The sequence below is a fragment of the Vibrio phycocola genome, assembly GCF_053850235.1.
The window spans coordinates 1-57,266 of record NZ_JBSQDJ010000018.1; the positions used below are offsets into that span (position 1 = coordinate 1).

Annotated in this window: 63 protein-coding genes and 1 pseudogene (1 of these 64 running past the window's edge); 22 read left to right on the forward strand and 42 right to left on the reverse strand. The window is 41.4% G+C overall.

All coding sequences use genetic code 11. The features are described from left to right. Positions 1-89: 89 nt before the first annotated feature. On the reverse strand, positions 90-1,199 hold the full coding sequence (locus ACWU4D_RS16965) for a toll/interleukin-1 receptor domain-containing protein (RefSeq protein WP_456052639.1): 1,110 nt from the start codon (positions 1,197-1,199) through the stop codon (positions 90-92). Positions 1,200-1,296: 97 nt separating this feature from the next. Between ACWU4D_RS16965 and ACWU4D_RS16970 the strand changes: the two are divergent. Next, positions 1,297-2,318 (forward strand): annotated as a pseudogene (locus ACWU4D_RS16970) (IS110 family RNA-guided transposase). 386 nt (positions 2,319-2,704) lie between these two features. Here ACWU4D_RS16970 and ACWU4D_RS16975 read toward each other — a convergent pair. The 18 genes from ACWU4D_RS16975 to ACWU4D_RS17060 form a co-directional block, all read right to left on the reverse strand. After that, on the reverse strand, positions 2,705-3,238 hold the full coding sequence (locus ACWU4D_RS16975) for a shikimate kinase (RefSeq protein ID WP_456052640.1): 534 nt from the start codon (positions 3,236-3,238) through the stop codon (positions 2,705-2,707). A 417-nt stretch (positions 3,239-3,655) separates the two neighbouring features. Beyond that, entirely contained in the window at positions 3,656-4,078 is a 423-nt protein-coding gene (locus ACWU4D_RS16980; protein ID WP_456052641.1) for a DUF1294 domain-containing protein, read from the reverse strand. Next, positions 4,053-4,262 carry a DUF3565 domain-containing protein gene (locus ACWU4D_RS16985; RefSeq protein WP_456052642.1) on the reverse strand — a complete coding sequence of 70 codons (210 nt, stop codon included), beginning with the start codon at positions 4,260-4,262 and terminating at the stop codon, positions 4,053-4,055. Before ACWU4D_RS16985 ends, ACWU4D_RS16980 begins: the two co-directional genes overlap by 26 nt. Before the next feature lie 22 nt (positions 4,263-4,284). Continuing rightward, complete coding sequence (locus ACWU4D_RS16990) at positions 4,285-4,989, reverse strand: pseudouridine synthase (protein WP_456052643.1); 705 nt, start codon at positions 4,987-4,989, stop codon at positions 4,285-4,287. A 54-nt stretch (positions 4,990-5,043) separates the two neighbouring features. After that, the gene (locus tag ACWU4D_RS16995) at positions 5,044-5,742 is read right to left on the reverse strand and encodes a LysE family translocator (RefSeq protein ID WP_456052645.1); all 699 of its coding nucleotides are present in this window, start codon (positions 5,740-5,742) and stop codon (positions 5,044-5,046) included. A 9-nt stretch (positions 5,743-5,751) separates the two neighbouring features. Further along, the gene (locus tag ACWU4D_RS17000; protein WP_456052646.1) at positions 5,752-6,192 is read right to left on the reverse strand and encodes a GNAT family N-acetyltransferase; all 441 of its coding nucleotides are present in this window, start codon (positions 6,190-6,192) and stop codon (positions 5,752-5,754) included. Between the two features lie 49 nt (positions 6,193-6,241). After that, positions 6,242-6,697 (reverse strand): GNAT family N-acetyltransferase, encoded by a 456-nt coding sequence (locus tag ACWU4D_RS17005; RefSeq protein ID WP_456052770.1) that lies wholly within the window; start codon positions 6,695-6,697, stop codon positions 6,242-6,244. A 69-nt stretch (positions 6,698-6,766) separates the two neighbouring features. After that, on the reverse strand, positions 6,767-7,159 hold the full coding sequence (locus tag ACWU4D_RS17010) for a GFA family protein (protein WP_456052771.1): 393 nt from the start codon (positions 7,157-7,159) through the stop codon (positions 6,767-6,769). Between the two features lie 25 nt (positions 7,160-7,184). Next, positions 7,185-7,673, reverse strand: coding sequence for a DUF523 domain-containing protein (locus tag ACWU4D_RS17015; protein WP_456052647.1), 489 nt, complete (start codon positions 7,671-7,673; stop codon positions 7,185-7,187). 66 nt (positions 7,674-7,739) lie between these two features. After that, positions 7,740-8,207, reverse strand: a complete 468-nt coding sequence (locus tag ACWU4D_RS17020) for an N-acetyltransferase family protein (protein ID WP_456052648.1) — start codon at positions 8,205-8,207, stop codon at positions 7,740-7,742. Between the two features lie 74 nt (positions 8,208-8,281). Next, complete coding sequence (locus tag ACWU4D_RS17025) at positions 8,282-8,587, reverse strand: hypothetical protein (RefSeq protein ID WP_456052649.1); 306 nt, start codon at positions 8,585-8,587, stop codon at positions 8,282-8,284. Positions 8,588-8,686: 99 nt separating this feature from the next. Then, the gene (locus tag ACWU4D_RS17030) at positions 8,687-9,028 is read right to left on the reverse strand and encodes a Fis family transcriptional regulator (RefSeq protein ID WP_456052650.1); all 342 of its coding nucleotides are present in this window, start codon (positions 9,026-9,028) and stop codon (positions 8,687-8,689) included. Positions 9,029-9,058: 30 nt separating this feature from the next. Further along, positions 9,059-9,667 carry a DinB family protein gene (locus ACWU4D_RS17035; RefSeq protein WP_456052651.1) on the reverse strand — a complete coding sequence of 203 codons (609 nt, stop codon included), beginning with the start codon at positions 9,665-9,667 and terminating at the stop codon, positions 9,059-9,061. Positions 9,668-9,685: 18 nt separating this feature from the next. Beyond that, entirely contained in the window at positions 9,686-10,099 is a 414-nt protein-coding gene (locus ACWU4D_RS17040) for a hypothetical protein (protein WP_456052652.1), read from the reverse strand. 299 nt (positions 10,100-10,398) lie between these two features. Continuing rightward, positions 10,399-11,325 (reverse strand): chemotaxis protein CheW, encoded by a 927-nt coding sequence (locus tag ACWU4D_RS17045; RefSeq protein WP_456052653.1) that lies wholly within the window; start codon positions 11,323-11,325, stop codon positions 10,399-10,401. A gap of 335 nt (positions 11,326-11,660) precedes the next feature. Then, a complete protein-coding gene (locus tag ACWU4D_RS17050) occupies positions 11,661-12,110 on the reverse strand; it encodes a GNAT family N-acetyltransferase (protein ID WP_456052654.1) in 450 nt (149 codons plus the stop codon). Between the two features lie 45 nt (positions 12,111-12,155). After that, on the reverse strand, positions 12,156-12,887 hold the full coding sequence (locus ACWU4D_RS17055) for an SDR family oxidoreductase (protein ID WP_456052655.1): 732 nt from the start codon (positions 12,885-12,887) through the stop codon (positions 12,156-12,158). 127 nt (positions 12,888-13,014) lie between these two features. Beyond that, positions 13,015-13,413, reverse strand: coding sequence for a MarR family winged helix-turn-helix transcriptional regulator (locus ACWU4D_RS17060; RefSeq protein ID WP_456052656.1), 399 nt, complete (start codon positions 13,411-13,413; stop codon positions 13,015-13,017). A gap of 131 nt (positions 13,414-13,544) precedes the next feature. On the opposite strand from ACWU4D_RS17060, the gene ACWU4D_RS17065 reads away from it, so the two are divergent. Beyond that, positions 13,545-13,934: a hypothetical protein gene (locus ACWU4D_RS17065; RefSeq protein WP_456052657.1), complete on the forward strand. Its 390-nt coding sequence runs from the start codon at positions 13,545-13,547 to the stop codon at positions 13,932-13,934. 60 nt (positions 13,935-13,994) lie between these two features. On the opposite strand, the gene ACWU4D_RS17070 is transcribed toward ACWU4D_RS17065, so the two are convergent. The 6 genes from ACWU4D_RS17070 to ACWU4D_RS17095 all read right to left on the reverse strand — a co-directional run bounded on the left by ACWU4D_RS17070 (position 13,995) and on the right by ACWU4D_RS17095 (position 16,761). Next, on the reverse strand, positions 13,995-14,276 hold the full coding sequence (locus ACWU4D_RS17070; protein ID WP_456052658.1) for a putative quinol monooxygenase: 282 nt from the start codon (positions 14,274-14,276) through the stop codon (positions 13,995-13,997). Between the two features lie 63 nt (positions 14,277-14,339). After that, positions 14,340-14,936, reverse strand: a complete 597-nt coding sequence (locus ACWU4D_RS17075; RefSeq protein ID WP_456052659.1) for a DJ-1/PfpI family protein — start codon at positions 14,934-14,936, stop codon at positions 14,340-14,342. A gap of 107 nt (positions 14,937-15,043) precedes the next feature. Further along, entirely contained in the window at positions 15,044-15,364 is a 321-nt protein-coding gene (locus ACWU4D_RS17080; protein WP_456052660.1) for a DMT family transporter, read from the reverse strand. An 82-nt stretch (positions 15,365-15,446) separates the two neighbouring features. Continuing rightward, positions 15,447-15,959, reverse strand: a complete 513-nt coding sequence (locus ACWU4D_RS17085) for a lipocalin family protein (protein ID WP_456052661.1) — start codon at positions 15,957-15,959, stop codon at positions 15,447-15,449. Between the two features lie 15 nt (positions 15,960-15,974). Further along, positions 15,975-16,220, reverse strand: a complete 246-nt coding sequence (locus ACWU4D_RS17090) for a Rho-binding antiterminator (RefSeq protein WP_456052662.1) — start codon at positions 16,218-16,220, stop codon at positions 15,975-15,977. Between the two features lie 52 nt (positions 16,221-16,272). Further along, entirely contained in the window at positions 16,273-16,761 is a 489-nt protein-coding gene (locus ACWU4D_RS17095; protein WP_456052663.1) for an arsinothricin resistance N-acetyltransferase ArsN1 family B, read from the reverse strand. A 225-nt stretch (positions 16,762-16,986) separates the two neighbouring features. On the opposite strand from ACWU4D_RS17095, the gene ACWU4D_RS17100 reads away from it, so the two are divergent. From ACWU4D_RS17100 to ACWU4D_RS17115, 4 genes are all read left to right on the forward strand, one after another. Further along, positions 16,987-17,577, forward strand: coding sequence for a glycine zipper 2TM domain-containing protein (locus ACWU4D_RS17100; RefSeq protein WP_456052664.1), 591 nt, complete (start codon positions 16,987-16,989; stop codon positions 17,575-17,577). A gap of 156 nt (positions 17,578-17,733) precedes the next feature. Continuing rightward, a complete protein-coding gene (locus ACWU4D_RS17105; protein WP_456052665.1) occupies positions 17,734-17,943 on the forward strand; it encodes a PepSY domain-containing protein in 210 nt (69 codons plus the stop codon). A gap of 2 nt (positions 17,944-17,945) precedes the next feature. Further along, complete coding sequence (locus ACWU4D_RS17110) at positions 17,946-18,620, forward strand: response regulator transcription factor (protein WP_456052666.1); 675 nt, start codon at positions 17,946-17,948, stop codon at positions 18,618-18,620. Further along, positions 18,613-19,992 carry an ATP-binding protein gene (locus ACWU4D_RS17115; RefSeq protein ID WP_456052667.1) on the forward strand — a complete coding sequence of 460 codons (1,380 nt, stop codon included), beginning with the start codon at positions 18,613-18,615 and terminating at the stop codon, positions 19,990-19,992. Before ACWU4D_RS17110 ends, ACWU4D_RS17115 begins: the two co-directional genes overlap by 8 nt. 29 nt (positions 19,993-20,021) lie before the next feature. On the opposite strand, the gene ACWU4D_RS17120 is transcribed toward ACWU4D_RS17115, so the two are convergent. From ACWU4D_RS17120 to ACWU4D_RS17130, 3 genes are all read right to left on the reverse strand, one after another. Next, the gene (locus tag ACWU4D_RS17120; protein WP_456052668.1) at positions 20,022-20,384 is read right to left on the reverse strand and encodes a YbaN family protein; all 363 of its coding nucleotides are present in this window, start codon (positions 20,382-20,384) and stop codon (positions 20,022-20,024) included. A 95-nt stretch (positions 20,385-20,479) separates the two neighbouring features. Further along, a complete protein-coding gene (locus tag ACWU4D_RS17125; RefSeq protein WP_456052669.1) occupies positions 20,480-21,121 on the reverse strand; it encodes a LysE family translocator in 642 nt (213 codons plus the stop codon). 135 nt (positions 21,122-21,256) lie between these two features. Beyond that, a complete protein-coding gene (locus ACWU4D_RS17130; RefSeq protein ID WP_456052670.1) occupies positions 21,257-22,639 on the reverse strand; it encodes an aminotransferase-like domain-containing protein in 1,383 nt (460 codons plus the stop codon). A gap of 110 nt (positions 22,640-22,749) precedes the next feature. Here ACWU4D_RS17130 and ACWU4D_RS17135 point away from each other — a divergent pair, with 110 nt between their 5' ends. The 7 genes from ACWU4D_RS17135 (at position 22,750) to ACWU4D_RS17165 (ending at position 31,558) form a co-directional block, all read left to right on the forward strand. Beyond that, positions 22,750-23,643, forward strand: coding sequence for an EamA family transporter (locus ACWU4D_RS17135; protein WP_456052671.1), 894 nt, complete (start codon positions 22,750-22,752; stop codon positions 23,641-23,643). Positions 23,644-24,009: 366 nt separating this feature from the next. After that, positions 24,010-25,029, forward strand: a complete 1,020-nt coding sequence (locus ACWU4D_RS17140) for a hypothetical protein (RefSeq protein ID WP_456052672.1) — start codon at positions 24,010-24,012, stop codon at positions 25,027-25,029. A gap of 26 nt (positions 25,030-25,055) precedes the next feature. After that, positions 25,056-25,673, forward strand: coding sequence for a hypothetical protein (locus ACWU4D_RS17145; protein ID WP_456052673.1), 618 nt, complete (start codon positions 25,056-25,058; stop codon positions 25,671-25,673). A 66-nt stretch (positions 25,674-25,739) separates the two neighbouring features. Beyond that, positions 25,740-27,680: a putative bifunctional diguanylate cyclase/phosphodiesterase gene (locus ACWU4D_RS17150; RefSeq protein WP_456052674.1), complete on the forward strand. Its 1,941-nt coding sequence runs from the start codon at positions 25,740-25,742 to the stop codon at positions 27,678-27,680. A 938-nt stretch (positions 27,681-28,618) separates the two neighbouring features. After that, complete coding sequence (locus ACWU4D_RS17155; RefSeq protein WP_456052675.1) at positions 28,619-29,602, forward strand: TRAP transporter substrate-binding protein; 984 nt, start codon at positions 28,619-28,621, stop codon at positions 29,600-29,602. Positions 29,603-29,687: 85 nt separating this feature from the next. Then, positions 29,688-30,977 (forward strand): TRAP transporter large permease, encoded by a 1,290-nt coding sequence (locus ACWU4D_RS17160; protein ID WP_456052676.1) that lies wholly within the window; start codon positions 29,688-29,690, stop codon positions 30,975-30,977. After that, the gene (locus ACWU4D_RS17165) at positions 30,977-31,558 is read left to right on the forward strand and encodes a TRAP transporter small permease (RefSeq protein ID WP_456052677.1); all 582 of its coding nucleotides are present in this window, start codon (positions 30,977-30,979) and stop codon (positions 31,556-31,558) included. Before ACWU4D_RS17160 ends, ACWU4D_RS17165 begins: the two co-directional genes overlap by 1 nt. A 159-nt stretch (positions 31,559-31,717) precedes the next feature. Here ACWU4D_RS17165 and ACWU4D_RS17170 read toward each other — a convergent pair whose 3' ends face one another. Next, positions 31,718-34,222: an Ig-like domain-containing protein gene (locus ACWU4D_RS17170; protein WP_456052678.1), complete on the reverse strand. Its 2,505-nt coding sequence runs from the start codon at positions 34,220-34,222 to the stop codon at positions 31,718-31,720. 295 nt (positions 34,223-34,517) lie between these two features. Further along, positions 34,518-35,252 carry a DeoR/GlpR family DNA-binding transcription regulator gene (locus ACWU4D_RS17175; RefSeq protein WP_456052679.1) on the reverse strand — a complete coding sequence of 245 codons (735 nt, stop codon included), beginning with the start codon at positions 35,250-35,252 and terminating at the stop codon, positions 34,518-34,520. A 338-nt stretch (positions 35,253-35,590) separates the two neighbouring features. Here ACWU4D_RS17175 and ACWU4D_RS17180 point away from each other — a divergent pair, with 338 nt between their 5' ends. The 5 genes from ACWU4D_RS17180 to ACWU4D_RS17200 all read left to right on the forward strand — a co-directional run bounded on the left by ACWU4D_RS17180 (position 35,591) and on the right by ACWU4D_RS17200 (position 40,648). Continuing rightward, positions 35,591-36,607: a C4-dicarboxylate TRAP transporter substrate-binding protein gene (locus ACWU4D_RS17180; protein WP_456052680.1), complete on the forward strand. Its 1,017-nt coding sequence runs from the start codon at positions 35,591-35,593 to the stop codon at positions 36,605-36,607. A gap of 75 nt (positions 36,608-36,682) precedes the next feature. Further along, positions 36,683-37,153, forward strand: a complete 471-nt coding sequence (locus tag ACWU4D_RS17185; RefSeq protein ID WP_456052681.1) for a TRAP transporter small permease — start codon at positions 36,683-36,685, stop codon at positions 37,151-37,153. A 16-nt stretch (positions 37,154-37,169) separates the two neighbouring features. Continuing rightward, entirely contained in the window at positions 37,170-38,459 is a 1,290-nt protein-coding gene (locus ACWU4D_RS17190) for a TRAP transporter large permease (RefSeq protein ID WP_456052682.1), read from the forward strand. 9 nt (positions 38,460-38,468) lie between these two features. After that, positions 38,469-39,266 (forward strand): HAD family hydrolase, encoded by a 798-nt coding sequence (locus ACWU4D_RS17195; protein ID WP_456052683.1) that lies wholly within the window; start codon positions 38,469-38,471, stop codon positions 39,264-39,266. A gap of 104 nt (positions 39,267-39,370) precedes the next feature. After that, positions 39,371-40,648, forward strand: a complete 1,278-nt coding sequence (locus tag ACWU4D_RS17200) for a hypothetical protein (protein ID WP_456052684.1) — start codon at positions 39,371-39,373, stop codon at positions 40,646-40,648. Between the two features lie 123 nt (positions 40,649-40,771). Here the strand turns inward: ACWU4D_RS17200 and glpC are convergent, their stop codons facing one another. The 3 genes from glpC to glpA are packed head-to-tail and all read right to left on the reverse strand — an operon-like array spanning position 40,772 to position 44,984. Then, positions 40,772-41,986, reverse strand: a complete 1,215-nt coding sequence (glpC, locus tag ACWU4D_RS17205) for an anaerobic glycerol-3-phosphate dehydrogenase subunit GlpC (RefSeq protein WP_456052685.1) — start codon at positions 41,984-41,986, stop codon at positions 40,772-40,774. Next, on the reverse strand, positions 41,980-43,311 hold the full coding sequence (gene glpB / locus ACWU4D_RS17210; protein WP_456052686.1) for a glycerol-3-phosphate dehydrogenase subunit GlpB: 1,332 nt from the start codon (positions 43,309-43,311) through the stop codon (positions 41,980-41,982). The genes glpC and glpB overlap by 7 nt, the downstream gene beginning before the upstream one ends. Further along, a complete protein-coding gene (gene glpA / locus ACWU4D_RS17215; RefSeq protein WP_456052687.1) occupies positions 43,308-44,984 on the reverse strand; it encodes an anaerobic glycerol-3-phosphate dehydrogenase subunit A in 1,677 nt (558 codons plus the stop codon). The genes glpB and glpA overlap by 4 nt, the downstream gene beginning before the upstream one ends. Positions 44,985-45,309: 325 nt before the next feature. Between glpA and glpT the strand changes: the two genes are divergently transcribed. Continuing rightward, positions 45,310-46,689 (forward strand): glycerol-3-phosphate transporter, encoded by a 1,380-nt coding sequence (gene glpT / locus ACWU4D_RS17220; protein ID WP_456052688.1) that lies wholly within the window; start codon positions 45,310-45,312, stop codon positions 46,687-46,689. A 103-nt stretch (positions 46,690-46,792) separates the two neighbouring features. On the opposite strand, the gene ACWU4D_RS17225 is transcribed toward glpT, so the two are convergent. Beyond that, the gene (locus ACWU4D_RS17225; protein ID WP_456052689.1) at positions 46,793-48,040 is read right to left on the reverse strand and encodes an MFS transporter; all 1,248 of its coding nucleotides are present in this window, start codon (positions 48,038-48,040) and stop codon (positions 46,793-46,795) included. 303 nt (positions 48,041-48,343) lie between these two features. Between ACWU4D_RS17225 and ACWU4D_RS17230 the strand changes: the two genes are divergently transcribed. Continuing rightward, positions 48,344-48,595: a type II toxin-antitoxin system Phd/YefM family antitoxin gene (locus tag ACWU4D_RS17230; protein WP_456052690.1), complete on the forward strand. Its 252-nt coding sequence runs from the start codon at positions 48,344-48,346 to the stop codon at positions 48,593-48,595. Beyond that, positions 48,592-48,852: a Txe/YoeB family addiction module toxin gene (locus ACWU4D_RS17235; protein WP_456052691.1), complete on the forward strand. Its 261-nt coding sequence runs from the start codon at positions 48,592-48,594 to the stop codon at positions 48,850-48,852. Before ACWU4D_RS17230 ends, ACWU4D_RS17235 begins: the two co-directional genes overlap by 4 nt. Positions 48,853-48,905: 53 nt before the next feature. Here ACWU4D_RS17235 and ACWU4D_RS17240 read toward each other — a convergent pair whose 3' ends face one another. The 6 genes from ACWU4D_RS17240 to ACWU4D_RS17265 form a co-directional block, all read right to left on the reverse strand. Then, positions 48,906-50,120 carry a tetratricopeptide repeat protein gene (locus ACWU4D_RS17240; protein ID WP_456052692.1) on the reverse strand — a complete coding sequence of 405 codons (1,215 nt, stop codon included), beginning with the start codon at positions 50,118-50,120 and terminating at the stop codon, positions 48,906-48,908. Positions 50,121-50,125: 5 nt separating this feature from the next. Continuing rightward, the gene (locus ACWU4D_RS17245) at positions 50,126-50,812 is read right to left on the reverse strand and encodes a TonB family protein (protein WP_456052693.1); all 687 of its coding nucleotides are present in this window, start codon (positions 50,810-50,812) and stop codon (positions 50,126-50,128) included. Next, complete coding sequence (locus tag ACWU4D_RS17250; protein ID WP_456052694.1) at positions 50,813-51,217, reverse strand: ExbD/TolR family protein; 405 nt, start codon at positions 51,215-51,217, stop codon at positions 50,813-50,815. It abuts the gene before it with no gap. Beyond that, the gene (locus tag ACWU4D_RS17255) at positions 51,214-51,699 is read right to left on the reverse strand and encodes a MotA/TolQ/ExbB proton channel family protein (RefSeq protein ID WP_456052772.1); all 486 of its coding nucleotides are present in this window, start codon (positions 51,697-51,699) and stop codon (positions 51,214-51,216) included. The genes ACWU4D_RS17250 and ACWU4D_RS17255 overlap by 4 nt, the downstream gene beginning before the upstream one ends. Positions 51,700-51,776: 77 nt before the next feature. After that, entirely contained in the window at positions 51,777-53,135 is a 1,359-nt protein-coding gene (locus tag ACWU4D_RS17260; RefSeq protein WP_456052773.1) for a MotA/TolQ/ExbB proton channel family protein, read from the reverse strand. Between the two features lie 11 nt (positions 53,136-53,146). Then, on the reverse strand, positions 53,147-53,935 hold the full coding sequence (locus tag ACWU4D_RS17265; RefSeq protein WP_456052695.1) for a DUF3450 domain-containing protein: 789 nt from the start codon (positions 53,933-53,935) through the stop codon (positions 53,147-53,149). A gap of 567 nt (positions 53,936-54,502) precedes the next feature. Between ACWU4D_RS17265 and ACWU4D_RS17270 the strand changes: the two genes are divergently transcribed. Then, positions 54,503-55,288 (forward strand): SHOCT domain-containing protein, encoded by a 786-nt coding sequence (locus tag ACWU4D_RS17270; protein ID WP_456052696.1) that lies wholly within the window; start codon positions 54,503-54,505, stop codon positions 55,286-55,288. 189 nt (positions 55,289-55,477) lie between these two features. Here the strand turns inward: ACWU4D_RS17270 and ACWU4D_RS17275 are convergent, their stop codons facing one another. Beyond that, on the reverse strand, positions 55,478-57,031 hold the full coding sequence (locus ACWU4D_RS17275; protein WP_456052697.1) for a tripartite tricarboxylate transporter permease: 1,554 nt from the start codon (positions 57,029-57,031) through the stop codon (positions 55,478-55,480). Positions 57,032-57,036: 5 nt separating this feature from the next. Then, positions 57,037-57,266, reverse strand: the 3' portion of a protein-coding gene (locus ACWU4D_RS17280) for a tripartite tricarboxylate transporter TctB family protein (protein ID WP_456052698.1). The gene runs 244 nt beyond the window's last position; the window shows 230 of its 474 coding nt (coding positions 245-474); its start codon lies off the right edge, out of view; it ends in the stop codon at positions 57,037-57,039.

A 57,266-nucleotide genomic window follows, 5' to 3' on the forward strand; every position in this document is an offset into this window, starting at 1 on the left:
TCATCGTCTTCTCCCAGACTCATTTGCCACCTTTAAGGTTAGCTTCGTATTAGAGCGGGAGTCCAATTATCTTGTTATATTTTTGGTGCTTACTTACGTAAACGCCTTAGCAATTTTTGTAGTGATTCTTCATACTTTTCTGGTGTATAAAAATCGGCATATAGTTTACCTTGTAAAAAAGTCGGTAATTCACACTCTTCCATAACTAAGGGGAGTACAACTACCTCTCCAGTTCCTATTTCTTTATTCATTGCAATATCTAATTCCTTTTCAACCCAACTAGATTTGATTGACCTAGGAGACAGAATGACACCTATATACTTAGTCATCCTTAACCCCTCATCAATCTTTTTAATTAATGAATCACCAATTTGAATTTCAGCCTCGTCCAACCAAACATTTTTTACGCCATGCTCTTCTAAGCTAGTTTTTAACTTTCTGACAAAAGGCTTATCTTCACTGGTATGGCTAAGAAAAACACCGTCATATTTATGATGTATCACATCATCTTCATCTAATTCTAAAGCGCACTTGAGCAAAGCTGTTATTGCTTCGGTAGATCTTGGTGGAGTTAGTAACCACCCAACATTCCCACCTAAATCAATTTCCATACCCAATTCATAATTTTCGGGAGTTTTGGCCAGACTTTTATGTGATCCCGAAGGAGGATCCAAACACAACCTCCATCCATCTTTGGCCACTTGGTCAAAATATGCTTTTAACTTAATCCCGTCTGGAGTAATCTTTAACTGTCGTGATTTTTTTCTGTAAAGATCATTTCTAGATACTAGCTTTTCAACTTGTTCATTTAAGTATGATATCCAAACTTTTCTATACCCAAAAAATTGCTCTCTTTTTTCTTCAGCTAGAAGCCAAATTACACGGCAACCATTCTTTAAAGCAGCCTTTAATTCTTCTGACCTGTCGTGGTAATCAAAAACTGAATCAAGATCATAAGAGTTATTTTCACTTTTCAACGAAGAGAGTTCATATTCCGAATTGCTAAACTGCCCCTCAGAACCAAATATAAAATGAGAATAGCTTTGAGGATTGATTATTATTAAATCATACTCATATAGAGCATAAGCAGCACGACCTTCATCAATTTCTGGACGACAAAGTCCTAGTGTTTCAATCTCTACATCTTTAATATTTGGACCTGAATAATCTAGCCCAACTAATAATACACTTTTAGTCAATATTGGCTCCCTAAGAAAAAACATAACGAATGACATGGATTCCCCCCTCCCAAGGATCTGCCACACTTAAGTGGTCAACACTATTACTGGAGGCACCATGTCTAATCTATCTTATTGCGGTATTGATCTCGCTAAAAATCACTTCAGTGTTCATGCTATTGACCAGCATGGCAAAGTCGTTCTTCACAAGAATGTCACCCGCTCTAAATTGCTTAATACCATAGCAAAACTGCCCCCATGCGTATAGGTATAGAAGCTTGCGGTGGCGCCCATTATTGGGCAAGAACATTCAATCAACTCGGTCATGACTGCCGTATTATGGCTGCTAAATATGTTGCACCTTACCGAATGAAGGGGAAAAACGACCTTAATGATGCCGCTGCTATATGCGAAGCGGTTCAACGACCATCTACTCGATTTGTTCCTATTAAGTCTCCTGAGCAACAAGCCGTTCTTGCTACTCATCGAATGCGTGAACATTGGGTTCGCGAAAGAACGGCGTTAATGAATCGTATCAGAGCCATTTTATCCGAATTTGGATTTGTCATGGCGACAGGGAAAGCAACTCTCATGAGAGAAGTCCCTCTTCTTTTAGAGGATGCCGAAAACTTGCTACCCCACCAGGCAAGACACATTATTAATGACGCCTACTCACACCTTCAAAGCCTCAACCAGCAAATTGATGATACTGAAAAAACCTTTGCATCTATGGCCAAACAACATGAAAACACCAAACGTCTTCTTAAGGTTCGAGGTATTGGCCCACAAACGGCTACTGCCATCATTGCCGCGATTGGCGATGGTAGTCAGTTCGATAAGAGTCGAGATTTAGCTGCTTGGTTAGGTCTTGTCCCCAAACAGTTCTCTACTGGAGGGAAGAATCGCTTAGGGAGGATAACGAAGCATAGTAACAAGTATATTCGTACTTTGCTAGTTCACGGGGCACGAGCCGTTGTTACCACGATTGGTGACAAACAAGACCGCCTGAGCCAGTGGTGCCGACAAATTAAAGAAAGACGAGGGTTAAATAACGCGCAATTGTGGCACTTGCTGCCAAATGCTCGCATCATCTGGTCTCTTTTACACAACCAAACTGAATATGAAAACTATGCTGCTTAACCATTAAAGCGGTTAAGCTGCATCATTAAGAGTTGAACCCACCGGGTCATTGCAGATGCTAATGATGGAGATAGGTTAAGACCACTTGCGGAGAGCCTGTTAATGCGGCGGACACACTAGATGTCATCTAACGAATAAGGCACCGCAGTCGCGTAAGTCAACAGGGCCACGGTAAACATAAAATTGCCGATAAGTAGGCCGAATGTAGAGCGGCAGTCCAAAACTCATCACTGTTAGTTTAGCGGATGTTTGACAACCGGGGGAATCCATGTAGCCGCGTTAAGTAGTGAGCAACGCCACCACGAAACCTATCCATACCACCTTAAACACAAAACCCAACGATAGCACTAAAAGTGCCAATCGTTGGGAATCAGTCTTAAACGCTGTTATGTGCGTATCTCACCCATGAACGCCTTTGCCTTTTTAGGGCTTGTGATTCTTATAAACTCGATATGACTATACTTTGGATCGTTAAGCAATTCTGTGTAGCGAGACCTATTTTTACTGTACGTTTTCAGCGTCCAAAGGATAATAGAATCTTTGCTAAGAAAAGACTTTCTGAACGACTCAACATTACCCGTTTTATCCCATAATTCTTGCTTGGTCACTGTACGTACTAGAGCCCTTTTCACAGCTTGAAACAGTGTTCTTGCAAAGGAGTAATCAACCCAAACAATAGTATCTACCCTACTCCATTTAATTTCAGCAGTTCGATTGTAGTTACCATCAAGAACCCAGTGTTCGGAGTTTAACCTGTCAGCCAAATTTGCAAAGAACTCTTCATCTGAAGATTCTTGCCAATTAGCTTTCCAAAATAAGGCATCCATTTCAACATAAGGGTACTTTAGCTCACTCGCGAGCATACGGCTGAAAGTACTTTTTCCACTACCACTAGTGCCTATTACATTGATTCTTTTCATCCCCTGACCTGATTTTTAGCCCTAGCATATAACAGTTGTTATATGGACATTGTCCACGTGACAATGTCCATATAATTAGAAAGCAGAACCACTAAAGTTCTGTATCACAACAACTTAGTGAGTCTGAATGTCGAAAAATGACGACAATGTTGTTATAAGTCAGAATCGTATTCTATTTCGATTAACTGTGCATCAAAATACTAGACTTAATGCATATTTATTGACGTGTGTTAATTTGAGTGATGTGCGAATTAACACACAATGTGGCGTAAACCAGTTAAGTCATAATTAATAAAGAGACATTCATAATCACATACTCCCACTCGCGACTTTGTAATACACAACACCAAACAACCCAGCGAAAACTAAAACGGTTATCGCTATTTTTAACCAAATAAATTTCATTAAAACCACTCCTTAAAAAGCACCTAAATGACCGACAAGGCTTTTGAATACATCTAAACAATAGTGAACAAAAACACTGCCTTTTGGCGTGAATGTCCAGACAAATGTACCAATGTTGATGATGGCCATTAACCACAACAACATTTTAAAGGGCTGCTTTTTGGTCTTATGACGTAACCGACGTTGAGCAAATAAAGCACCCGGCCAGCCGCCAATCAGTGACAGAGTTAACAACGTATTTTCCGGTGTACGCCAACGCCCGTTTTGAGCTGCCCTTTTATCCTTGGCAAACATTGCGTAAGTAACAACAGATGAGCCTAAATACAGAAATATAAGATACGTTGGCTGATTCAATAAAAGAACCGCCGCACTCGCAAATACAAGAAACAAAAAGCTAAACACGTTTATTTCATCCAATAGTATCGATGGGTTCATCCCGATCGCATTTTTTACAATTTAACTCAAAGCCCAACTTTGAATCTCGACCAGTTTTGGTAACGACCCAAGGACGGCATACGAACGGTGGATTATGCCGCACATGCTGAAAATGACCGCATTGCAGTTCTGCAACCCAGTCATCTTCTTCGTCTTTGTGATAGCCAACAATCGCTTGCTTCATAATCGCCTATTTGTGCGTTGATCTACGTCGATAATGACCGAACTTCATCATCGGTTAAATAGCGCCATTGACCGACTTCCACATCAAGATGAACACTGCCAATCGCTTCACGGTGAAGTGATGTAACACGATTGCCGACCGCCGCAAACATGCGTTTTACCTGATGGAACTTGCCTTCAGTAATGGTTAACAGCACCTCTTTCGTACTAATCACTTCTAACGTTGCGGGACGAGTGATTTGTTGTTCGCCTTGCAATAAGATGCCAGCCTGAAACAGAGCGGCAACATCGCCGGAGATTGCTCGGGACAACCCAACACGGTAGACCTTGCTGCATTTGTGCTTGGGATTGGTGATAGCAAAAGACCAGCGACCATCATCTGTGATTAACACCATGCCTGTGGTATCAGCGTCCAAACGACCGGCGATGTGTAATTCTGATGTGCTTTCTATGTCTGAAATGTTTGTTTTCAAGCAATTGAATACCGATGGGTAGACTTCATCGATATTGGAACAGACGGTACCGGCGGATTTGTGCATCAGGATATAACGAAACGGGCGCGCGGTTAACGTGACGCCATTAAGCTGAACGGTATTATTTTCGTGTACTTGAGTCGCTTCGTCGGTGAGTATGTCACCGTTAACACTCAAGTCACCACTGTGGATACGCTGAAGCGCTTCGGTTTTGGTTAATTCGGTACTTTTGCAGACAAATTTATCAAGGCGCACAATGGCACGCCCTGATATTCAGTGCTCCATCAACAAGAAAGAACGCCACCAATATCACGTTCGGTCTTGCAGTGCCAAACGTAAACCAAGAGAACAGTAAATCGAACCAATCACCTTGTTTTGCCACTTCATAATGGTCGGCTTACTTTTCAGATAAGCACTCACCTTACCTGCGCTAATAGAGACCGTGATCGTACTCAACAGCCCCATCAAGATAAATAGCACGCCGAGGATGAAAACCTGTGATGAAACCGACCCGTTTGCTGGATTGACGAATTGAGGCAGAAACGCGAGAAAGAACATCGCCGATTTGGGGTTGAATACCTCTAGAATCACCGCTTGTTTGAACGCTTGCTTCGAGGTTGTTTTGCATGTGGTTCGAACCAATGACCCCTCTGACTTAGAGAATATTTCACGCACACCTAAATACACTAAGTAAGCAACACCGATAAACTTAACGATATTGAACAAAAGCGCTGACGTCATGATCACCGCAGAAATCCCAACCACGGCCATAAATGTATGAACTAAATCGCCTAGCGCGATACCTAACCCAGTGGCGATTCCCGCTCGAGATCCAGAGCTCGTTGCCTTCGCTAAGGTAAGAAGTACCGCTGGCCCCGGAATGAATACAAAGCCGAGTAACACGGCTAAATAGGTGATGAGTGTTGCTTGATCAATCATAGTGTTACCCAATAAAAGCTGTTTAATGGTTGGCGGATTAAACCAACAAAACAGGGACACGAATCCCATATTTTCATCTTACCCATTCCTGTCTAACTTTTGCACATATTTATACGATGTTTTTTCAAAGCCGATTCGCTCATAGTATCGCTGTGTCTGCACGCGACTAAGCGATGTGGTTAACTCAAGTATGCTGCACTTTTCGGCAATTGCCTTCGACTTTGCATACTCAATGAGTGTTGAACCAACGCCTTTTCCTCGCATCGAATCATCGACAACGAGTGCAGTAATTCGACAAAACCTTTTGCCAGAAGGAAAGTAATCAAAAAACAATATCGACATCACCGCAACAACGTGACCTTCCAAAACGCCCACATACACATTACTGTGATCATTTGTAGATGATGATAGAAATGCGTCGATTGTCGAGGCGTCAGTGTCATAGCCAAGCTGAACCAGCAACCCTGACAATACACCAGCATCACTTTTTACTGCTTCTCTAATATCGAGTTTAGACATCACCCCTCCTTTGCCATAGTGCAATTTTTGCTCTGGCTAGCTCGATTGGTTAATTTACGTTACGTGCAATCATTAATACTTCATCGGCAGAATAGAGATTTGAGATCGTCGTTTCAACTTCTGCGCCTAATGTCTCTTTGTAGAGTTTCTGAGCAAAGTTATCCGCTCGTGTGGTTACCATAATATGTTTTAACGTCGATCCGTTTTCGGCTAGCGTTTGATTCACCAATGGCAACGATTTTACAATCAACTGACGCCCAATCCCTTGTCCTTGAAACGAAGGTGCCACAGCCAATTGCTCCAATTCAACAACCGCTTCGGGCCTAAAACCACTTTTCTGCGCCCAAATAATATAGCCGACTACTTCGTCACTAATCACCGCGACAAAGCTTAAGAACCGGGGGCTTGCATTAAAGTTACACTGTAGCCATTCACGTGACTTTGTCTGTCTCGTGAATACTTCACTGTGTACTTGAGCGGTTTGTTCAAGGTCAGAACTTTGCATAAATCGAATTAACATTAAAATCTCCATCGATTGAAATTTTTGATGATCAGATATTTGTAGCGTTATCCGTTATCTATCTGCTGGGTGATTGACTCCATCATTAGTGACCACGTCACCTAAATCAAAAGGGTTAACCCCTTCTAAGCACCCAATATTGTACCCATATTCATTCGGACTCGAACGGCGTTGATGGTGAGTATAGATGCCGCAATTTGAGCAGAAATAGTGCTTCGCGGTATTGGTATTAAATTGATAGAGCTTTAGAACGTCTTTCCCTTTTAGAATCTTTATCCCATCCAAAGCGACAGAAGCAACCATTGCGCCCTTTCTTCGACAGATAGAACAATCACAACGTCGAGGTTTTTCAATTCCGTTTGGTAACGACAATTCCAATTTGACCGCACCACAGTGACATGTTGCGATATGCTTTTCTTGTATTTGTGTTACTCCGACTGTTTTGATCATCGATAGATTTCCTTTAGCTGGTTTACTTATCTGACTCCAATTCCGACCTAAGAATAGCAATAGTATACTGGCTGAATACTTTGATCCCTTCACGTTCTAATAGCGCAGTCGTCACTCCGATACCGTCGATTTTAACTCCACCAAACGTACCGTCATAGATTTTTGAACTACCACACGACGGACTTGCTTCGGCGAGTATCGCATATTTAATATCGTTATTTTGGCATGCTTTCAATGCATTTTTAGCGCCTGCGAGAAACGGTTCTGTTACGTCTACGCCATCATTTGCGACAACACGAGCGGCACCAAAGATAACATCGCCACCTTGACCATCGATTATTTCAGCGGGCGGCCTCGGAATCGGCAAACCAGACGATACTTCTGGACAGAAAACAACCATATCAACATGAGTACGGAGCCAGTTAAGATCTAATTCTGATATATTCAAACAACTGCCGTTATATCGAACGTTGTTTCCAACTAAACATGAACTGACTAAAACCTTTTCCACTATTTGCTCCTTTAATTACAAGGCAGAAGTAACGTTTTCGCTTTAGATAAAAACAAGAGTTTGGGGTTAAATCTTCCGACACATTATGAACTGAGGCCCAGCGGCTCCACCAAGATATTTTTCATTGGTGTATTCGAAACCACCTTTTTGATAGCAACTAAATGCAATCGGATTTTTGCAGTTTACGGTAAGATAAATTGAGTGGTAGTCCGAATAGAAAGATTTTAGATAAGCAAATAACGCTTTTACAGAACCAGCCCCTAACCCTTTACCTTGCTGGTTTTTATCCAGTGCAAATGACCTAAGACCGATACTATTTTCTGGACAAAACTCGTAGTGAGACGAATAGGCAATATCGAGCTTAAAGAAACCCACAACAGCATCGTCAGACTTAATTACGTGTAAGTGAATCGTTTTACAATCATCTCGTAGAAACTCGTCTGCTGTACATGCAAACTTTACTTGTTCATCCGCTAGCCGAATTGAACGCACTTGCTCCAAGTGCGAATTATTAAGCTTTTCAACCGTTATCATTATTGCTCCGGTATATCTATTTTATAGTGTAGTATTCAATCTAAGGCTCATTCTTACGATACAATTTCATGGTTCTAATGTGCTTCTAGATATCGAACCGTTTTACCTAATTGAGTCGCAAATTCAATTTCAGATTGGGTACTCTTTCCAATATAACCACCAACATTAATGACGAGAATTTCATCTGATATTTCTATCTTACGTTTATGAAGTTCACCTAGCATTAGCTTTTCTTGTTCAGTAAGTGTCGCGGCTTTTGCTGAACCTAACCCGCCCACGCTCAAAACAATTCGGCCAGCCATCGTTTCATTCAAATTGGCATCAATAAACGCCTGCTCAAATTTAATACTTCCACATAATGTAACGATCAAAGGTTTCATATTTTTTCCTAGTGGCATGACGATAATTCAAACCGCGCAACAGAAATACACCGCAAAGAAAATTACATTAAAACGTTTAATTAGCGCGTTGGTAATCTGTTACCCGAGCCTATTCGCCCAATTTCCGTTGTTCTGGTTGTCGCAATTCTCTTCGGTGTCGTAAGAAATATGGTTATTAATATTCTTAACTTTGATGCTGAGGTTGTTGAATTCGGCCTGAACAAGTGATGCCAATGTTGAACTTTGGTCCGATTGTAAATAATCGTCGAGATTATCATTAGTATCGAAAACACATATCACCTTCAGGCTTTGCGGAAAGTTAGAATAATTAACGTTATGTGTTATCCATTGAAATCCGTTTAGATCTCGTGTCGCAGCATCACAAATGTCCGTTAAACTCTCTCGAAGTTGATTTTCAATTTTCTTATCTGTTTTACGCATAATCTCTTATCTAAATAATAAACCCAGCTGTCACACCGACGCTTCTGGAATCTCTAACAAAAAATCAGTCACGCCAACATCTATCCCTTGTTGATATAACAAGGTCGACAATTGACCACGGTGATGCGTTTGGTGATTAAACAAATGGGATAACAGTTCACCAAAATTTCGAACGCTAACAACACCCTTTGTATTTGAGTATTTTACGTTTTTCAAGAAATCATTCACATTGACCTCATTCTTGAGCCAGTCGGAAATTAAAGTATCAACGTTGTTTCGTAGCAGCTTGAAAGAAACAAGATCGGAACAGAGTACATCATTTAATCCACTCGGTTTAGGAAGATCTAAAATTTTTCTAAGCGTCACGTATTCAGCTGAGTGGGAACAAAACCTCGACAACCATATAATATCACCAACCAAAATATGATTTAACGTCCCCAATATGGAAGAAAAATATGCTCCTAAGTCCTGATTAAGCTTTTCATCTGATAAATCTGATATCACATTTATGATCTGGTTATTCATACGATGGTTATACTCTGCCATCAATATAAAATGATTGAGGTTATTCATTAGCATACGAAGGCAATGACTGATTGAATCAACAGGTTTGACATAAACTTTCCTTTTAACACTCACGTTCTCCCAATTACAGAATTAAGACTGAACAGTGATTTGAACAAATTTCTTCGCTAACTCTAACAACGTGGTTTCGGTGATTACCTCAACGTTATCTTGATCCGCTATTTTTCCATGATTAATCAACACCGTTCTTGGATACCCGTGGCCACCAAATAACTCAGTTAATTTTTCATGTGCAACGCTAATAAAGTTGCCTTTAGATAATTGCACTGTCACCTGCAACACATCAATGCCGTGAGAATGCATTTCCTGAGTAAAACGACCTATATGTAACGCTTGTCTCTCTGTGCAATCAGGACACCATGCCGTAACAACATTGACGACGAAAGTATCACCCGAGGCGATACGACGGTTAATGTCGTCTGGCTCTACAATTTGAAGTCCGCTTGAGAATTGATCGCTGTTAGTTGGTTCAAATTTGTTTCCCATATCAATATGGTCCTCGCGAGTGTTTATAAACTTGGTACAAGATAATACACACATTAATAGTAAAGAAGCGATCTTTGTTATATGTATCAAAGGTTATATGTATCAAAGATTACGAAGAACTTGAAACTTGGAGATGTGGGAGCGAAATAAGGCAGTAGTGATTGGTGTCTAGAGCGATTTATCGTTTAGATATTGGGCTTAGATAATGAATTGATTACTTCCATAGCCATATAAAATAACCTCAATTGCTTTATATAACTATGGATTTCGATGGTCTAAATTAGCATGTAAGTTAAGACCTAAAGTAATGTTTCGTCGAGCCAAGGAACCAATCGGTGGATTTCTGGCTTGGTGAGTGTTTCTGACGCGCCAACATCCATTGCTTTGACCTTATTTTCTGTTGTCATTGTCGAGGAGAAAATAAGTACTGGCGGTGGGTTCGGCTGACCAGTGACCGTTTTACATAAGAATAACCCGTCAACTTTAGGCATCTCTACATCAGACACAATCGCACTGATGTCTTTACGGTTTGATTCAAAATACTCTAGAGCCTGAGCACCATCGGTCACTGTTTCAACACGATATCCTGCCTGAGAGACGACGTTACTCAGTTGTTCTAGTATAAATTTAGAGTCATCGGCAATTAACACAGTATGTTGTGCTCGCACTCTCTTTTTCTCGACCGACAAATCGACACTACTGTCTGCCGAAAGATTATATTGACTCATGTTGATATCAGAGTTCATTTCAGCAATGATCATTTCAAAATCTAAAATAAAAACTAATCGATCTTCGATGGTGACTGATGCGACGATACAGTTGTCTTCACCTGCGAGTGATATTTCCCCCGCCGCCGCTAAATCGTTCCAAGAAACTCGATGTATACGATTAATAGAGTCAATTAAAAAGCCGTTCGTTACGCCATTGAAATCAGTAACGATAACGTATTGATTGTCTGTGGGCGGTTTTTTAGATAGCCCTAACCATTTACCAAGATGAATCAAGGGGGTGACTGTATCTCTAGATTTAAATACCCCGACAACATTATCGTCCCCTTTTGGGTAATCAGTCATTTCAGGAATTCTGATGATCTCACGTACTTTAGCGACGTTGATACCGTAACTATTATGCTTTGTTGATCCGTCTGGCAGTTCTTTAATTATTTGAAATTCGGCTATTTCAAGCTCATTGGTCCCGGATTCAACTAATATTTTAGAGTTTGACATTGACTAACTACCTAACAAAATTTTTAACTAACTATGCTGTTTATCGGCTTATTGGCACTGACATTCAGCGACACTGGTACATCGTATTGTTGTCAATTCGATTCCGTAAGTTGAGCGTAGGTTCGACTAGCACGAAAATAAAGATCGACTCGATGCCATTACGTTAAAAAAGTGGCAGAGATCATAACTCTACAAAGCATATTAATTTTGTGGTTGATATTTAAGTATTTTTATATGTGGATTAGATGATGTGTAGCAACAAGGTCAATAGTACCTAGTGGTATAACTTAGATGTATTTAGGTTTATTGCATCTGAGTTATTAGTCATACTTTATCTACATATCTAAAGTAAATCTCAGCATATCGTAGTGTTGTATTCCATTTTCGTAGATTGGCTCATCATAATAATCAATGAAAAAGTTCTTCCAAACCTCTTCAGCTCGAAAACCCAGTCGTTGATAAAACGCTAACTGATGACCAAATTTACCGGTCCCCAATACCAATTTAGTGACATTTCGATTCTTGAGTTCTCCAATAACAAACTCAAGCAGCATAGTGCCGATGCCTTGGCCCTGCTTTGCTTCCAAACAAGCAATATTAAACAGTTCTATTTCACCATGAGGATTTGAATTTAAAACACAGACACATACCAACTCATCTTTTACAAAAGCACCAAAGCAAGTCGCCTGATGTAAATAGTCTCGAATTTTAGATTCTTGAGGATCGGCAATAAGCAACAAACTTATCGGTACACTATCACTAGAAATTTCTCTATATTGAATCAAATAAACCTCCATTCCGAATGTGAAAGCAGCGGAATCTCACGTGTGCTATTTTCCACCCGTTACATCAACAAACGAACCAGTTATATAGGACGCTTCATCTGAGAGTAGCCAAGCGATGGCATTCGCAACCTCGTCTGCCGTACCACCACGTTGGAGAGGAATTTGTGATGACAGCCGCTCAACTCGGTTGGGTTCGCCACCATCAGCGTGTATATCCGTATAAATAAAACCTGGTTTAACGGCATTAACTCTAATTCCCTTAGGCGCGAGTTCCAATGAGAGCCCTTTTGTTAATGAATCCATTGCGCCCTTAGATGCGGCATAGTCAATATATTCGAATGGAGCACCACTTCTAGCCGCAGTCGAAGATACATTGACAATCGCTCCAGGCCCTGTCGACTGGTTCACAAATGCCTTTGAGCATAAAAAGCAGCTACCAACATTCACGGCCATAACTTGATTAAAACGTTCGAAGCTAATATCTGATAATGTGGATTGGGAAAAGAGTACACCGACATTGTTCACCAAATGAGTGACTATCCCAACCGTATCATTCACTTCTGCAAATAAGTTCTGTACATCTGCCTCTTTGGACACATCGGCCTGAACACTAAATGCAGTCCCTCCAGCACTTGAAATTGCGTCAACAACCGCTTGAGCTTGTACTTCATTCGTACGGTAGTTAACACACACTGAATATCCTTGAGAGGCCAGTAACATCGAAGTTGCCGCTCCTATCCCTCGACCACCACCCGTTACGATTGCTATTTTCTTCATCGCACACTCCATAAATCAATAACTCCCATATAAACAAAACGAGGTTAAATCTAACTATAAAAAACGCCTTCCACCTGACTTACCAAAAGTTGGGAACGTTATGACGAGTCTACCAATTTGTAATTGATTATTTATGTTCGCTTTCCTTAACGGCACAAATCATAGTATTAAGATCGCTAATTATCGTCTGCGGTTTTTCCGCACCTTTATCGTCAAATAAGATGTTATCCATTTCGGCTAGTAATTGCCTTGCGTCTGCCATTAGGCATTCACCGGTCTCTGTAAAATGAATTTCCTTCTGTTTCCCAACGCCATCTTTCTGCTCAAGATACCCTAGCTGGCACAGATGTTTCACGGTTTTCGCGACCATCTGCCTTGTGACGTCTAAATTTCTCGCTATTTCAGAACCGTAGTTCACACCACACTCAAGAACTCCAAGAAATGAAAGAAGTGCAGGAGTAAGTGAGACATACCCCTTTTCCACCAAACGCTGAGAAAGATATTTTGTAATTACAGTGTTTAGCATTGATGCGCTTTGGATCAGCTGTAGTGACTGAGACTCCACCAATGGAGTACCTTTTTTTGTAAACCTAGTTGACACAATAATACTCATTCATTATTCTGCATGTAAACCAAGTGTACATAGAGAAAGTGATTATGTTAAGTCTAAAAAATATCATGCGCGCAAACGCGACGAGCTGTTTAGGTTTCGGAGCGTTATTTGCGCTGCAACCGAGTTTGGTAGCGACCTTCTTAGGTGGTGACTTCCCCGCTCCAGCACTCGCAATATTCACTTTAGGCGTTCTACTGATAGTGAATGGTCTTCACCTAATTTGGGCGTCAAGAATCCCAGTACCCAAAAAGGCACTGGTATTGTATTTTTCTGGGGGTGACTATATTTGGGTTATTGCATCATTAGTGCTAATCATCTCAGGATGTTGGATCACAACCACAAGCGGCATTGTAGTTGCCAGTGCTGTTGCTGCTCTGGTAGGACTTTTCGGCGTGCTTCAAATGACGACCAGAAAAGCAATGGGGCAATGCTAAACATCGTTGAACACTAATATAAGATGGCGTCTGCACGCGCCATTCTTATTTAGAATACGCTTATTCAGTGCGACTTATTTGGTAATGCCTTTCAACATTTTTGGTCACTTTTCCCCACGTAGAGGACTTTACTCTGGCTTGGTGATGATCAAACGCGGTTTGGTCGACGAACTCTTCGTACACATGAAATTGATGCACATCGGCAACATCTTGTGTAACAGTAAAGGTTAAACACCCTGCCTCTTCTAACGTCAGCCTTTTGTGATTGACTAATTCCGTTTTCACCACCGCAAGATCCGAGTCTGGTACCACGATATACCCTTGCAATATAACCTTAGACAAGATTGAACTCCTTTGGTGTGAACCCAACTTTAGATGACACGTAGATCGGCTTGATGATCGGATTTATAAATACGCTCCGACAACTGACATACTGTGTTCGACTGTAGTTTCTTTTTCACCGACTGGCGCAACATAATGAATGGCCGATTCTGCGTCAGCCTTTCCGGATAGTTTACAAATCACCCACGCAGCCAAATACTGTGACGCCATACATCCTCCTGCTGTCGCAAGATTCCCTTTCGCGTAAAAAGGCTGGTCCAAAACATTAATTCCTGATTCGACAACCCAAGGCTTCGTTGTTAAATCTGTGCAGGCTGGCACATCATGCAATAAACCAAGTACAGACATCAGCAACGTACCTGAACATTGAGCACCAATTATTTGAGATTGAGGATCAAGCTTTAACTTTGATAGTAAATTACTGTCTTGGGCAATGTCTCGGGTTAGCATACCACTCCCAAACAATACGGCGTCTGCATGGTTCGCAAATTCTAGAGTTTGTTGAGACTGAATAGTAACGCCATTCATCGACGTGACGTATTCTGACGGACTTGTAATTTGTACGTTCCAACCGGCATCTTTCATTCGGTTCAGAATACCCGCTGCAATAAAGGAATCCAGCTCGTTAAATCCATCAAAAGTGAGTATCGCGATATCCATATCTTCTCCTAAATAGTTCTTCGTGACGTGTTGGCCACCAATGGGTACATCGAATAAAACACTATACATATTTAAGATAGTGATTGTATGAAATTAATGTTTACTGGTCATCCGGCCGACGATATTTTCAGTCCTAATATACCTATAATAATGAGCAGTAAGCTGATCATTTTTAACGTGCTCAAAGGCTCTTTAAGAAAGACAGTACCAAAGATAACTGCGCCAACCATACCTATTCCAACCCATACGGTATACGCAATACTTAACGGCAGTGTACGCATTGCAATGCTGAGGCAATAAAAACTTGCGACCATCGCTGTGACAGTTGCAATAGAAGGGAAAGGCTTAGTGAAACCATCTGTGTACTTGAGTCCAACCGCCCAAGCAACCTCAAGTAACCCAGCAAATATAAGAACTAACCAGCTCATTACGACACCTTGAAATGGGGTCGTCCCCGTTTGAATAAAGATCTCATAGGGTCGTCCCTACGAAATGTCCTGAAAAGTAACATCATTCCTGATTAACGAAAATCAGTTCATCAACGTTATACCCAGCTTCTTTGACCATAGTAACGAACTTTTCTTTCAGCTCGTCACTTACAACTGGAGTTCTTGATAAAAACCAAAGTGAATCGTCGCTACCGGTGATAAAAGCGTATTGATAACTCTCTTTATCTAGATCGAAAATCACATAAGAGCCATAAAACGGACCAAAAAATGACACTTTTAAGTGACCGATATTTTCATCTCCAGCGAATTTAGCCTTACCTATCGCCTCTTTCCACTCGTTAGCTTCGGTTGAAAATCCTCTATTTACAACCCGCACACCGCCATCATCATTTATTGAGTAAGTCGCAGTGACTTTCTCTAGCCCCCTTTCAAAGTGATGATCTAACCTGGCAATTTCATACCATTTTCCAGAATATTTATTTACATCAAAATCGGTAACAGGCTCAATAGTTTCTGGAATTCCAGCACAAGCCACCAAAGACATAGCGAGTAAAAGTACATTAAGTATTTTCATATCAATTCCTTGAGCTTATTTAAAAGTAACTTGTGAAAAATGTGGATTATCAATCAACACTTCTAACTTTAATATCGACTCTAATTCAATCAGAATATCATCGTTATTCGAACTAAGCTTGATGCATTCGTGACGGCTTGCATTACGAACTGTATCACGTGCAATTCCTTCTATACAGTCACCCTCTTTCATCGTTAACCGCACTGGAAAACGATATAAGCAGCTTAGTTCAATATAATCGTACTCATTGCAATCGATCATAAAATTTACCTTTGATATTGGTGACCCAGAATTATAAATCGCACTATTGGTGTTAGAGTTCTAACTGCCAGTAACCGACCGATTTTTTCTCACCAAACTTAACACCGACATTCGAAAATTCACCGACCTTTTTAAAACCTAGACTCTCATGTAATCCAATACTCGCTGGATTTGGCAAAGCAATTCCACCAATCGCTGTCGAGAAGCCACGTGTTCGTAATTGTGTTAAAAGCTCACCATAGAGTGCTCGCCCAACTCCGCTACCCGTCGAGTCATGGACAAGATAGACCGAAGACTCGACGGAATACCGGTACGCTGAGCGCATTTTCCAATGATTCGCATAGGCATATCCAACGATCTCATTGTCAACTAACGCAACGATCCAAGGAAACCCTGATGCCGTAATGGTCTCGATACGTTGCATCATATCTTGAGCAGATATTGGCGCTTCTTCAAAGGAAATAGTGGTTGAGGCGATGTAATAATTATAGATCTCGGCGATTCGCTCAGCATCTAATACGGTGACTTCTCGAATGATCATGCTCTCTCCATGAGGCTTAAATTAATGTCTCGCAGCTGTTTAATATAACTTTACTGACTGAGTAACGCTTTGAAAAGCAAATAAACCAGTAGAAATAGTTAACCTTAGATCACTAATAATCAACATTGATGGTTAATCCTTCATAAAATAATTTTCATTCAGGTTATGTTCAGCTTCTACTCCTTATTATGAATTTCAAGGTCGATACTCATTTGGAGAACAGAGATGAAAACATTAACCACAGCTTTTACTGTAACAACAGCACTCATAACCATTTGCTTAAGTCCAACTGTTATGGCTAAGCGCTCATCCCATTATGATTACGCGCGAGTGGTTAAAGCAACACCTGTATACGAGCATATTCGTCATCGTGTACCGGTTGAAACGTGTCGTAAAAATGGGGGCTCTCGCCATCTTTCAAACCCAAAACATACGTCAGTTGGTCCAGCAATTGTAGGAGGCGTCATTGGTGGCACCGTGGGTCATGCAATTGGTTCAAACCGAGCAAATAAACAAGTTGGCCTAATTGCAGGCTCGATCATCGGCGCGACCATTGGCGCAAACATAAGTCACGGCAATGGGCACCATAGCCCGACCCGCCATTGTTCAACATCATTTCAAGTCAACCATGAACGCGTATTAGTTGGGTATGATGTGACGTATCGATACAATGGACATCGCTACCATACCCATACCAAACACCATCCTGGAAAACGTATTCAGGTACCATTTCAAAAGCGCCATCACAAGCAAATGCGAAGACACTCAAGTGAGTTGGTCTTTAAACAAAAACACGATCAGCATCGAGCTAGATAATGGCAATTTCGTGTTCGGAACGAAAATTTAAGCTGTCAACTTTAGTGAGTTCGCATAAGATTAATCTAGTACGAACCCAAGAACACAATTTTGAGGCCACTTATGCGAACCATTTTCCACGTTTTGTTGATTTCGATTACGCTTTCATGCTTTTCCATGGCTAATGCGAAAGATCGGCCTCTAACCGCATCGAATCAGTCTGAAGCTGCACAAATCGCACAAAGAAACTATGGCGGCAAGGTTCTAAAGGTTGAACGCCTCACGAAAAAACAACCAGCAGAATATAGAGTGAAACTCTTGACTGATAAAGGCTCAGTAAAAATCGTGACTATTAAATCGAACTCGCGTAAACGGAAAGGTAAGTAAGTATGCGAATTCTGATTGTTGAAGATGAGCCTTTAATGCTTGACCATATTACTACCTTCTTCTCAGAACAAAACTATGCGGTGGATTCTGCGCAAGATGGCGAACAGGGTTGGTTTTTGGGGTCAGAGATCAACTATGATCTTGCGATTATCGATGTCGGTTTACCCAAACTAGATGGAATTCAACTTACGAATAAGTTACGAGGTCACGGAATTAATTTTCCTATTCTAATCCTTACGGCGCGTGGCTTGTGGCATGAAAAAGTCGAAGGGCTAGAAGCTGGAGCCGATGATTATCTAACCAAACCGTTTCATTTTGAAGAACTCAAAGCAAGAGTCGATGCTTTGTTAAGACGAGCCAATGGCAGTGCAACTAAAGAGCTAAAAAAAGGGCCGATTCGTCTCGATCTATCAGCAAAAACTGTCGAACTTGATAATCAACCTATCGAGCTCACCAGTTACGAATATCGCACGCTGGAATACCTAATGTTAAAGCCGCAGCAGGTTGTGTCAAAAACTGAATTAACCGAACATCTATACGATCAAGATTTCGACCGAGATTCCAATGTGATTGAAGTGTTTATAGGTCGATTGAGAAAAAAACTCGATCCCACTAATCAGTTAATGCCCATCGCAACCGTTCGTGGGCAAGGATATAAGTTTGTCATCAATGACTAAAACAACCCCCTCGAAATCCAAATTGCATCTCACCGGTAACTATTCGCTAGTAAATCGACTGTTGCTTACCTCTCTGCTCGTCTTACCTGCGTTTATGATTGTAGGTTCGCTAATGCTGTATAGCGCGTTTAAGACCAGCTTAGAAACGTCATTACAAAACCAGATGCAGAGTCAGGCTTACACCTTAATGAGCGATGCAGAGCTGGAAGAAGATGGGTTGTTTATGCCAGACGTTATGGCTGAGCCTAGCTTTACACAACCTAGTAGTGGTCAGTATGCGTGGATTACCGGCCAATCGAAACCATTGTGGCGTTCAAAGTCGAGTCTTGTTTTAAATCAGCCTATGCTTCATACACACTCGCCAATTATTCCCGGAAAAGTACAGTTTCAGATACCATCAAATGACTTTCCCTACTACCAATTAACTTATGATACGAGCTGGCAATCTGGGAATGATGAAGCCTTGCTGAGATTTGTCGTCACACACACGCCCGAAACTCTCGCAGCTGAGTTAAGCAGTTTCAGTCGCCAAATTATTCTTTGGATTTTAGGGCTGACACTTGCCCTTCTCGTCATCCAATATTTGATCACTCGTTGGGGCCTGCGACCACTCGATAATGTCGCCGATGAACTTTCGCGTTTGGAGTCAGGTGAGATTAAGCGTCTTGATGGAAAATATCCAAAAGAGTTAAAGCCAGTTATCAATAATTTAAATCGAGTGCTTAATGCTCAACAGTCTCAACGCCAGCGCTTTAAAAACACATTATCCGAGCTTGCTCACAGCCTTAAGACCCCCCTCGCCATCATTCAATCGAGTCATCACGGCAGTGAACCGACAAAACAGAACGAGCTTGTTGGGGAGCAGGTGTCGCGTATGAGCAATATCATTAATCACCATCTCAGTCGGGCACATTTAGGCCATCAACCTCTTACTGGAAACGTAGCGGTATTGCCATTGATTCAGCGTCTCACCGATGCTTTGCGCAAGCTCGATATCTATTCCCATATCGATATTCAACTGAACATCGCTGACAATATCCATTTTCATGGTGATGATAGCGATTTAATGGAAATGATGGGTAACGTCATCGAAAACGGATGTAAGTACGGAAAAAGTAAACTTGTGGTTTCGGTGGAAATTTCCGCAAAAGGGTTAAAAATGACTGTTGAAGATGATGGCCCTGGTATTGCTCCTCACCTGCGCACTTCAATTCTTAAGCGTGGTGCTCGCTCAGATACGGCAAGCTTAGGACAAGGATTAGGACTGGCGGTAGTGACAGACATTTTGAGTAGCTACGGTGGTGAACTTAACATTACAACGTCACGTTTTGATGGCGCGTGTTTTGAGTTGGTTGTACCGAATACGGATTAGCACTAGGTTAACACTCGGATTCTAGTATTTTATTCGCTGGGCTCAGGCCTTGTAATTAAAAACGTCGCAACACAAATAAATAAGACTGTAACCCCGACCAATAACCATACGACCTCTACCCGTTGATACATAAAGAACAAGCTAACAATTAACATCAACACGGCGATAATTTTACTTTTTCGCGAAATAGTGCCGTACCGCTCCCAGTTAATCAACAATGGCCCAAGAATCGCGTGAGCATAGATCCACTTATGTAGGCGTTCGGAACCCTTCGCTGAAAGCCAAGCCGCGAGAAGCAGAAATGGCACTGTTGGCAAGCCAGGGAGAAACACTCCGATAAAGGCTAAGAACAGAAAAAAATAGGCGAAAATTAGCGCAAATAGTTTTGTCATCGTGTTTCATTTATCATCAAGTTTCGCTCCAGAAATTCACGATTATATAGAATTCCCACTTATAGCACGTTAGCCCCCACATTAGCCCCTTCAACTTATAAAAGATGAATAATTCGCCATGCATTCATGAACCCGAAACATGTAAAGATTAACGCGGCACCTAAACCAATTTTAGTTTGGTTCCTCAATATCCAAGGTTTTATCAGCGGTAATGAAAAAACCGTCGCGATTATACCGTGCATTAGCAAAGAATTGAGAAATATGAGTATTATTACAAAAGCAAAATCAAGCAACGATGTCGTTGTAACCGGCAACGTTGTCATAAAAATACTGCTAAAAAACAACATAGTCTTAGGATTAGAAATATTGATCAAGTATCCAACTGCAAAGGGATGTTTCGACAGCAACTTTTGAGAAAAAACGCGAGAAGAAGCATTTGCTCTAGAAATCAGTGAAGCCCTAAAAAGCGTTAAGCCTAAATATATTAAATAACAACAACCTAATGCACTTAACGCTAAGAAAAGTGTTTCACTGAATTGATTCTCCGCAATTGAAATTGACATTGCAATTAGTACTGCAAACGTCGTCCCTGCACTCGCAATACCAAACAGGGTAAACGCCCGATACCATTTCGAATAGGAAACGGTTGTCATCAATAACATATGATTTTGCCCAGGAATAAGCAATGCAACGGTTTGTATCGACAATATTAATCCAATGCTTTGATACAGAGTCACTTTTTACCTCACTTTAAAACGATCATTTTCCATCATAATTATCTTTCCAACAGATAAGCACAATTAACCTAAAAAACCCGAACAATCAGACAGTAACAATAGAGTCATTAAATGCTGATGGAAAAAATATCAATATCACGAGCATCGACCAACTATTGCTATCATCTTATCGAGTTCCTCTTTTGCATGCCCTGCTAATGGATGACCAATATTAATTCGAACACACTCGTCATAGAGTGCTCGTGTGCTAAACAGAGTTCCCGCGCGAATATCTAAGTTACACTCCGATATTTCCTTAGTAAATGCCTGTCGATTTAAAGAGGGAATTTGTAGCCATAAAACCATTCCACCCTGTGGGTTACTGATTTTTACGTCTGGCGATAGGTGAGTAATTAAGTAACTCAAATATTGTTGACGCAATACCAATAGTTGAGCGCGTCTTCGCCTAAGGTGCTTGTTATATTGGCCCGAACTAATGAAATCGGCGATAGCCAGTTGTGTGAGCATCGTAACACCAAAGCCAGTGACAGCGATGATATTTTGATAGGTCTTTTGAAACTTACCCGGTAAGCACCAACCCAAACGATAACTAGGGGAAAGACTCTTTGAAACTGACCCACACCATAATATATATCCGCCTTTGTCGTAGTACTTTGCCGGCAACGGAATTTGAGACGAATATGAAAGTTCAAGATAAACGTCATCTTCAATGATTGGCACTTGATAATGGTTTGCTAACCGAGCTAACTTTTGCTTTTGTTGCGATGACATCGTAATGCCCTGCGGATTCATGTGTGATGTACAAAACACCGCCGCATCAATACTGTTCTCCTTAAGGTGTGCTTCGAACTGTTCAAGGTCAATACCCTCTTCTAGGCAAGGAATTTCAACAATCTTGCGTGACATACTACCGAGAAGTTCGATGATGCCATTAAAGCAAGGAGAGCTGATCGCAATGATATCGCCTTCACGTGTACAAGACTCTAGTGCAACTTTTACCGCCGACATGCACCCGGCTGTTATCACCAGTTCAGATGAATCGAAGTGCAGGCCAAGCTTGGAAAAATGTGACGATAACGCTTGCCGAAAAATAGGTTCGCCCTGCTTATCTGGATATTGATCGACCTTGCTGCCTAAGCGTTTCAACGTACGGCGAAACGATCGCTCTAATTCAAGAACAGTTTGTTCATCATTAGGGGTATTCGACTCTCCTAATGGCCCATTTTTCGTCGCATAGAGAATTGGACTAGGTTTAACGGTGGAAACTTGGCTAACAAACTGCACAAGGTCTGGTGTGGCATGAGCTCGTGAACTTGGAGAAATAAAATACCCAGCTTGTGGCCGTGAGTGAATCCAACCCTGAGATTCGAGCTCTTGATAACAGCTCACCACTGTCGACATGCTAATGGCCTCTTGACGCGCAAGGGTACGAAGTGACGGCATTCTGCTGCCTTCTTTTCGCTTGCCATTGATGATCTCTTCGATGAAGAGATTGGCGAGTTGCTTATAAATACTCATCGAATACACACCCAACTGTACTGGTAATTATTTTAAAAATTGTATCTGTACCCTAACCAGTACACAAGCGATACTCAGCTCAATAAACAACTAAATGGAGCAAGATAAGAGTGAAACGACGTGATTTATTACTTGCGATTGCATTGATGGCAATTTGGGGCTTTAATTTTTCGATGATCAAATTAGGGGTAACCAATGTAAACCCGCTTATCGCAACGGCGGTACGTTTTACACTTGCGGTTATTCCAGCGATCTTTTTTATCGCCAAACCCAATGTTCAATGGCGCTATTTAATCGGATATGGCGTTGTTTTTGGTGTAGGGATTTGGGGAATGGCATCTTGGTCAATTACCGCGGGATTATCATCAGGAATTTCATCTATATTGCTTTCCAGCAATGTGTTAATAGGTATGGCTGTTGGCATTTGGGTATTAAAGGAAAGTCCCTCTCAGCGAAAGTTGATCGGTGCGTTGCTTGCCTTATGTGCTTTGGTGGTTTTACTTCTTGATGCCTCTGGCAATGTCACCTTAGAGGGTGTAATTTTAATTCTGATTGCGGCGTGCAGTTGGACATTGATGAGCGTTATTGTTAAAGCCTCACAAACCACACAAGCATTCGCATTTAATGTGTGGGGAATGCTCTTCGCCCCAATACCATTAGTGTTATTTGCAACTCTTTTACATGGCGAGCAAATACTATGGCAAGCAGTAGAGCTGTGGGACTGGAACACAACAATAGCGGTTGTTTTTCAAGCTTATCCAACCACCTTATTAGGCTATTGGATATGGAATTTACTGCTAATTAAATACCCTTTAAGTACCACTGCACCACTTACTTTGTTGGTACCCGTATTTTCTTTAATCAGTGGGAACTTCATGCATGGAGAAGCATTGTCACCAGCCCAACTTATCGCATCTGCTTTTTTTCTGGTCGGGATTGGTGTCATCGTGAAACCAACCAGCACTAAGGTCGGAAATACTAACTTAAACGAAAAAGCCACATGATTAGGTAACCATAAAAGCGGCACATATTGAGGGATTATTGACTATGGGCAACCGAACTCTAGTTCCTCAATAGTTTTCGAACAATTGTTAATCAGGAACAACCAGCACAGCTTTAGCTCCTTTTATAAAAACAAGTTCTACTGGTTTTTCATAAAACAGAAGCTCACTATTCACATCAAATAAATTACTGATCAATATAGAGTTAATCAACGAATTTCTGAAACATTAAGACTGAGCACTAAGTGTGTTTTTCGAAACTTAGACTACACTCAGGTTAGGTTAAACTTTTTCATCTATTTTTGATTATTGTCGACAGTTAACATCAAAGTTAGGTTAAGCCAGATTATTCCGAGAAAACTGTTACCTATGCGAAAAACACTTACAGCTTTATTTATGCCTATTATCGGTTTTATACCGCACCTCTCCTATGCTGAAACGAATGGGTTTCAAATCTTAGGTGAAAATAGCCGGTGGGCAATCGATATTGCGTCTAGAGCAACACGTAATATAGATAAAAACCACAACAGTTTAATGACATCTATTGGTCTAGATATCCACAAAGTATTTAGTAACCAAACATCTGATATAGGTACGCTAACTTTTCAACCCTATGTTGTTAAGTTAGATAATGTAAGCAATCCTGGATTTACCTTTGAAGATGGTGACGATACCGAACTTACGTGGCGAATTGCTAATTTCAATTATACGGCATTAAGTCAAGGTCAGTTCAATATTAAATTGGGTCATTTAGAAATTCCTTACGGTTTAGAATATCAGCTAGATACCAATGGTACTTTACGTCAATTTACCTACAGTGATAGAGGGATCAAGGCCGATTGGGGAGTTTCAATTAATGGCATACTGCCTCAGTTAGAATACGAGGTGGCACTAACCCGAGGTTCTGGGAATGAGATCACATCTAGAGATAACCCCCACATTTTTTCTGGAAGAATAGGCACTCTCAGCAATAAAAATACGATTTTAGGCATGTCTTGGTTTTCCGGTGATGTATTGGGAAGAAATGGTACAACTCAAAGGAAAAAAATAGGGTTAGATGCTTCATACTATTATTATCAGTGGCAGTTCAGAGCTGAATCATCTATCGGCTCAACGGCAAATAATGACACGGTTAATGCCCTAGCAGAAACGCTATGGATGAGCTCCAAAGAAAGTCTCTCAAGCTATATTCAACTAGGATATCAAAGTACAGAAGTTGATCATCAAGTCGGTAGCGATACTCAATCTACCAGTTATTGGTTGGCAGGTGTGCAGTGGTTAAGCCACAATTGTTTTGATATCAGCGCTCAATACAAACATAAACTAAAAGATACAACTACAATAGAGATAGACCCAGTTTTTAATTTACAAATCAGGTTTAGATTATGATAACCAGTACACATCGGTGTTAACGTATGTTCACTAAGCTCAAAACTTTACTTGTATTGACCTTAATACAAACAATAACCGTACCTTATGCAAATGCGGCTTTTTGTTCACTAAGAGATCCTGTTTCAGCGATCCAAATACTTTATGGTCAAGGTTACGAATTTCGGTCATTAGTGACCCCTATTACAAATGAAGACAGAAAATCAGTTAAAGATAAACTCTCTTTTACCATTCACCAAAATGAAGTCGGTAAGCATACTTTATACTTACTTTATAAAGATAAAAAACACACTGGTTTCCTACAAGCGCGATCGGAGTGGGCAAAGTGGGGATTAATTGAAATCGCATGGGCAATTAATGTCGATAAAACACTAAAAGGCTTTTATTTTCAGCGTTGTCGCAGTCCTGAATGTAACGACAATGTGGTACAGAATATTACTAAACACGTACAAAACAAAACATTTGAACAATTAAAAACCTTTTTAAGTAAAGATGGTGAATCATTGTCAGAGTTAGGCAAGGAAACCTTTCCTAATGCGCAACCTATCGTGCTTTTAGCGCTTCGATCGGCATTTAAAACGTTAGCAATTACCGAAATAAGTTGGAACAAAAATCTTTTACTTACTTCGAATAAAGTTGATTAAAAGACTCCTATGAGAATAAGAAGCTATTTAGCTGTCCTCGTTTTAAGTTGTTTACTCGGCGCATATATGTTGGAGAAGGTATTAAATTATCATTTTGATCATGTCCAAGCTTCTGTTGATAAACACACCAAAAGTCTTTTATGGGGAAAAGATTTAGAAAGAATAGATAATAGTGTTTCTCAATTTCTTGTTTCAACCGATCTTGTTATAGCCTCTGGTAATACCTACCTGATTTTTGGTGCACAAAATATGGGTCATTACATAACAGATGAGCTATCAATAATACAAAAAGAAAACCCTTTCAACCATCTAAATATAAAAATAGAAAATGTGATCACTCATATTAATACAATAAATGGCTATTTAGATATTATAGGAAATACAACTGAAGAAAATCTTAATAATCGTTTACGTGAGTTATTATCAGAGTATGACGCTGTCAGCTTCGCTTTATTTCAGGATATCTCATTTATTATAGAAGAAACTAAAAATAACATAGAACAAGATTCTATTCTTCTCGAACAAGAAAAAGACTTTATGCAAGATGTTAGTTTAGTCTCACGCATCTTGTTTTTTATATTAATAATTGCATTGTGGTGGTGGGCAAATAGAAGAATTTGTAAGCCATTAAACGAATTAATTAATTCAGCGAATAAAGCAATAATAGGTAGCGATTTTCAATCGACCAGTAATGCTCCTTCTGAAATTATCGAGTTAAGTAATGATTTTAAGTTATTAACCCAATCTCTGTGTCATCAAGCTTCGCATGACCCTCTCACAGAATTGCATAACAGAAGAGCATTTGAACGCAACTTAAATGACATTATCAAAGATGACGAGCATAGTTACTTCTTATGTTTTATTGATTTAGATTATTTTAAAACGATCAATGATACCTGCGGACATGCCGCTGGAGATGAAATACTAGTAAGCGTTGCCCGTATACTCAAAGATAACGTAAGCAATTCTGATACAGTTGCTAGGTTGGGTGGCGACGAGTTTGCAATTTTACTTAAAGACTATTCAGAAAACAGTGCTTTACTTGTCGCAAATACTATAAAAGATAATATTCAAAGTTTAACTTACCACTGGGAGGAAGAAACCTTTAAATTAAGTGCAAGCATAGGTTTGGCTCCTAAAATTAATAGTAGTACCACAACAAGTATATTAAATTCTGCTGATATCGCATGTAGTTCAGCTAAAGAATCAGGTAGAAATTCCGTACAATTATTTGATATCAGTAGCGAAGAATCTTCTGATAAGAGAAAAAACATATTATCGGTTCATCAGATTAATAATGCCATAAGTAATAATCTATTTATTTTGTATAAACAAGATATAGTTTCATTACAAAATCAACAGCCTGGTAAACATTTCGAAGTTCTATTAAGGATGCATGATAACAGTGGTAATATCGTCAGCCCCGATTGCTTTTTCCCAACTGCAGAGCGGTATCAATTAAGTAGCAAAATAGATCAGTGGGTAATTAACTCTGTCTATAAACATTATGAAAATTCCAGCCAAGAAATAAGTAATATAGCGACTATTGCTATTAATATTTCAGATCATTCATTGATAGACGATAGTTTAGAAAATTTTATTAAAGATAAAGTTAAATCAAATATAATACCTCCTGAAAAGATCTGTTTTGAGATTACTGAAACGACTGCAATTAACAATACAAAACGTGTCCGTTCTTTTATTTCGAACATAAAGGAACTTGGTTGTAAGTTTACTTTAGAGGATTTAGGGTGTGAACATTCGTCCTATACCCATATAAAAGAATTTCCGACCGATAAGATCAAAATTGACAGTGCTTTTACTGGCAACATGATGGAAAACCCAATGTACTTTACAGCCGTTAAGTCGATTTGTGATATAGCAAAGGCCTCTGGGCAAGAAGTTATTGCTGAACTTGTTGAAGATCAAAATATAGTCGAAGCCTTAACGATGTTAGGCGTTGATTATGCACAGGGTCATTACTTTTCTAAACCAGAACCGTTATAAGTCTCTAGCGAAGCGACGTACCGAACTTACTCAGGTAATTTATAACAACGACACATCAAGAAACGTGAAACCAAAATCTGGCTAACTCGGCTCCCTCAGTGGCTCATGAATCTCCATTCACAAAGAACATTGAACACAGCTAGCTAGTATTGACTCACCCATTTTGACTTCCACCACCCGACCACTCAATACAATTAAGAAGTGATGAAATAATTAGCCATTACATGAAAACTGGCCTAATAATTAAATAAGTTAATATAATCGCACTAATTAGAGATACCAGTCACACTTATTATTCTTTACGCTGTCGCTAAGAACGCACTAAAAGTTAATTTAACAAAAGCTTTATTTTTTATTTATTGTGACATACGAAACACAACACTCATAATATCAACAAAATCTAATCTAATTGTTATTCACACTCTCTCATATATTGATGATTCTCATATATTGTACATCATGTTTTTAATATATTTCAGATTGAATTTAAACTAGAAATGAGATCTATAACTTAGTTTTCTCTCATAAAATATTGTTATAGTAATTGTAATACAAGATGATTATAAATTCAGATCAGATATAGACTAACAAGCTGTTTTTAAAGGATTTATATTCTCAAACACTACAAAATTGCAACACATAGGCATTCATTGAGAATGATGGTGTAGTTTAATTGCATATAAATGTTTTTATTTATTTCATATGCAATCTATTTAAATGATTTAAGTAGTGAACTGTATTACTAGTTGTGTTTTGTGACCACTTTTATGTATTAAAAATATAGATGTATTTTCAAATATATCACTATTAATTCAGTTGAATAATAATAAATATTTGTACGTTTTAAGAATTAGATAAAATCGTGCAGAGTTAATGTGTTTATTCATATAAACATTAGAACCAAAGCAAGAAAACTTATAATAAATTAGAGGTTAACTATGCGTTCAAAATTAAAAAAAGGTTTAGTGTCGGCTATGTGTTTAGCATGGGCATCAACAGCGTTTTCTGCTGTTGAACTCAAGCTTGGCCACTTTGGATCTGAAGAGCACCCTTCCCATATTGCTGCAATGCAATTTGCTAAAAACGTAGAAGCACGTACTAACGGCGAAGTTGAAGTCGAGCTCTACCCTAATAATGCATTGGGAAGTCCTCCAGAAGTACTAGAGCAGGTAATGTTAGGTGTAGTTGATATGAGCCTCTCTGGACAAGACCAATTAGCAAAACATGTTCCATTATTTGACACTGTTAGCATCCCATTTTCGCTAAGTAATGCTGAACATGCTGACCGCGTTTTGGATGGACCATTCAAAGAGTGGGCTGCACCAGAACTTGAGAAAGTTGGCCTTGTTTATCTTTCTAGTTGGGATTGGGGATTCCGTCAGTTAACCAACTCTGTACGTCCAATTTTAACGCCTGAAGATATTAAAGGTTTAAAAATTCGAACTCCACCTGCAATGACTTATCAAGCAGCAATGGGCGCGATCGGTGCTAACGTTCAAACCATTTCGTTCAGCGAACTTGTCATGGCAATGCGTCAAGGCGTTGTTGATGGACAAGAAAACCCTATCGGCGTGATTTACAACTTGAAACTTTACGAGTCTCAGAAATACATCTCGATCATCAACTACTTGTACAGCTCTATGGTTCACGTTGTATCGCAAGATGCTTGGTCTAATTTGAACGCAGAACAGCAACAAATTGTTCGTGAAGAGTCTGACTCTGCTCGTTTATTGATGCGTAAACTATCACGCGCTGAAGAATTAGAACAAATCGAAGCGATGCGTGCTCAAGGCATCCAAATTGATGAACCTGATCTTGCACCTTTCCAAGCGATGATGGGTCCTGCATATGACCAAATCAAAGCGAAAGTAGGCGCTGAAAACTTTGATAAATGGATTGAGATGACTAAATCGGTTAAATAACTCAACAATTTAGACATTTTATGTTGTTCGATTTCGCCTCTTTTGAGGCGAAATCTGTTTTAAAAACAGGGAGTTTGCACTCAGCATGTTGACCTTAGCTATATTCGGCGTTCTTATTTTCCTACTACTGATTAACGTGCCCGTTGTGGTCGCGATTGGCTTAACATCAGTAATGTTTTTTGTTGGCTTGGGCGATGCTCGCCTTTTAGCCATGTTACCTCACCGTATGTATTACGGTACGACAGGTTTTACTCTTTTAGCGATCCCATTTTTTATCCTGGCGGGTAATTTAATGAATACCGGCGGAATTACCGACCGTATATTCCGTTTTGCAAAATCGATGGTCGGACATATCTCTGGCGGCATTGGGCAAGTTAACATCGTTGCGAGTGTTATCTTCTCTGGTATGTCTGGTTCTGCAGTGGCTGACGCTGCAGGCTTAGGACAAATCGAACACAAGGCCATGGTCGATCAAGGCTACGACCCAGCAGATTCTGCAACACTTGTTGCCGCATCTTCTGTCATTGGCCCTGTCATACCACCTAGTATTCCCTTTGTACTTTATGGGTCCATCACCAGCGTTTCGGTTGCTCGTTTGTTCCTCGCAGGTTTTATTCCCGGAGCCATGATGGCGATTGGGATGATGATTGCATTAAGCATATTAGCCAAGCGAAAGAACTACCCATGCGATCCAAATAAAGCAACAATCAGAGAACGCTTTTCTGCTTTCAACGGTGCATTTTGGCCCTTAATGGCTCCAGTGATTATCATTGGCGGCATTATGAGTGGTTTCTTTACGCCAACCGAAGCGTCAGTAGTAGTGTGTGTTTATGCGGCTCTTCTTGGTTTCTATTATAAAGATCTCAAACTCAAAGAAGTTCCTGGAATCATCTATAAATCGATCACGCAATCGGTCAGCTTACTGTTTATCATTTCAGCAGCGAACTTCTTTGGTTGGTTGATCATTCACCAGAAACTACCAGACAGTATTATCGAAACCTTGGTGGGATTCGGTGCTACTCAATCAACTGTTATGTGGATCGTTATCGGTATCGTTTTAACCATGGGGCTATTTTTGGAAGGTAACGCAATCTTCTTAATTACGCTGCCATTGTTTATGCCGATTGCCCAGATGTTCGATATCGATCTCGTCAACTTTGGTGTCGTAATGGTATTGCTGATCATGATTGGTAACCTAACGCCTCCGGTGGGAATGTGTCTCTTCGCAGTCGACAGTTTTGCCAAAGTCGGAATGCCCGCGCTGGCCAAGCGAGTATGGCCTTACCTACTTATGATCTTCTTAATAACGGTACTGATTGCTTTTGTCCCTAGCATATCGCTGTTCTTACCTAACCTAATTATGGGAGAAATGTAATGATTAGTTTATTGAAAACAGCCGACATTTGGGTTCAGAGAATTTTGCGTTATATCGCGATGACCATGTTTACCGTGCTTGGAACTCTTTTGTTTGCGAATATCATGTTGAGATTGATTAATGACTTCGTTCAGTTTTTACTTAACAATGGATTCGATGGCATTGCTGGCGTGATTCAAAGCGTTGTCACGATTAGCTCATTCCATTGGTTTGACGAAATCATCGAACTCAGCTTTGCAGCATTGGTGTTTTATGGAGCAGCCGGATTATGGTGTTCGAAACTTCACTTTTCAGTTGGAGACTGGATCAGTGCACGCATTAAAAATGTGCGCTTAAAGCATTTTTATAAGTTGGTTATTGTGATTATCTCGGCTGTCTTTATGGCGATACTATTTTGGTATTCGCTAAAACTCACCATGAGAACGAATCAAGTTACCACGGTATTTCAAATCAAACAGTGGATTCTCTATTCATGTATCCCAATTTCTTCAATGATTATGCTGATATATTCAATCGTTGATGTCATTGTTGAAGCGAGACGTTTTGCATTTGGTGATAAAGCAGCAACGTCATTATCGTGATGTGATTAATAAGAAGTAAATACTGAACCCTACCCAAGTTATTCTCATTATTCTTGGGTAGGGTTCATTGTAGTGTAAAAATAATCAACGGACATTCTCAATATCCTATTCAAAAATAACCAACTCAAAAAATATAGCGCTGCAATGTATGGTAGTACGTTACGCGGGCACCGATACTGACGATGGAAGTGTTGTAACATATGATTTGTTGATGTTAGAAAAGCCAGGAACAGAGATAGTTCCTGTCCATAAGTCCACACTTTCAGTTTGGTAGTTGTAGTCACGAGACACATTACCGGCGGAAAACAAAGCCAGCGCCATACCTCCACCTGATCCCAAATACCAAAATAATGTACTCGACGTCGTCCATGAGCTCATGGACCAACCAGTCGCTGGCAAACCTTCATCACCCAATATGGCACTGCCATCCCCCACAATCACAAATGTATCATCACTGGATAAATTACCTGCTTGCTGCCACTTCTCTGATCCGTTTAAATTCACAACTTCACTCTCCGACGACACCATTATGTATATCGTATACGATGTCGCCGTATCGAACGTTCGGGAACTATGATCCGATGACAGTCCAGTAGTAAGGTCGAACACTACCACGCTCGTGTCAGTGATACTTACCGTGGTATTCGCGGTCGATGTCGTTGTATTCCCTGCCGAATCGATGCTGTTCAGCATGACAGACAAACCATTCCCCGAAACCAATTCGGGTGTAGCACCATTATTATCTGCACTAGTAACATCTAGTGACCAGTCCCCACTTCCATCTGCGGTGGTCGTGTAACTGTAATTGGTGCTGTCTTTTGTAAAACTCACAGTGACGACTGAGTCTGGCTCTGCTGTTCCTTCAAGGTAATCCACGGTTCCTTGGGTTGTATCGATCGTTGGGCTAACTGGTGCTGTCATATCGCCTGTCACCTCAAAAGGTCCACTTGCTGCACTGATGTTACCCACGGTATCCGTTTCAGTGTACGTAAAGCTGTAGTTGGTGGCATCAGCAACTGCCGCCGTATAGTTCCAAGTGCCATTGTCAGCAACCGTGACCATCGTCAACTGGCTAAGAGAGTTGTATAGCGTGATTGTATTGCCACTTTCACCTGTCCCACTTAGCACTAAGCCTGAATCATCAGTAGTGTCGCTACTTACTAATGCCCCGACTTGCAAACCTACATCATCTGTAGCGCTGATTGAACCAACAGTCGGTGCAGTGATATCAACCTCAATCATGATCGCTGGGCTTTCATCTGCCCCACTAATTTGTGAGGTTACCGATATTTCACCTTCTCCGGCTGCAATGATCGTACTCTCCGGTACCGTGACTACAACATCACCATTGCTATTCAAGTTGGCAATACCAATATATTGCTCACTTCCCCATCTTATAGTTACACTGTCCCCAATCACGGCCCATGCGGCTATCACCTCGACACCAGCACTTGCTTCAGATGCACTAACACCACCAGAAGCTGCTTCAATAATTGGCACTGCAAGCACTGTACTGCTTAACACTTCCGAAATTGCTGTTTCATAAGCATCAACACCTTGAGTAACCACAGAGACCCCATCAGCACTCATGGTTACACCGCTTGAGTCAGTTGTAATTTTAGCTTCAAGCGAATCGAGTGTATCTCCAATACCGTTGATGGTGAGGGAATCCGCCCCGGAAAGTGCTGCCAATACCTCTCCATAAATTTCAGCATTACTGGTACCATCACCAGTGTTATAGTCATCATCGAGTACAGTAACGACCTCACCGGTAATGTCATCAATCCCAAATAGTTCTCCTATTTGATCATTGATGGCGACATCCGCTGTGGTCAAAGATAAGCTGCTGACATTACTACTCTCTATCCCAGCCTTACGTACGGCCAACTCTGTAAGTGGGGTAACGCTCACACGCACATCATTACCATCGGCCACTGTCATTGCACTTAAAGAAGTCTTCAGACTGGTACTTGTATTCGTAGTTTCATCGATATAGTCACCGCTCGCTCCATTATTATCGGATATCACAACCAGTATTGGCCCGACATAATTTGAGTCAATCGTCAATGATGCTGTGCTGGCTGACAGATCACAGTTATCGCTATAAAGAAGATTGCCGCTCTCGTCATACACTTTAACGCCCACTGTTGAGATAAATGTACCCGCAGCAGCGGTTAAATTGATATCGTACCCTGCTGTTTCTAGGTTAGTTGTACCTGAACTACTCGAGCTACTTGAACCACTGGCTACAGCGCCACCCAATAATGCAACTACGCCCATTGTGACGAAATTAGAGTTACCGCTCGTGTTGCCTGCTTCGAACGACCAAACTAAGCCTTGCTCAATGTCAAAGTCATGATTTGAAATAAACGTTCCCGCAACCTCAGAAGAAGGATCGACAGGCAGTTCGCCACCTTCAACCCAATAAAAGGCAGCGATATCTGTATCACTATAAAAACCAACAATTTCAGCGGCAATATCGCCATATCTAACCAGCTCTAAATCATCGTCTTTACGAATTAACTCTATACCATCAGTGACTGCCACTCCTAATTCATCTACCAGCGTATAAATCGCACCAGATTCGACTCCATAGCTTAAAGATACATCTAGTGGCCAGTAAGAGGTTTGGTTATCACGAATAACTCTAAGTTGTAATGACACGATAATTACTTCCTTTATGAAATTTACATATAATCAATAAATTAAGTTGAGATAATGAATATTAGTACATGTTTGATTAGTTCACATATCATTTAACCAATGTGAGGAAATCACATTATCGTGTAGGGCTATATGAATTTGGTTTTGGGTTGTTGACGAACTCTCAATACAAGTAAAACAGCGCTTTTACGAACATAAAAGCTACTCAAATGAGAGTGACATTAATCTATCTAAGACAAGAAGATCTATGGCAGGTAACATTGGCTTAATTTCTGATTAATAACACAACTGCTTATTACTCAACAAAATACAAAGAGCATTCATCGGATAACTCCTTTTTATTGGTATACACTCTTGCGAAATCGGTTAAGCTCGCGACTTTAACTGAAGCAAGGCGTTCCCACTTACTCGCATCGGCCAATAACCAGCTTTGGCGTGATTGCATCATAATCGTTTTTGATATTTCCGACTCTTGCACTTCATGCTCCATCGCCAATAAAGACGGCGTGATAGTGGCACAACCGACAATGCCAATATCCGCTTCAAAATTACCTAAAAATTGTAACGTACTATGACCAACAAGATCTTGATGTTCACTTCGAACGACGCCCCCACATAGGTAAACTTCTACATTGGGATTAGACTCCAGAATTTTCGAGACTTGAAGGTTATTTGTTATCACACGAAGTGACGATATATCAGTCAAGAACTGCGCAACATAGGTAACGGAGGTACCAATCCCCATCATAACTGTGGAACCTTCTGGAATTTGCTGCGCGACCTCTTTTCCCATTCGTTGTTTAATCGTCGATTCAACCTCACGGCGAAATTGATAGGTCGTGTTGGTCAGAGTCGTTGGTAAACTCAATCCACCGTGCACCCGTCTCGCCAAACCTTGTTCACATAACAGCTTCGCATCACGACGAATTGTTTGTGTCGTCATCGAGAAGATAACGGCCAACTCATCGATTTGAACATCATTACGTTGCTTTAAGTAATCTAAAATTTGTTGCTGGCGTTCGGTCAGCATGTGCATAGGCTCCTGAAAGTTTATCGTCAAACATTTGTAACAAGCATGTTCATTTTGTTCAAGTGAACATTAAGTAAAACTACGATTGATCTAGAATATGTTTCGGTTATACCAGCAATTACATATGAAAAAGGCATATCAAAGCTCAAGCTGTTAACACGATCACAACATTATAATGAAAGTTTCAATGTTCATATGAATATCAATATAAACGCTATATTGTGTCTCCGTATTACAATAAAAACGACATATCATTACATGCAATACGCATACTACGGGCCCATTTCTGGGCGATGATGGAACATAAACACCTACCTACTTATTCGAGGGTTACAACAATGAAAAAGCTACTTCTAGGAACCGTATTATCCGCAGCCACATTATTTGGAATGGGCATTGCAGGAAGTACCGCGGCGATAGCAGCTGATAAAGATCCACTCAACATTAATATGAGCCTAATATTCAGCCAAAATGAATTGCTAACGCAGGAACTCATTAAAGTTTCTGACAGTATTCGTGAGCGGACCGACGGTAGCGTAAATATAAAAGTTTTCCCAGGTGGTCAGTTACCAACCTATAAAGACAACCTTGAGCAAGTCGTAAACGGTGCAGATTGGATCGCCGTTGAAGACCTTAGTTACTTAGGTGATTTCGTACCAGATTTCGCTGCACTTGCAGGACCAAGCTTATATAACTCTTATGACGAATATCTTGCGATGATGAAAACCGATTTTGTTGCCGATTTGACCGCACAAGCAGAAGAGAAAGGCATCAAGATTTTAACAGCAGATTATATGTTCGGCTTTAGACATATGATCACAAATAAAGAAATTAAAAACTCAGCTGATATGAAGGGTATGCGTATTCGAGTACCTGGTAGCCAACTGTTTATCAGCACGCTATCAGCGATGGGAGCATCTCCAGCAGCATTACCATTTACTGAAACTTATGCCGGTGTACAGCAGGGTGTAGTTGATGGACTTGAAGGTTCAATCCTAACTATGTACTCAACCAAAATTTATGAAGTGGCAAAAAACATGTCACTCACTAAGCACTTCTTAGGTACTGTTGGTCTGTATATTGCTCCAAAAGTTTGGGCTAAATTAGACGCAGAACAACAAGCAATCGTAATGGAAGAACTTGCAAAAGGTGCTGAGTCTAACACTGAACAACTGGTTAAGCTTGATACTGAATATATGCAAAAACTTAAAGATGAAGGCGTTAAGTTCAACGAAGTTGATAATGCTGAATTCGGTAAGCTAACGGCTGAAGTTTATACTCAGTTCCCAGAGTGGAGCGAAGGTGTACACGCGAAAATCAACTCTGAACTCGATATTATCCGCGCTGCCAAATAATAGCTTCAATCTGACGCCCTTATGATTTTGTAAGGGCGTATATCAACTAGCTTGCGTCAACTGTATGGAGCAGCAATGCGCTTTTTAATTAACTTTGAAGAAATCCTAGCCTCTCTCGCCATTTCGGTGACGGTATTAACCGTCATTGTGAATGTTTTTCTGCGTTATGGCTTCGGTTTTGTCGTTCCTTGGAGCGAAGAACTTTCTGTTATCTGTTTTATTTGGTCGGTTTATTTCGGCATTAGCTCTTGTTATAAGCACAGGTTACATATGGGTGTCGATATCATCGTTAGTATGATACCTGAAAAAGCAAAACGACCTTTTCGTTTAATGGTTTCAACGTTCCTGTTGGGACTAAATCTACTAATGGCGTACTTAAGTTACGACTACACCATGCTATCAACCAAAGTCACTCCAGTTATGGGCATGTCGTATTTCACGATTAATAGTGTATTAGTCGTTTGTTTCTCATTAATGGCCATTCATACTCTGAAATTTATCAAAATTGATTTAATAAATTCAGACGAAGATTCACCACTAAATTAACTATTAGGTAACCCCAGTGGAAATTTACTTACCCATTATCCTCTTATTTGTTCTGTTCTTGTTGAATATTCCGATTGCATTTTCACTTATTGCTTCGGCGATGACTTACTTCCTATTTTTCAACACCTCTCTTCCTGTAAGTCTCGTCATGCAACGGTTTATATCGTCAGCGTCTTCTTTCCCTTTATTAGCCATTCCTTTTTTCATAATGGTCGGTTCCATTATGAATTATGCAGGCATAAGTAGAAGCCTGCTAAAGTTTGCAGATTCATTAATCGGCCACAAAATTGGCGGACTCGCTCATGTAAATGTTCTATTAAGTACATTAATGGGTGGAATTTCCGGCTCCGCCAACGCCGATGCAGCGATGCAGTCTAAAATCCTTGGCCCTGAAATGACAAAACGTGGTTATGACCTCCCTTTTACCGCAGCAATCACGGCGGCCTCATCGAGTATTAGCCCGATAATTCCACCAGGAATTAACCTCATTATCTTTGCCCTACTCGCAAATGTATCTGTCCACTCCATGTTTGTTGCGGGTTATATTCCTGCGCTTATGATGGCAGGTTCACTGATGATCGCCATCGCTATTATTGCTCGTAAACGTAATTACAAGCCGTCACGATCGGAACCGGCATCAGCAAAAGAAAGACTTGGGCACTTTGGTCGCGCAATCCCTGCGCTTCTTATTCCATTCGGCATTATCCTTGGTATGCGCTTTGGCCTGTTTACACCAACAGAAGCTGGCGCTATTGCTATCTTGCTCTGCGTTATTATCGGTGCATTTGTCTATCGTGATCTAAAACTAAAGCATGTTCCGGTTATATTGAAGGAAACGATTCAAGGTACCAGTAGCGTGATGTTTATCATCATCGGAGCCATGGTATTTGGTTACTACATGACGTTAGAGCAAATTCCACAACAAGTTGCTTCTGCCCTGATTGGCGTAACCGATAATAAATTGGTTTTACTGCTTTTAATTAACGTTCTACTGCTCGTCATCGGAATGTTTATTGAAGGCGGCGCAGCAATGATTATATTGACCCCACTACTGCTACCTGCGGTGCTTAACTTAGGTGTCGACCCAGTTCACTTTGGTATCGTCGTCATCGTTAACATCATGATTGGTGGTGTAACCCCGCCGTTTGGTTCCATGATGTTTACCGTATGTACCATTCTCAACGTAAGAGTTATGGATTTTGTACGCGAAGTCGCGCCATTGTTGCTTGCTTTATTAACGGTCTTAATGATTCTGACTTATTCCGAAGATATCGTGTTGTTCTTACCAAGATTATTACATTTCTAGAGAATACAGATGAAGAAACTACCATCACAGCAGCTCCCTTCCGAATGGGAATCTATTTCGTGGGTGCTAACCGATGTTGATGATACGCTAACGTGGCAAGGGAAACTTCCGCCCGAAACTCTTATCGCGTTAAACCAACTACAACAAAATGGAATCAAAGTTATTGCGGTTACGGGAGCCTGTGCGGGTTGGTGCGACCACATCGCACAGCTTTGGCCTGTTGATGCGGTTATTGGTGAAAATGGGGCTTTTGTCCTTGAAAAAGAAAACGGCTTTTTGGCGCTAAAAGCGGATTTTAGCCGTGAAGTACTTAAGCAACAGCAAATAAAATTAGAGACTCAAGTACTGGACATATTGAAGGCCTATCCCAATTTAAACCTAACGCTCGATCAATCTTACCGCTTGTGCGAAGTGGCGATTGATATTGGCCAAAATCGACCCAAAGTCGACAGTATAACCGTTGGCACCGTAGTCGAGAAAATTCAGGCACTCGGAGCTCATGCGACCGCCAGTTCGATCCATATAAATGCGTGGTATGGCAACCACTCTAAAATTACCACATCCCTTCACTTTCTTAAGGCAAAAGGGTTATCAGACAGCGACATTCAAGAACAATGTTGCTACGTCGGCGATTCTCTCAATGACGAGCAAATGTTCGCGACCTTATCCAAAAGTGTTGGTGTGGCGAATTTAACACGCTATTGGGAACAGTTGACTGCTTTTCCGACGGTTATTACGCAAAATTCAGGTGGATATGGGTTTGCAGAATTCACGGATAACCTACTACAATTAAAAGGAAAAGGTTAAACATTTCAATCACAAACACTCCGAACTTTTAGTGCATTGATTGTTTTCTCTTTGTTCAAAATCGTCACTACATTTACCAATCTCAATTAGGACAAGTCGAATCAATGAACTTGGATCTTGAAATATCAGATACATCGATGGAAGTCAGAACGACTGTCAGCAAAGACAAAGATTCAATTCTCGAAATGTATATGTTTTTACCGAGTGATATGGGCGTGAAAGAGCGCGATATCTGCGCAAATGTATTATTAGATTTAAAAGCCTCTCGATATCATTATTCCGTTTCGAAAGCCAAATTCCCATTGCTAAAACAACAATCAGATCGGTCCGACAGTGGTCTTGATTTTCCACTTTTCCTAAAGACATTTAAGTTAAAGCTATCGCGGCTAACCCAAGACAGTGATCACGCAAAAACCTCGATTGATGATTACTTGGCAACCGTGAAATCGCTACTGAGCGACCTTAGAAACACGCCAACCAATGAAGGTAACATCAAAGATTTTCGGACTGCCGATGAGCTTTGCTCGTATTATGCTGAGCAGATTACCTTGTCTTTTTGCTATCAAAACACAAAGGAATCCGAGAACGATATCAACACAGTTTACGATGACTTGATTAATTTAGCCTGTGAAGAACGAATGTACAGACGCGATACTTATGGCTTAAAGTCTAAGGAAGCGCAATACATACGCCGCAAAGAAAATTTCTTTTGTAAGTCGATCAATATTCGCCAAAAAAACACCACTCTCGGTGTGGTTCGAGAACAAGCAGCCTTTAGCCTCGCTGCTTTTTTATCTATGTTAATCACCACTCTTATCGTCTTCTATGTTCAATTAGGTTACGGCAACCTCTCTTTTGCGCTTCTGATGGCGCTCTGTGTCAGTTATATTTTCAAAGATCGTTTTAAAGAGTTGTTTCGGATCTATATCGCCAAAAAACTCAGTAAAGGAAAATTTAGCTTTAAGACGACGCTCTACGACAGTGACGAAGTTGTCGTTGGTAGTTGTTATGAGCTGGCTGAATATGCCAACTTAGATGAAAATATTCTCAACGTACGTGGGCGCGGTAAATACACCAAAAAAGACGCGGATGAAGTGGTCATTTGTTATAAGAAAAAGTACTCAATGACTAACCGGTTTATGAATGGGTTTACCCAATTGCGCGATACCATGGATATCAACCTGCACAGCTTACTTGAATTACTGCCAGAAACTGCACTAAAGCACATTGCCTATGACAAGGGCCAATTGGTCAGTAATCGGTTTTCCATGTTGCATGACATCAATTTAATCTTTCGCTTAAACAATAATAAAATCATGCGTTATCGAGTCAAAGTTTCCCACTCTCAAATAGTGAAACTTGAGCCGGTACAAATTGTATAACACACGCTTTCCTGCTTATTTTTCCTGTATTAAATTTGCTTTTTTCTTTCCAAAAATAACGAAACAGCCCGCCTAATAACCAGGCGGGCTGTTTCGCTATTTGGAGTTACCAATAGACGCTGATTAGTCGCGAATCGCTTCTGCAATTAACGACACTGGGTGGATACATTCCAAGTCGGTATTTTCTTCTATCTGCCATTTACAGGTTTCGCAATCGGTAATCGCCAAATCTGCATTTGCCGCAGCAATCTGAGCAAATAAACCAGAACCAATAGTCATTGATGCGGCGTAGTTTTCTTCCTTAAAACCGTAAGTGCCTGCCGAGCCACAGCATTCACTATTCAAAACTTGAAGATCTAAGCCAGGAATCGATCGTAATAACTCAATCGTAAACATAGTATTGCCACTGCGCTCTAGGTGACAAGGTGTATGATATACCACCTTTTTATTGATCGGTTTCATTGCTGGCGCGTTTCCATTCATAAACTCTTTGAGTAAATAACGGGTAATAAAGTGGATACGGTCGGCTACACTTTCATTATCAATACCAAGAACATGCGGATATTCATCTTGTAAGGTAAACGCACACGTTGACGATGTCGCGACAATTTCCCGCTTATGAATTTCGACAGAATTTTCGAGTTGGCGCACATTGAACTTAGCATTTTTTTGCGCCTTTTTATGAAATCCATTAGCAATCAGAGGAACACCGCAACACTTTTCATTTTCTAGAAGATGAAGCCCTATTCCCATCGCGTTGAGTACTGTAACCAAATCTTTTCCTAGCTGCGGGTGATTGTAATTGACATAACAGCCGTGAAAGAAGCTAACACCACGTGCAAATTGCGTTTGATCTGGGCAAGACTTTTTATACCACTTGCGAAACGTCCCGTGAGAATATTTCGGCAGCGATTTATGGTCATGTACCCCCACCGTTTTATGCATGATTTTCTTAACCAATGGCGTACTGGTCGCAGCATTAACGATGGGTGCTACTGGTGTTGCAAGTGATCCAAATAAGTCCGTATGACTAAGAATAAAGTCCCTAACTGTCTTAGGGCTCGCAGACAACTTGCCATATTTTCCTCTGGCTATCGCGATGATATCACCGATTCTAACGTTCGAAGGACAGGCGGTTTCGCAGCGCTTACAATTGGTACAATACTTCAGAATGTCATCGTAGTATTGAGGATCTTTGATACGCAACCGTTCGCCATCAGGACCGCATTGCTTCGGTCCCGGAAAGTCGGGATTGGCTTTTGCGACGGGACAATAAACCGTACACACAGTGCACTTGATACATTGGTCAAAACTGGTGTCGCTGGTTACGTCTAACATTGTTCACTCTCCACATTCAATTGCTCTGTCTGCTTAACAGTGAAGTTATCTGAAATATAATACGCAGTTGATATAGCAACACCTCCTCCAGAACCTTCTGCAATGGGGTTATAGTGTGCCAATACTGAGCCACAACAGTGAACGTTACTCACCGTAGCGCCATTGAGTGACGGATTAAAGTGCTCATTAGTTTCTAACCCAAACGACATAAATGCATGGGGTTTTAGTGAGAAAAACGTCTCCTGATACCACTTATCACGAGAGCCTGTGGTACACACATCAAAACCAAATACAGGCTCACTTATACGATCGTATTCTGCGCGTAAGCCGTTACTAAAAAAGCTGCCACTGGCCAACACGAATGTGTCCGCCGAAAGTGCATAGTCTCGTAGTTTTCGCGTCCAAATTTTATTAAGAACCAAGCCATTGCTTCGCTCTACAAATTCGCCTCCTGTAACGCAGTCCCCTTTCAACAATACACCGCCTGCAGTAATAAATTGACGCTCTAGCGCTTCTTCAAGTCTAACTCCCATCAATGATGGTGGCATGGTTGGTATTTCATTGAAGCTTATGCCCGTCATCGCCTTTAAACGCGTCAATATTTCTAGCCCTTCAGCGGTTCCAAAAATAGCGGGTACTATCACAAGGTCATTTTTATTCGCTCCAAGCGAAATTTGATTAGCAAACTCCGCCAACGTGTCATCACTCTTCAGCAACCGAATAAAATCGGACGAACGATAGTTGGCAACATCTATAGAACCGTGGTTTAAATTATTCAAAGACACCGATAAGCTGAGTATGGGTGTGTCATTAAACCTTGGATTAGATTTCAAATTGTCGACAGCAACATTTGCTTGAAAATCACGAAAGTCTTCAAGTGAAAGCACAACAACGCGTTCGAATTTTGGTTGTGTCTCTTGATACTCAATTTTTTCAACAAACGGTTGAGATAAAAAAGTGGCACTTAAGGCACCGAGAGTGGTGATTCTCCGATGATTCTCATTGTGCTGAGAGTGATGCAATGGAACACCCGCGAGATTAATCATCTGGGTAAACCACTCTATGGCTGACTCCACATTGTTTGCGCCTAACTTAGCATAAGGATGAGTCGGAAATTGCGTCGGAAATTGCTCAATCGCTTGATAAGGAAACTGAACCGCGTCACCACAAGGCAATGTCGACAAGACATCTATCGATCCAGAAGCAAAATGCAGTGCACTGCGACCATTGTTAATCAAAGCCGTTTTCTGACCTAGCTCTAACGCTCGAATGGCCGCGCAATACCCCGCCATGCCACCACCAATAACAATCACATCGTACTTCATTCCGCTTCTCCCGATGTTTGCGCTTGATTCACATATTGGTTTGCTGTGTCTCGCGTTGGCGTTTCTAACTGGGAAGTACCAAGTAGGCCTTCATAAATCCAGTAACTAAATTCCGCTTCTCGCAACGCATCTCCCCATAATACTGGCTTAGCTCCTTTCCATCTTTCTTCCATAAATTCAACTAGTAAGCCACTGCATTCGACTCCACTTTTATCGCTGAACTCATTAAATAGCCCGGCTGCGCGATAGGTACATGTTTCCCCTTGACATGGCCCCATTCCAACACGAGTACGACGGCGCAAGTCTTCAATATTTTCCACATCTAGATGATTCAGAGCATATTCAATTTCACCCGCTGTCACCATTTCACATTCACATATAATCGCACTCCGCTTTGGTTCATCACTTAAAAATGAAAGTGCGCGTTCACCATGGCTGTATAGGGCGGACTCGTAAACCGGCTTAGCAATACTGGCGCTACGTAACGAGGGTTTGGGTTGCTCAACAGAGCCCGGTAGTGAACGTGTTGCGGTAGTACAAGTTTGCGTATTACCGAGTTTCTTAGCCACAATATCTGTTGCCTGCTCAGCCATTAAACGATAGGTCATTAGCTTACCGCCAGTAATCGTCGTCAGTCCTTGTAGACCATCTTTTTCTCCATGGTCGAGCAAAACAATTCCACGGCTGATATTTCGACCAGTGGTGTCTCCGTCGACGGCTACGAGTGGACGAACACCAGCATAAGCTCGCAGTACTCTTGTATTTTGCATTACAGGCGCTAACTTGCTGCCCTCGCGGAGTAATATATCGACTTCGTCGGAGCTGATTTTTAAGTCGTTGATCTGGTCATACTCAATTTGTTCGGATGTAGTTCCGATTAACGAAATAGTATCGCCGGGAACCAAAATGTCGGCATCGGCAGGCTTGCGACATCGATTTATCACCAGATTATTAATTCGGTAGTCGAGAATCAGTAACGACCCTTTTGCAGGAAACATCTTGATGCTTAAGTCAGCATATTCACAAATGGTTTGCCCCCATATACCCGCAGCGTTGATGACTTCTTTGGCATAGACTTCATAGCCTTGGTTTAGCTGAGTATTAAAACATCGAACCCCAACTACACGATCAGCTTGAATAATTAATGACGTCACTGTGGTGTGAGTATATAACCGAGCTCCATGCTGCTTGGCATCAATAATATTTGAAGTGCAAAGACGGAAAGGATCTAACGAGCCATCTGGAACTTGAACGGCACCGAGCATGGCAGGATTGGCATTTGGCTCAAGGCGCAGTGCTTCTTTTGTACTCAGTTGTTTCGACTCTATGCCTGCTGCAGAACAAGACTGCATAAACTGTTGTTGAAAGTTGATGTCATCTTCAGGAAGGGTAATAAACAAACCACTGGTTTCTTCGACACAGTGACGAGCTATATTTTTAAGAATCTTATTCTCTTGAATACACTCTTTGGCTGAATGCAGATCTGTTACTGCATATCGAGCTCCAGAATGAAGTAAGCCATGGTTGCGCCCAGTAGTGCCAGAAGCAATATCCCCTTGTTCGAGTAAGATACATGGTATGCCCCTGAGAGCACAATCACGCATGATACCAGTTCCCGTTGCACCACCGCCGATGATGACTACATCAGTTTCGAGCCGAATATACGTTTTCATAATACACTCAAAGAAAATAAGAAAAGCAAACAAACGAACGTTTATTTTCGTTTTTAGATTTTATCGAAACCAAAACGAGCATTGCAACACTTATCTAACCAAACATTGATCTGCCACCGATCAGTTTCAAATGCATCATAATCACAATCATTAATTTCAAATATATTGAATTTATTAGATTTAATTTAATTCTTATCACAAATTAAATAAAACGAACTTATGTCTCACTTTTAATTATCAAAATCGTCATAATCCGCTCGTTCGAGCATTTAAGTTCGTTTTAACTCACAAATTAAAATTACAATGGAACATATAGGTAACAGCTATGTTTGGAATATTTAAACCTAAATCGCATATAGAGCGATTATCTGAAAATCAGATAGAACCCACTTATACCCGTCTTCGTTGGCAATTGTTCATGGGAATATTTTTTGGCTATGCAGGATATTATCTTGTACGTAAAAACTTTAGTCTTGCGATGCCATTTCTTATTGAGCAAGGTTTTACTCGAGGTGAACTCGGCGTGGCATTGTCTGCTGTTTCAATTGCGTATGGCTTATCGAAGTTTTTAATGGGAAGTGTTTCTGACCGTTCAAATCCAAGGTATTTCTTAAGCTTTGGCCTCTTAATGTCGGCCGCCGTGATGTTCTGTTTCGGCTTTATGCCATGGGCAACTGGCAGTGTTACCGCTATGTTTGTTCTTTTATTTTTAAATGGATGGTTCCAAGGTATGGGCTGGCCAGCCTGTGGCCGAACCATGGTTCACTGGTGGTCTCGTAAAGAGCGCGGCAAATTAGTCTCAGTATGGAACGTTGCCCACAACGTTGGTGGTGGTTTGATCGGCCCTATGTTTATTTTAGGTCTGTGGCTGTTCAACGATGATTGGCATACCGCCTTTTACGTACCAGCATTTTTCGCAACCGTAGTCTCTATCTTTATCTGGGTTACGCTGCGCGATACCCCTCAATCGTGCGGATTACCAGCGATTGAAGAATATAAAGACGATTACCCTGATAACTACGATGAGTCAAACGAAAAGGAAATGACCGCAAAAGAGATTTTCTTTAAGTATGTATTCAACAACAAATTACTTTGGTCAATCGCTATTGCTAACGCGTTCGTTTACATGATTCGTTATGGTGTACTTGATTGGGCGCCAACATACCTATCTGAAGCAAAAGATTTCTCAGTCGATAAATCATCTTGGGCTTACTTCCTGTATGAGTGGGCAGGTATTCCTGGAACATTATTATGTGGTTGGATTTCAGATAAATTATTTAAAGGTCGCCGTGCTCCAGCCGGTATCCTATTTATGGTATTGGTGACCATTGCCGTATTGGTGTACTGGTTTAACCCAGCAGGAAACCCAGGTATCGATATGGCCGCACTGATCGCTATCGGATTCCTTATCTATGGGCCTGTGATGCTAATTGGTTTATATGCTCTTGAACTGGCGCCTAAAAAGGCCGCGGGTACCGCAGCGGGCTTAACAGGTCTATTTGGTTATCTGGGTGGCGCAGTCGCTGCGAATGCTGTACTTGGTTATACCGTTGACCACTTTGGTTGGGATGGCGGTTTCATTCTATTAACCGCGTCTTGTGGTATTTCGATTCTATGTCTTTTCTACGCTTACTTTGGCGAAAGAAAATTCCACAAAGAGAAAGAAGAAAAAGAAAGACTCGAAGAAGCAAATGCTGCAATTTAATATCGAGTAATTACCTTTAACTCACCCCAAGCAGCGCCAAGTCGATCTCATTCTTGGCGCTGTTTATTTTTAGAACCCGCAAAGCTCTTCTCTATCAACAAGGTTAATTCTCTTTCGAATACGAAAATAACGTCAATATCATGGCTACAAAGACATACAAAGCGAGCCAAAAGAACAGTTGCGCGCCAGTAATATCGTGGTCAATCAAAAACCCAAATAAAATCGGTGAGAGCGACGAAGAGATCACGCCAAGGGATCCCATTAATGCGCGTATTCTACCCAGGTATTTCGTCCCGTAGACTTCAGCCCACAATGCATTAATGATCGTGCTACTTGAGCCAATTGCCGATCCAAGCGCAAAAAGCAGCACATAGACAATCCAATTTCCACTAAATTGTGATGCAATCAAAAGCGCGATAAACATCGGAATCGGATAGTATTTTAACAATTGCCGACCACTGAATCTGTCGACCCAGACTCCTGCATACATCGACGATAACCAATGTGCAATGCCATATAAGGCAAAACAACTCGCAAACAATGCTGCTGTCCACCCCATTTGTGAGATAAAGAATCCTTGGTGAATAAAGATGCCCGTAATAATAAACGGCGCAGATAGCACGGTCGGCAAAGCTAACCAAAAACGGTAATCAGACAACAATGTTCTGCGTGTTCCATCTTGTGGTTGCTGCTTGTTAATATCTCCTTTTACCGGCTGCTCAGCGTTATTTTCAACCGCAGGTGCTTGCTCTAGATATTTTTCATTTTTACCTTTTTTAATAAGAAACAGAGCTAAAGGCAAATACAGCAGTGGGATCAGCACAGCAATCACTAGCCAACTTTGTTGCCAACCTAATTGCGTAATCAATAAAACCGCAAATGAAGGTAGTAAGATTTCACCCAACGGCACCCCACTTGTGGCAATGCTAATACTTTTCCCACGGTTCAAGGAAAAGTTCTTCATCATGGTTGTTACCCCAGTATGAGGAAATAACCCTTGGCCAAAAAAACGCAGAAAAAATAAGCCAACAATCAACATCGTTAAACTAGTGGTTTGCCAAAGCGTAAGAGCGGCGATTGAAAGGCCAACAGTGCAAAATAGAATAAATTTAACCAATGACACCCTATCAATCGCACCACCGATCCACATCAACAACAAACCACTTACAAAAGTCGCGGTTGAGTAAGCCGTACCATAACTGGTTGCCGAGAGACCGAGGCTTTCTTGAAAACTGTCTCCAAACCAACTGACAAAAAATGATTGTCCGAAGTTGCCCATAAACACCGTAATAATCCCAAAGGTGAGTATTGGCCAGCTCTGTTTGGTAAAGCGAAAGTATTCTTTAATCATTAATTATGTCCGGTTTAAAAAAGGGCTCAGAATTGTTCTTTTTATCGGGTTTGTCAACGGTGATCACCAAGCTATTGATTACACACTTTTACCAAACTTTCACGATTTGAATTTCACGTACTGTATATTCCATCATGATTCGTTTACGAAATTCGCATTACGATGTTAAGTACGTAACGCTGCGTTACTTTACGCTACGATCAGTAAACGAAGAAAGCCACTGTTCATACAAACTCTATTGCCTTCTGTGCTCTTCAATATTATTATGTACAGATAAACGTACATGAACAGTTTGGAGTTAACATGGATGCAATAAGCTATACATCCGCTAGAGCAAATTTAGCAAGTACAATGGCGAGTGTTTGTAATGACCACGCTCCTATTATTATTACCCGTAAAAGCGAAGCCCCTGTAGTGATGATTTCTTTAGAAGATTACAACGCAATGCAAGAAACAACCTATTTACTCAGATCACCCAAAAATGCTCGTGAACTGTTGGAGTCGATTGCCGAACTCGAATCTGGAAATGGGATTGAACAGAAGCTAATAGAATGAAGCTGGTCTTTTCTACTAAATCTTGGGAACAATATCTGTACTGGCAAACGACCGACAAAAAGATACTCAAACGTATTAATTTATTGATCAAGGACATCCAGCGTAGCCCTACAGAAGGAATCGGGAAACCAGAACCTCTTAAGCACGGATTATCAGGATACTGGTCACGTCGCATAAACGACGAACACAGAATCGTCTACAAAAGCCAAGATGACGTAATTTTAATTGCACAACTGCGTTACCACTATGGCACTTAATACTTAAGAAGATCGAACATTCCACCAGCGTTTCGCTGTTAGCTTACTTCACACTACTGCCCCTCAGATAAAAACTTAATCCAACTGAGCGTACTATCTGAAGGGGAATGTTTATGTATTGCGGTTGCGATGCGTAACGCTTCTTCTGGTTGCCCTAACTCATTTAGCGCACGTACCTTAGTCAATAAGGTAGTCGTATCAGGTTTCTTCAAACGGTTGATCGCTTGAAGAGCACTTGCGTAGTTTTGCTGCTGCATGTGCAATAACGCGTATTGACGGTTGAATTTGGAATCAAGGTTAGCGGCTTTCTTCCAACTCACGAGTGCCTTGTCCCATTCCTTAGATAACTGCCAATATGATGCTTGTTGAGATAACAGTTTTGCCGATGAGTCCAACTTAGCTAAACGACCGTATGTTTCCGCGGCTTTATACGGTGCGTTTAACCGGCCATACAATTGTGCCATCAAGGTAAGTTGTTCTTGGCTCATATCAAAGCCTGCACGATCGGCTTGCTGCAAGGTGATAAGAGCTTGAGAGTGTTGCTCTGTTTGCATGTATAACGCTGTAAGTTGACGCCACCAAAGCGCTTCATTTGGTTCTATCGAGCGAAGTGACCTTGTGGTGCTAATAGCCGATTTCCATTTTTCTTTAGCAAGTTGAGCACCCAACTTCATTTTTAACGGTTCAGCTTTGGCTCTAAGCTTAGCTTTACGTTGATAATGCTGCTGTTTATCCACCGATGCTTCAACCGATGACCACTTCTCTTGTTGATACTGTGCCTGTGCTATACGCAGCCACACCATTTCATAGCTCTTCGATGTCGTCGACGAATTTTCACTCATTAACGCAAGTAACTGTTTATAACGTTTTTCCGCTTTAGGAAAACTCGGCTCCATCATTCGAAGATCGGCCAACATCCTCACCGACTCACGCTGCTCTTGTTCGGATAACGCGCCTGAATCTACCGACAGCACCAGATGTTTCGTCGCCGACTTCGGCTTCGATAACTGCCAATATAGTGAACCAAGCATGCGATTAACATACGCATTGTCGTAAGGCTTATTCGATTCAATACTGAGCAACGTCGCAACGGCATCGGATAAACGTTCTTCTTGCTGCAACGCATACGCTTTCTGGACATGACGAACAGTATATTCAGTAAGGTTCGCAGCGTTCGCTGTCGTTGTGGCAAGTATCGTCACCACACCGAAAGCAAGCGTGGATTTGACCAAGTGAAAACGACACTTTAGAGCCTGTAAATTGAGCATTATTCTCATTTGTTTAGTTTAAACTCCAGCTTTACCTTCTGGTCGTGCTGCGCAATAGGATTGCCATTGACCATCTTTGGCTGATACTTCCACCTTTTCAGAGCTTTAATTGCTTCGCGATTAAAAATCCGCTTGGGCTGTTCTTCAACAACCTTAATATTGATTGGTCGCCCGCTTTCACTGATATCAAAGCTTACAATGACATAGCCTTCAATTCTGCGCTGAATCGCTTTAGATGGGTAGACCGGCTCTGCTCTGTGTAAAGGCATAATTTGCTGATTTTGCCCAATGTTAGCTGGCTGAGTGACCGGCACGGAGGCAACAGGATCAGCCGTAGGCACAGGCTCGCTCACGGGTAAGCTCGGTGCTGTCACCGATAAACCAGAAACAGAGAAATCCATTTTAACATCAGGAATATTCTCCAACGTTGGCGTTGCCATCGAAGTCGGCGTTACCTTTTGAGGTGCAACTTCGGGCTCTGGTGCTTGGGGTTTAATTTCAGGCTTATCAGGTAATATGCGACTACGACGTTCGCTGCTTTGTTCCTTGTCAGCAGCAAAAATATTGAACGCCAACGGTTCATCCTGTTTTTCAACCGGCTTACTGTTTAAATCCACCAACCAAGCCATGACCCCAATTAGGCTATAACACACCACTAACGCCAGAGGAAATGCAATCAACAAACGAGTCATTTATTTCTGTTCCGTTGCTAACGCTATATTACTGATGCCAGCGCTTTTCGCTGCGTCCATAACTGCAACCACCGTACCATTGAAGGCAAATTCGTCCGCCTGAATAACCAAAGCAGCATTGGGTTGTTCAATAATAATGTGCTCGAGCGTAGGTTGAACGCGTTCTTTATCCACTACTCGTTTATCAATATAAATTTCGTTATCGGCCGTCACCGCAATAAACACGCTGACGTCTTTTTGGCTGGTTGAGTTACTCGCTTGGGGACGGTTTACTTCCACACCAGATTCACGAACAAATGAGCTGGTCACAATGAAAAATATCAGCATGATAAACACAATATCGAGCATCGACGTCATGTCGATTTGTGCTTCTTCTTGCTGTTTTGAACGATTGCCTAATCTCACGCTCGGCTCCTCATTAATTTTTCCAAATGAATTTCCCGCTTCTCTATGGCCGCCATCAAACGTGAATAACAAAAGAATCCGGCTAATGCAGCAACCATTCCTGCCATTGTCGGCAATGTAGCCATCGAGATTCCGGCCGCCATCAAACGTGGTTGTGCTGTGCCTTCTGCTTCTAAAACATCAAACACCGAAATCATTCCAGTTACCGTTCCCAACAGACCTAACATCGGAAATAATCCAATTAGTAACTTTAATAAATTAACGTTTTTAAACAGTTGCAAATGAGCCTGACTCAACCATGCATTGCGCTGCTTACGTGCGAACCACGATTGATGATCTTGCCTCTCTTTCCATGCATCGAGCCATTGCTGCTTCTGCTTAGGATAAGTGAAGGCAAGGTAGATAATACGTTCAAATGCAATCAACCAAAACATGAGAACCAACACGGCTAGCCACCAGATAACCGGCCCTCCACGTGACATAAACTGTTCTATGCCCTGTGAAAAACCGATCTCTCGGAGCACACTGAATATCGATGTGATGCTAATCCCATCCACAACTATGCCGCTCCCATATCCTGTTCAGCTCGCTGCGCTACCATACCAACGCCTTGTTTTTCTAACAGAGTACGAATGTGTTCTGATTGCGAGCTAAGGACATTGTGAATAAACAGCAGTGGCATCGCAGAAACTAAACCAAGCACTGTCGTTACCAAAGCCGTTGAAATACCACCAGCCATAATTCTTGGATCGGCATTACCATATTGAGTAATCACCTGGAAGGTTTCGATCATCCCTGTCACGGTTCCCAACAAACCTAGCATTGGTGATAGAGCCGCAAGGAGTTTCAGCATCGACAGTCCGCGCTCAAATTTGTGTTGTTCATCTAGAATCGCTTCATACAAGCGCAACTCAAGGGCTTCAACGTTAGGAGATTGGTCGTATTTGTAAACGCTCAACACTCGTCCAAGTGGATTGTTGCCTATCTCTTCTCTGTTTTTTAACTGTGCGCGAATTTTACTTCGGCTTATGAATAAGAAACCACCTTGAGCAACACCTATGACTAAACCAATAAACAGTATCGCGAGAATTACGCGACCAACCACGCCACCCTGCGCTAAACGTTCGCCTAGCGTCGGTTGCTGTGCCAATTGTTCTAACAGTTCACCTTTGGAAGGATCAAAGGCGATAAGCTGACGCTTGCTAAGAGCCAATGAAGCTCCCGTACCCGAGCTAACCGGATTTGCTTGGGGCTGAACAGAATACGATTTTGCCCCGCCTTGTTGTGGATTCCATTGCAGATATCCGTTTTCATCCACCAGCCCAAACGCACCAATTCGCACAACGTCTTTTTGTTTCATAACGCCGTCTTGTTCGACGTACGGAACCGAAATTTGGCTTAATGAAGAACCCATTTCGATCTGTTGATCAAATGCTTGCCATAACGCCATCAACTGCGGTGTTGATGGTAACGTCTTCGCTTCGACGATCGCATCGACTTGTTTTAAGCTATCGCTACCAATCGACGTAACAAGATCTTTTTGCTCTATTTGCAGTTCTTTCGCGACTTGACGAACCACGCCAAATAACTCGCCGAGACTTCCTGATTCTAAATGAAGCTCTTTCTCTTTTTCAGAGAGTGCTTCTTCATTGAGACTGAACTGTTCACTTAGCGCATCAATCTCTTGTTGAAGTTGATTCTTACGTGATGTCAGAGCGTTTTTCTGCGATGTTAAGTTTTGCTCTTGCCCTAAAAACTCTGCTTCACGATGTTTGTTCAATGCCTGTTCTTCTGCTTTCGCTTTCTCAGTCGTTGCAAGTAGCGTAGACGTATCTGCCAATACAAATGATGCAAACAGAGAAGAAGTGGAGAGAGATAAAACGGACAACGCTAATGTAGCGTGTTTACGTAAATTCATTGGATAACATTTCATTGGGAAACCTCCTCAGCAGATGCCTCATTGACAGAAAGCGGCAACATAAGCAAAGTCGGCGTAACTTCTTTATTCGCAACCATAAAGGCCTTCTCAAGATCCATATTCAGTGACACGTCTAGCCCCTGCCAACTGTTCGAATCGTTATTCCAATACCAATATTGTTGCTGGTCTAGGCTCCTTGCGATGAGCGAGATATGGCCTAAGTACAACTGTTCAATTTCACGAGTTTCACCATCAATGTTTATCGCGCTGGTGTAGATGCCCATCTTATTAACGTAATCAAGTTCTATCTGATACGCCTCTAAGATACGACGATACTTTTCGGAATCACTGATGTTTGCTTCGCTCATCAAAGACTTGAGTGTTGCCACTCGCTGTTCACGAGCGTCTTTACGAATGGGCATATCTTGTGCGATGTACGCTTCTAAACCATCGAGCATGTTGTACATTAGCGGCACGATACTTTGCCGAGTTTCTATAATCTCATTTCGCTGTACTTCGAGATTGAGCAATTCTTGGTTCTGGTTTTCGATGAGCGTTTCTAAATGTTGTTTGTACACTTCTAAGTTGTTCACTTCAGAGCTAAGCGCTTTAATATCGTTTTGCAGTTCGAAACTACGATCCGAACTATTTGAAATCGTTGTTTGACTTTTCTGAGCATTGGCGAGGATCGTTTGCTCTACCTTTGAAGACGAATCTATGGAGGCCGCGTACGAATGACCGACTACCGCAATGGTGGTGATTAATAAAGAAAGTCGCATGGGTTTTACGATGTTATTCATGGTGGAAATTAACTCGCTTGCTTACGATGGAACAAAAATAGAAAAGACAATATCGTTCAACTAAGAATGACAACGTCAGTTTACCGACAATTTAAATCGCCCTCAAATCACTTACTTTATTTAAGGATAATAACCACATTAACGGAACAAGTAATGAGTGACCTAAACTTGAGCGTTTAATTCTCTGATTTCCAACTTATAGAGCACTGTAGGCGATGAAATGTCGCGACAAATACTAATGGGAATAGTTATCATTTGCAACCATTTATCCACGGATATCGCATATCCATATTGCCCATCAAACTTTTGAGTAATCGCCCATATAAAAATCGGTTCAATCACGGACGTAGCGGCAATCACAAATAGTTCACAATAAAAGCAGAACAGCACCCCGTAACGGTGCTACACTAGCACAAAATTTGACCGCATAATGTTCTTAAAATAATTCAAACTAGCGGTTTATGGTTATTTCCATTAGCTTACTCACCCTCAAGTCGACGACGTAATTCATGTACTCACCTACAGCATCAATACGATAAATCGAACTCTTACTATTAGGATATTTATATGCAAAAGCTAACTGATATTGGCGAAAATTTGGTGAACAACGTCGCGGCTCGTTATGGTTTGAGTCACGATGCCGTCGTCCACATGCTCGTTGCCGTAAACAATGGCGGCGGATCTATGGCACAATTCAACTGCCCTGAACTCGGTGGTTCAGGTCAATGGATGCAAGGCGGCATGACCATGGTTGGTGATATGTTCAATAACGGTTTAAAAAATACCGTGGACAACTTATGCAGCGAATTAGCCGGTATCTTACTCAACAACCAAGTATTTCCGGTTATTCCAGCGGGGACACCGGGAAGTAACCAATGGTGGCCAGCGGACTTAGGTGCGCCTTTTAGCAGTGGCGGACAAAATGACATTCGTTATGCCGTGTTCCCCAATCGTTTAGCGGTTGAATTGAATGGACAAGTTTCGATTTATGATACCCTTGATCATAACATTGGCGGTGTAAGCCAACAGCAAGGTGGAAATACGTCACTTACCTTCAGTAGTCAATGGGGAACGATCAGTGTGGCTAGCTTACCGTTATTAAGCGGCCAGCATGTCGAAGCTCCTCAACAAAATTTTGCCGAACCTCAAATAACTCAGCCGAGCCCACAACCAATGTCTGAGCCGGTGATCATGAACGATTACAATCAATCAAATTCACAGAATTCGTCACAACAGTATTCTACTAATGAAACACTGCAAATCATTGAAAAACTTGCTCAACTTCGCGATCTTGGCGCATTAACCGAAGATGAGTATAACCTTAAGAAGTCAGATTTACTTAGTCGTATTTAATCGCCACTAATAAGTCACAACGTAACTCCGTGCGATAAGAAAACGTAACTATTGGGTGTATTGAGCTTTGGGTATGTAGGTTCATTACACTATCATTAGTGCCAAATCAAAAATGAGGTGACATTTTAGGACACAGCGTATGCGCTGCATGCTAAAACATCACCTCATTTTGTTCATATCTATTCTATTCTATCCTTCCCCTTCAGATATTGTCGATTCAGGGCCTTTGGTTTCTTGCGAGTTCGCTCTTTTACTTTTCCACAGTTCGACTAGTGGTGGCACAATCAAAACCACAACCGCGGTGATTACGATGCTTAGACTCAATGGTCGCTCCCACAGGAATGAGAAACTACCATCGGAAATTGTCAGTGCACGGCTGAGATTATTCTCCATTAGCCCGCCCAAAATGAAACCTAATAGCATCGGGGCCATCGGAAACTCAAGCAGCTTCAAGAAAATCGCTATCACAGTGATAATCGCCATCATGTGAATATCAAAACTGTTAAAGCTCACGAGATACACACCAGTGATCGAGAAGAACAAGATCAGTGGAATCAAGATTGGACGTGGAATCACTAACAAACGTGAAATGTACGGTATCAACGGCAAATTAAGAACCAAAAGTACAAGGTTGCCAAAGTACATTGATATAATCACCGACCAGAACACATCGGGATTGTCGATAAACAAACGTGGACCAGGTTGAATACCGTAAGCAATCAAAGCGCCCAACATTATCGCCGTAGTACCTGAGCCCGGAATCCCTAATGTAAGCAATGGTACAAATGACCCCGTTGAGGCAGCATTATTTGCCGATTCTGGAGCCGCCAACCCTTTTAGCGAACCTTTACCAAACTTAAGCTTCTCTTTAGCTGACGCTAGATTTCGTTCAAGCCCATAGGCAAGAAAAGAGGCTATCGTAGCGCCTGCTCCGGGCAACACACCGACGATAAACCCAAAGACAGATGAGCGTGCAATCGTTGGCGCAACTTGTTTCATCTCTTCTTTACTCAGCTTCATGCTACCAAGTTGGCTCATGTCCACTTGCTCTTCTTCCTCACGATGCTGACCTTTTAATACCGTCATCACCACTTCGGTTAAGGCAAAGGTTGCCATTGCGAGTAACAAGAAACTAATTCCATCAATAAGGTCAACACTGCCAAAAGTGAAACGCGTCGTACCCGAGGTAACATCGGTGCCCACGGTTGCGATCATCAAGCCAAAGATGGTCATGATCAACGCCTTGATCACCTGCCCTTTACCAGAAAATGCCGCGACGGCCGTAAGACCTAAAATCATCAATGCAAAGTAATCGCTTGATTGAAAACTCAGTGATACCGAGGCTAACGCAGGTGCGGCAAACAACAGAACGATGGCACCAACAGTACCACCAGTGAACGACGAATATGCTGCGAGCGCGAGTGCTTTCCCCGCTTGCTTTTGTTGTGATAACGGATAACCATCGAAAGAGGTGACCACTGTACTCGCACAACCGGGCGCATTAATCAAAATCGACGACGTCGAACCTCCAAACACTGCGCCATAATAGACCCCAGCCATCAAAATAATGCCTGAAGAAGGATCAAGGCCGTATGTGATCGGTATCATCAACGCCACCGCCGAAATGGGCCCCAATCCGGGTAACATTCCAATAAACGTGCCGGCAAAACAACCTAATACCACCATCATTAAATTAAAAGGCATCACCGCAGTGGATAGCCCCGTCATAATTCCATCTAACATGATGATTATCCTCCGAATACTTGGGTGATGAGCTTACCCGGTGCCAAATAGATATCGAGCAGCTGCGTTAGTGCAAACCATATCGCGACCGCGAACGGCACTGAGGATACAAAGAGTAGCTTGACGCTTCGTACACCGAGTATCCAATAGCCACCGACTAAAAAGATTACGGTAGCAATAAGAAAACCGACCCACTCTAGCGCTAAGGCAAAAAGCACCACCAGCACGAGTAATT

Excerpts from the sequence above, each read along its gene's own strand:
- ACWU4D_RS17150 (WP_456052674.1), top strand. The coding sequence starts at position 25,740 with ATGTTGGAGAAGGTATTAAATTATCATTTTGATCATGTCCAAGCTTCT.
- ACWU4D_RS17005 (WP_456052770.1), bottom strand. The coding sequence starts at position 6,697 with ATGCAAAGTTCTGACCTTGAACAAACCGCTCAAGTACACAGTGAAGTA.
- ACWU4D_RS17090 (WP_456052662.1), bottom strand. The coding sequence starts at position 16,220 with ATGATCGATTGCAATGAGTACGATTATATTGAACTAAGCTGCTTATAT.
- ACWU4D_RS17000 (WP_456052646.1), bottom strand. The coding sequence starts at position 6,192 with ATGTCTAAACTCGATATTAGAGAAGCAGTAAAAAGTGATGCTGGTGTA.
- ACWU4D_RS16975 (WP_456052640.1), bottom strand. The coding sequence starts at position 3,238 with ATGAAAAGAATCAATGTAATAGGCACTAGTGGTAGTGGAAAAAGTACT.
- ACWU4D_RS17030 (WP_456052650.1), bottom strand. The coding sequence starts at position 9,028 with ATGCGTAAAACAGATAAGAAAATTGAAAATCAACTTCGAGAGAGTTTA.
- ACWU4D_RS17195 (WP_456052683.1), top strand. The coding sequence starts at position 38,469 with ATGAAGAAACTACCATCACAGCAGCTCCCTTCCGAATGGGAATCTATT.
- ACWU4D_RS17260 (WP_456052773.1), bottom strand. The coding sequence starts at position 53,135 with ATGAATTTACGTAAACACGCTACATTAGCGTTGTCCGTTTTATCTCTC.
- ACWU4D_RS16995 (WP_456052645.1), bottom strand. The coding sequence starts at position 5,742 with ATGGGATTCGTGTCCCTGTTTTGTTGGTTTAATCCGCCAACCATTAAA.
- glpT (WP_456052688.1), top strand. The coding sequence starts at position 45,310 with ATGTTTGGAATATTTAAACCTAAATCGCATATAGAGCGATTATCTGAA.
- ACWU4D_RS17095 (WP_456052663.1), bottom strand. The coding sequence starts at position 16,761 with ATGATCATTCGAGAAGTCACCGTATTAGATGCTGAGCGAATCGCCGAG.
- ACWU4D_RS17060 (WP_456052656.1), bottom strand. The coding sequence starts at position 13,413 with ATGCTAAACACTGTAATTACAAAATATCTTTCTCAGCGTTTGGTGGAA.
- ACWU4D_RS17225 (WP_456052689.1), bottom strand. The coding sequence starts at position 48,040 with ATGATTAAAGAATACTTTCGCTTTACCAAACAGAGCTGGCCAATACTC.
- ACWU4D_RS17055 (WP_456052655.1), bottom strand. The coding sequence starts at position 12,887 with ATGAAGAAAATAGCAATCGTAACGGGTGGTGGTCGAGGGATAGGAGCG.
- ACWU4D_RS17120 (WP_456052668.1), bottom strand. The coding sequence starts at position 20,384 with ATGACAAAACTATTTGCGCTAATTTTCGCCTATTTTTTTCTGTTCTTA.
- ACWU4D_RS17200 (WP_456052684.1), top strand. The coding sequence starts at position 39,371 with ATGAACTTGGATCTTGAAATATCAGATACATCGATGGAAGTCAGAACG.
- ACWU4D_RS17155 (WP_456052675.1), top strand. The coding sequence starts at position 28,619 with ATGCGTTCAAAATTAAAAAAAGGTTTAGTGTCGGCTATGTGTTTAGCA.
- ACWU4D_RS17075 (WP_456052659.1), bottom strand. The coding sequence starts at position 14,936 with ATGGATATCGCGATACTCACTTTTGATGGATTTAACGAGCTGGATTCC.
- ACWU4D_RS17140 (WP_456052672.1), top strand. The coding sequence starts at position 24,010 with ATGCGAAAAACACTTACAGCTTTATTTATGCCTATTATCGGTTTTATA.
- ACWU4D_RS17080 (WP_456052660.1), bottom strand. The coding sequence starts at position 15,364 with ATGAGCTGGTTAGTTCTTATATTTGCTGGGTTACTTGAGGTTGCTTGG.
- ACWU4D_RS16985 (WP_456052642.1), bottom strand. The coding sequence starts at position 4,262 with ATGAAGCAAGCGATTGTTGGCTATCACAAAGACGAAGAAGATGACTGG.
- ACWU4D_RS17175 (WP_456052679.1), bottom strand. The coding sequence starts at position 35,252 with ATGCTGACCGAACGCCAGCAACAAATTTTAGATTACTTAAAGCAACGT.
- ACWU4D_RS17065 (WP_456052657.1), top strand. The coding sequence starts at position 13,545 with ATGTTAAGTCTAAAAAATATCATGCGCGCAAACGCGACGAGCTGTTTA.
- ACWU4D_RS17235 (WP_456052691.1), top strand. The coding sequence starts at position 48,592 with ATGAAGCTGGTCTTTTCTACTAAATCTTGGGAACAATATCTGTACTGG.
- ACWU4D_RS17270 (WP_456052696.1), top strand. The coding sequence starts at position 54,503 with ATGCAAAAGCTAACTGATATTGGCGAAAATTTGGTGAACAACGTCGCG.
- ACWU4D_RS17130 (WP_456052670.1), bottom strand. The coding sequence starts at position 22,639 with ATGAGTATTTATAAGCAACTCGCCAATCTCTTCATCGAAGAGATCATC.
- ACWU4D_RS17230 (WP_456052690.1), top strand. The coding sequence starts at position 48,344 with ATGGATGCAATAAGCTATACATCCGCTAGAGCAAATTTAGCAAGTACA.
- glpB (WP_456052686.1), bottom strand. The coding sequence starts at position 43,311 with ATGAAGTACGATGTGATTGTTATTGGTGGTGGCATGGCGGGGTATTGC.
- ACWU4D_RS17165 (WP_456052677.1), top strand. The coding sequence starts at position 30,977 with ATGATTAGTTTATTGAAAACAGCCGACATTTGGGTTCAGAGAATTTTG.
- ACWU4D_RS17115 (WP_456052667.1), top strand. The coding sequence starts at position 18,613 with ATGACTAAAACAACCCCCTCGAAATCCAAATTGCATCTCACCGGTAAC.
- ACWU4D_RS17245 (WP_456052693.1), bottom strand. The coding sequence starts at position 50,812 with ATGACTCGTTTGTTGATTGCATTTCCTCTGGCGTTAGTGGTGTGTTAT.
- ACWU4D_RS17265 (WP_456052695.1), bottom strand. The coding sequence starts at position 53,935 with ATGAATAACATCGTAAAACCCATGCGACTTTCTTTATTAATCACCACC.
- ACWU4D_RS17145 (WP_456052673.1), top strand. The coding sequence starts at position 25,056 with ATGTTCACTAAGCTCAAAACTTTACTTGTATTGACCTTAATACAAACA.
- glpC (WP_456052685.1), bottom strand. The coding sequence starts at position 41,986 with ATGTTAGACGTAACCAGCGACACCAGTTTTGACCAATGTATCAAGTGC.
- ACWU4D_RS17045 (WP_456052653.1), bottom strand. The coding sequence starts at position 11,325 with ATGTCAAACTCTAAAATATTAGTTGAATCCGGGACCAATGAGCTTGAA.
- ACWU4D_RS17180 (WP_456052680.1), top strand. The coding sequence starts at position 35,591 with ATGAAAAAGCTACTTCTAGGAACCGTATTATCCGCAGCCACATTATTT.
- ACWU4D_RS17040 (WP_456052652.1), bottom strand. The coding sequence starts at position 10,099 with ATGGGAAACAAATTTGAACCAACTAACAGCGATCAATTCTCAAGCGGA.
- ACWU4D_RS17275 (WP_456052697.1), bottom strand. The coding sequence starts at position 57,031 with ATGTTAGATGGAATTATGACGGGGCTATCCACTGCGGTGATGCCTTTT.
- ACWU4D_RS16980 (WP_456052641.1), bottom strand. The coding sequence starts at position 4,078 with ATGAACCCATCGATACTATTGGATGAAATAAACGTGTTTAGCTTTTTG.
- ACWU4D_RS17025 (WP_456052649.1), bottom strand. The coding sequence starts at position 8,587 with ATGAAACCTTTGATCGTTACATTATGTGGAAGTATTAAATTTGAGCAG.
- ACWU4D_RS17240 (WP_456052692.1), bottom strand. The coding sequence starts at position 50,120 with ATGCTCAATTTACAGGCTCTAAAGTGTCGTTTTCACTTGGTCAAATCC.
- ACWU4D_RS17105 (WP_456052665.1), top strand. The coding sequence starts at position 17,734 with ATGGCTAATGCGAAAGATCGGCCTCTAACCGCATCGAATCAGTCTGAA.
- ACWU4D_RS17185 (WP_456052681.1), top strand. The coding sequence starts at position 36,683 with ATGCGCTTTTTAATTAACTTTGAAGAAATCCTAGCCTCTCTCGCCATT.
- glpA (WP_456052687.1), bottom strand. The coding sequence starts at position 44,984 with ATGAAAACGTATATTCGGCTCGAAACTGATGTAGTCATCATCGGCGGT.
- ACWU4D_RS17160 (WP_456052676.1), top strand. The coding sequence starts at position 29,688 with ATGTTGACCTTAGCTATATTCGGCGTTCTTATTTTCCTACTACTGATT.
- ACWU4D_RS17100 (WP_456052664.1), top strand. The coding sequence starts at position 16,987 with ATGAAAACATTAACCACAGCTTTTACTGTAACAACAGCACTCATAACC.
- ACWU4D_RS17085 (WP_456052661.1), bottom strand. The coding sequence starts at position 15,959 with ATGAAAATACTTAATGTACTTTTACTCGCTATGTCTTTGGTGGCTTGT.
- ACWU4D_RS17110 (WP_456052666.1), top strand. The coding sequence starts at position 17,946 with ATGCGAATTCTGATTGTTGAAGATGAGCCTTTAATGCTTGACCATATT.
- ACWU4D_RS17255 (WP_456052772.1), bottom strand. The coding sequence starts at position 51,699 with ATGTCACGTGGAGGGCCGGTTATCTGGTGGCTAGCCGTGTTGGTTCTC.
- ACWU4D_RS17020 (WP_456052648.1), bottom strand. The coding sequence starts at position 8,207 with ATGATAACGGTTGAAAAGCTTAATAATTCGCACTTGGAGCAAGTGCGT.